This window comes from Antarcticimicrobium sp. (assembly GCF_029212575.1).
Classification (GTDB): Bacteria; Pseudomonadota; Alphaproteobacteria; order Rhodobacterales; family Rhodobacteraceae; genus Antarcticimicrobium.
This window is the reverse complement of sequence record NZ_JARGPK010000074.1, coordinates 1-53,798: the sequence shown is the minus strand read 5'-3', so window position 1 is coordinate 53,798 and position 53,798 is coordinate 1. Positions and strand designations below refer to the sequence as shown.

The 53,798-nt window shown below is 66.2% G+C and carries 58 protein-coding genes, 1 tRNA gene and 2 pseudogenes (1 of these 61 running past the window's edge); 20 read left to right on the top strand and 41 right to left on the bottom strand.

The features are described 5' to 3' along the window. The 7 genes from P1U75_RS16475 to P1U75_RS16445 form a co-directional block, all read right to left on the bottom strand. Positions 1-655: the 5' portion of an endonuclease/exonuclease/phosphatase family protein gene (locus P1U75_RS16475; RefSeq protein ID WP_300245194.1), read on the bottom strand. It extends 359 nt beyond the left edge of the window; the window shows 655 of its 1,014 coding nt (coding positions 1-655); its start codon is at positions 653-655; its stop codon lies beyond the left edge, outside the window. Further along, positions 655-1,347, bottom strand: coding sequence for a molecular chaperone DjiA (locus P1U75_RS16470; RefSeq protein ID WP_300245193.1), 693 nt, complete (start codon positions 1,345-1,347; stop codon positions 655-657). Before P1U75_RS16470 ends, P1U75_RS16475 begins: the two co-directional genes overlap by 1 nt. 41 nt (positions 1,348-1,388) lie before the next feature. Next, entirely contained in the window at positions 1,389-1,880 is a 492-nt protein-coding gene (locus tag P1U75_RS16465) for a GNAT family N-acetyltransferase (protein ID WP_300245192.1), read from the bottom strand. Further along, on the bottom strand, positions 1,877-2,488 hold the full coding sequence (locus tag P1U75_RS16460) for a VOC family protein (protein WP_300245191.1): 612 nt from the start codon (positions 2,486-2,488) through the stop codon (positions 1,877-1,879). The genes P1U75_RS16465 and P1U75_RS16460 overlap by 4 nt, the downstream gene beginning before the upstream one ends. 85 nt (positions 2,489-2,573) lie before the next feature. Further along, complete coding sequence (locus tag P1U75_RS16455; protein ID WP_300245189.1) at positions 2,574-3,062, bottom strand: MAPEG family protein; 489 nt, start codon at positions 3,060-3,062, stop codon at positions 2,574-2,576. Then, a complete protein-coding gene (gene scpA / locus P1U75_RS16450; RefSeq protein WP_300245188.1) occupies positions 3,059-5,188 on the bottom strand; it encodes a methylmalonyl-CoA mutase in 2,130 nt (709 codons plus the stop codon). The genes P1U75_RS16455 and scpA overlap by 4 nt, the downstream gene beginning before the upstream one ends. After that, positions 5,151-6,080, bottom strand: coding sequence for a hypothetical protein (locus P1U75_RS16445; protein WP_300245186.1), 930 nt, complete (start codon positions 6,078-6,080; stop codon positions 5,151-5,153). Before P1U75_RS16445 ends, scpA begins: the two co-directional genes overlap by 38 nt. A 176-nt stretch (positions 6,081-6,256) precedes the next feature. Between P1U75_RS16445 and P1U75_RS16440 the strand changes: the two genes are divergently transcribed. Then, positions 6,257-6,706 carry a DUF4174 domain-containing protein gene (locus P1U75_RS16440; RefSeq protein ID WP_300245184.1) on the top strand — a complete coding sequence of 150 codons (450 nt, stop codon included), beginning with the start codon at positions 6,257-6,259 and terminating at the stop codon, positions 6,704-6,706. An 81-nt stretch (positions 6,707-6,787) separates the two neighbouring features. On the opposite strand, the gene P1U75_RS16435 is transcribed toward P1U75_RS16440, so the two are convergent. From P1U75_RS16435 to P1U75_RS16400, 8 genes are all read right to left on the bottom strand, one after another. Beyond that, positions 6,788-8,833, bottom strand: a complete 2,046-nt coding sequence (locus P1U75_RS16435; protein ID WP_300245183.1) for an acetyl/propionyl/methylcrotonyl-CoA carboxylase subunit alpha — start codon at positions 8,831-8,833, stop codon at positions 6,788-6,790. Between the two features lie 141 nt (positions 8,834-8,974). Continuing rightward, positions 8,975-9,178: a hypothetical protein gene (locus tag P1U75_RS16430; protein WP_300245182.1), complete on the bottom strand. Its 204-nt coding sequence runs from the start codon at positions 9,176-9,178 to the stop codon at positions 8,975-8,977. 376 nt (positions 9,179-9,554) lie between these two features. After that, positions 9,555-9,899 (bottom strand): hypothetical protein, encoded by a 345-nt coding sequence (locus tag P1U75_RS16425; protein ID WP_300245181.1) that lies wholly within the window; start codon positions 9,897-9,899, stop codon positions 9,555-9,557. Between the two features lie 69 nt (positions 9,900-9,968). After that, positions 9,969-10,112, bottom strand: coding sequence for a hypothetical protein (locus tag P1U75_RS16420; protein ID WP_300245180.1), 144 nt, complete (start codon positions 10,110-10,112; stop codon positions 9,969-9,971). A gap of 214 nt (positions 10,113-10,326) precedes the next feature. Next, positions 10,327-10,701: a DUF6497 family protein gene (locus tag P1U75_RS16415; RefSeq protein WP_300245178.1), complete on the bottom strand. Its 375-nt coding sequence runs from the start codon at positions 10,699-10,701 to the stop codon at positions 10,327-10,329. A 113-nt stretch (positions 10,702-10,814) separates the two neighbouring features. Beyond that, the gene (locus P1U75_RS16410) at positions 10,815-11,189 is read right to left on the bottom strand and encodes a hypothetical protein (protein ID WP_300245177.1); all 375 of its coding nucleotides are present in this window, start codon (positions 11,187-11,189) and stop codon (positions 10,815-10,817) included. Then, positions 11,186-11,587: a cupin domain-containing protein gene (locus P1U75_RS16405; protein WP_300245176.1), complete on the bottom strand. Its 402-nt coding sequence runs from the start codon at positions 11,585-11,587 to the stop codon at positions 11,186-11,188. Before P1U75_RS16405 ends, P1U75_RS16410 begins: the two co-directional genes overlap by 4 nt. 86 nt (positions 11,588-11,673) lie before the next feature. Then, positions 11,674-13,206: an acyl-CoA carboxylase subunit beta gene (locus tag P1U75_RS16400; protein WP_300245175.1), complete on the bottom strand. Its 1,533-nt coding sequence runs from the start codon at positions 13,204-13,206 to the stop codon at positions 11,674-11,676. Between the two features lie 209 nt (positions 13,207-13,415). On the opposite strand from P1U75_RS16400, the gene P1U75_RS16395 reads away from it, so the two are divergent. The 3 genes from P1U75_RS16395 (at position 13,416) to P1U75_RS16385 (ending at position 17,447) form a co-directional block, all read left to right on the top strand. Beyond that, positions 13,416-14,696: a M10 family metallopeptidase gene (locus P1U75_RS16395; RefSeq protein ID WP_300245174.1), complete on the top strand. Its 1,281-nt coding sequence runs from the start codon at positions 13,416-13,418 to the stop codon at positions 14,694-14,696. A gap of 33 nt (positions 14,697-14,729) precedes the next feature. After that, positions 14,730-15,959: a multidrug effflux MFS transporter gene (locus tag P1U75_RS16390; protein ID WP_300245173.1), complete on the top strand. Its 1,230-nt coding sequence runs from the start codon at positions 14,730-14,732 to the stop codon at positions 15,957-15,959. An 87-nt stretch (positions 15,960-16,046) separates the two neighbouring features. Further along, positions 16,047-17,447, top strand: a complete 1,401-nt coding sequence (locus P1U75_RS16385; RefSeq protein WP_300245172.1) for a short-chain fatty acyl-CoA regulator family protein — start codon at positions 16,047-16,049, stop codon at positions 17,445-17,447. A gap of 19 nt (positions 17,448-17,466) precedes the next feature. Here P1U75_RS16385 and P1U75_RS16380 read toward each other — a convergent pair whose 3' ends face one another. The 7 genes from P1U75_RS16380 to P1U75_RS16350 form a co-directional block, all read right to left on the bottom strand. Beyond that, a complete protein-coding gene (locus P1U75_RS16380) occupies positions 17,467-17,958 on the bottom strand; it encodes a cupin domain-containing protein (RefSeq protein ID WP_300245171.1) in 492 nt (163 codons plus the stop codon). A 138-nt stretch (positions 17,959-18,096) separates the two neighbouring features. Then, positions 18,097-18,336, bottom strand: a complete 240-nt coding sequence (locus P1U75_RS16375; RefSeq protein ID WP_300245169.1) for a YdcH family protein — start codon at positions 18,334-18,336, stop codon at positions 18,097-18,099. A 99-nt stretch (positions 18,337-18,435) separates the two neighbouring features. Then, positions 18,436-19,944 (bottom strand): choline-sulfatase, encoded by a 1,509-nt coding sequence (gene betC, locus P1U75_RS16370; protein ID WP_300245168.1) that lies wholly within the window; start codon positions 19,942-19,944, stop codon positions 18,436-18,438. Further along, entirely contained in the window at positions 19,941-20,516 is a 576-nt protein-coding gene (gene betI, locus P1U75_RS16365; RefSeq protein ID WP_300245167.1) for a transcriptional regulator BetI, read from the bottom strand. The genes betC and betI overlap by 4 nt, the downstream gene beginning before the upstream one ends. Positions 20,517-20,601: 85 nt before the next feature. After that, entirely contained in the window at positions 20,602-21,633 is a 1,032-nt protein-coding gene (locus P1U75_RS16360) for a DUF1036 domain-containing protein (protein WP_300245166.1), read from the bottom strand. Between the two features lie 62 nt (positions 21,634-21,695). Beyond that, the gene (locus P1U75_RS16355; RefSeq protein WP_300245165.1) at positions 21,696-22,607 is read right to left on the bottom strand and encodes a DMT family transporter; all 912 of its coding nucleotides are present in this window, start codon (positions 22,605-22,607) and stop codon (positions 21,696-21,698) included. Positions 22,608-22,647: 40 nt separating this feature from the next. Continuing rightward, complete coding sequence (locus P1U75_RS16350; protein WP_300245164.1) at positions 22,648-23,244, bottom strand: LysE/ArgO family amino acid transporter; 597 nt, start codon at positions 23,242-23,244, stop codon at positions 22,648-22,650. A gap of 96 nt (positions 23,245-23,340) precedes the next feature. Here P1U75_RS16350 and P1U75_RS16345 point away from each other — a divergent pair. The 3 genes and pseudogenes from P1U75_RS16345 (at position 23,341) to P1U75_RS16335 (ending at position 25,285) form a co-directional block, all read left to right on the top strand. Beyond that, positions 23,341-24,224 (top strand): annotated as a pseudogene (locus tag P1U75_RS16345) (LysR family transcriptional regulator ArgP). Positions 24,225-24,244: 20 nt separating this feature from the next. After that, entirely contained in the window at positions 24,245-24,934 is a 690-nt protein-coding gene (locus tag P1U75_RS16340; RefSeq protein ID WP_300245163.1) for a nitroreductase family protein, read from the top strand. Positions 24,935-25,102: 168 nt separating this feature from the next. After that, a complete protein-coding gene (locus P1U75_RS16335; protein ID WP_300245162.1) occupies positions 25,103-25,285 on the top strand; it encodes an AlpA family phage regulatory protein in 183 nt (60 codons plus the stop codon). A gap of 64 nt (positions 25,286-25,349) precedes the next feature. On the opposite strand, the gene P1U75_RS16330 is transcribed toward P1U75_RS16335, so the two are convergent. Next, positions 25,350-25,436: transfer RNA gene (locus P1U75_RS16330), tRNA-Leu, on the bottom strand. Between the two features lie 148 nt (positions 25,437-25,584). Between P1U75_RS16330 and P1U75_RS16325 the strand changes: the two genes are divergently transcribed. Next, on the top strand, positions 25,585-26,244 hold the full coding sequence (locus tag P1U75_RS16325; protein ID WP_300245161.1) for a DsbA family oxidoreductase: 660 nt from the start codon (positions 25,585-25,587) through the stop codon (positions 26,242-26,244). Positions 26,245-26,267: 23 nt separating this feature from the next. Here the strand turns inward: P1U75_RS16325 and P1U75_RS16320 are convergent, their stop codons facing one another. From P1U75_RS16320 to P1U75_RS16310, 3 genes are read right to left on the bottom strand one after another with little or no spacing between them, the layout of a single operon-like run. Next, entirely contained in the window at positions 26,268-27,509 is a 1,242-nt protein-coding gene (locus tag P1U75_RS16320; RefSeq protein ID WP_300245160.1) for an ABC transporter permease, read from the bottom strand. Continuing rightward, the gene (locus P1U75_RS16315) at positions 27,469-28,191 is read right to left on the bottom strand and encodes an ABC transporter ATP-binding protein (RefSeq protein ID WP_300245159.1); all 723 of its coding nucleotides are present in this window, start codon (positions 28,189-28,191) and stop codon (positions 27,469-27,471) included. Before P1U75_RS16315 ends, P1U75_RS16320 begins: the two co-directional genes overlap by 41 nt. A 4-nt stretch (positions 28,192-28,195) precedes the next feature. Continuing rightward, positions 28,196-29,494 (bottom strand): efflux RND transporter periplasmic adaptor subunit, encoded by a 1,299-nt coding sequence (locus P1U75_RS16310; RefSeq protein WP_300245158.1) that lies wholly within the window; start codon positions 29,492-29,494, stop codon positions 28,196-28,198. A gap of 143 nt (positions 29,495-29,637) precedes the next feature. Here P1U75_RS16310 and lipB point away from each other — a divergent pair, with 143 nt between their 5' ends. Continuing rightward, positions 29,638-30,306: a lipoyl(octanoyl) transferase LipB gene (gene lipB, locus P1U75_RS16305; protein WP_300245157.1), complete on the top strand. Its 669-nt coding sequence runs from the start codon at positions 29,638-29,640 to the stop codon at positions 30,304-30,306. Between the two features lie 36 nt (positions 30,307-30,342). Here lipB and P1U75_RS16300 read toward each other — a convergent pair whose 3' ends face one another. The 5 genes from P1U75_RS16300 to P1U75_RS16280 all read right to left on the bottom strand — a co-directional run bounded on the left by P1U75_RS16300 (position 30,343) and on the right by P1U75_RS16280 (position 33,458). Continuing rightward, entirely contained in the window at positions 30,343-31,338 is a 996-nt protein-coding gene (locus tag P1U75_RS16300) for a fatty acid desaturase (protein WP_300245156.1), read from the bottom strand. Positions 31,339-31,407: 69 nt separating this feature from the next. Then, positions 31,408-31,641 carry a hypothetical protein gene (locus tag P1U75_RS16295; protein WP_300245155.1) on the bottom strand — a complete coding sequence of 78 codons (234 nt, stop codon included), beginning with the start codon at positions 31,639-31,641 and terminating at the stop codon, positions 31,408-31,410. Positions 31,642-31,715: 74 nt separating this feature from the next. After that, complete coding sequence (locus P1U75_RS16290) at positions 31,716-31,991, bottom strand: DUF982 domain-containing protein (RefSeq protein WP_300245154.1); 276 nt, start codon at positions 31,989-31,991, stop codon at positions 31,716-31,718. 115 nt (positions 31,992-32,106) lie between these two features. Continuing rightward, positions 32,107-32,313, bottom strand: coding sequence for a cold-shock protein (locus tag P1U75_RS16285; protein ID WP_300245153.1), 207 nt, complete (start codon positions 32,311-32,313; stop codon positions 32,107-32,109). A gap of 215 nt (positions 32,314-32,528) precedes the next feature. Continuing rightward, entirely contained in the window at positions 32,529-33,458 is a 930-nt protein-coding gene (locus P1U75_RS16280; protein ID WP_300245152.1) for a cation diffusion facilitator family transporter, read from the bottom strand. Positions 33,459-33,529: 71 nt separating this feature from the next. Between P1U75_RS16280 and P1U75_RS16275 the strand changes: the two genes are divergently transcribed. Beyond that, on the top strand, positions 33,530-33,943 hold the full coding sequence (locus tag P1U75_RS16275; protein ID WP_300245151.1) for a MerR family transcriptional regulator: 414 nt from the start codon (positions 33,530-33,532) through the stop codon (positions 33,941-33,943). Positions 33,944-34,041: 98 nt separating this feature from the next. Here P1U75_RS16275 and P1U75_RS16270 read toward each other — a convergent pair whose 3' ends face one another. Beyond that, positions 34,042-34,464 carry an HIT family protein gene (locus P1U75_RS16270; RefSeq protein ID WP_300245150.1) on the bottom strand — a complete coding sequence of 141 codons (423 nt, stop codon included), beginning with the start codon at positions 34,462-34,464 and terminating at the stop codon, positions 34,042-34,044. Positions 34,465-34,713: 249 nt separating this feature from the next. On the opposite strand from P1U75_RS16270, the gene ctaD reads away from it, so the two are divergent. After that, positions 34,714-36,387 (top strand): cytochrome c oxidase subunit I, encoded by a 1,674-nt coding sequence (gene ctaD, locus P1U75_RS16265; RefSeq protein ID WP_300245149.1) that lies wholly within the window; start codon positions 34,714-34,716, stop codon positions 36,385-36,387. 234 nt (positions 36,388-36,621) lie between these two features. On the opposite strand, the gene P1U75_RS16260 is transcribed toward ctaD, so the two are convergent. Both P1U75_RS16260 and P1U75_RS16255 read right to left on the bottom strand, forming a co-directional pair. Next, positions 36,622-38,304 carry a hypothetical protein gene (locus P1U75_RS16260; protein ID WP_300245148.1) on the bottom strand — a complete coding sequence of 561 codons (1,683 nt, stop codon included), beginning with the start codon at positions 38,302-38,304 and terminating at the stop codon, positions 36,622-36,624. Between the two features lie 392 nt (positions 38,305-38,696). Further along, positions 38,697-39,716, bottom strand: coding sequence for a murein L,D-transpeptidase catalytic domain family protein (locus P1U75_RS16255; RefSeq protein ID WP_300245147.1), 1,020 nt, complete (start codon positions 39,714-39,716; stop codon positions 38,697-38,699). Positions 39,717-39,908: 192 nt separating this feature from the next. Between P1U75_RS16255 and P1U75_RS16250 the strand changes: the two genes are divergently transcribed. Further along, positions 39,909-40,400 carry a DUF2244 domain-containing protein gene (locus tag P1U75_RS16250; RefSeq protein ID WP_300245146.1) on the top strand — a complete coding sequence of 164 codons (492 nt, stop codon included), beginning with the start codon at positions 39,909-39,911 and terminating at the stop codon, positions 40,398-40,400. Here the strand turns inward: P1U75_RS16250 and P1U75_RS16245 are convergent. Then, the gene (locus P1U75_RS16245) at positions 40,397-41,305 is read right to left on the bottom strand and encodes an alpha/beta fold hydrolase (protein ID WP_300245145.1); all 909 of its coding nucleotides are present in this window, start codon (positions 41,303-41,305) and stop codon (positions 40,397-40,399) included. The two genes, P1U75_RS16250 and P1U75_RS16245, sit on opposite strands and share 4 nt — an antisense overlap. 113 nt (positions 41,306-41,418) lie before the next feature. Between P1U75_RS16245 and P1U75_RS16240 the strand changes: the two genes are divergently transcribed. Then, on the top strand, positions 41,419-41,895 hold the full coding sequence (locus P1U75_RS16240; RefSeq protein WP_300245144.1) for a helix-turn-helix domain-containing protein: 477 nt from the start codon (positions 41,419-41,421) through the stop codon (positions 41,893-41,895). A gap of 224 nt (positions 41,896-42,119) precedes the next feature. Here the strand turns inward: P1U75_RS16240 and P1U75_RS16235 are convergent, their stop codons facing one another. Beyond that, a complete protein-coding gene (locus P1U75_RS16235) occupies positions 42,120-42,596 on the bottom strand; it encodes a GatB/YqeY domain-containing protein (RefSeq protein ID WP_300245143.1) in 477 nt (158 codons plus the stop codon). A 182-nt stretch (positions 42,597-42,778) separates the two neighbouring features. Here P1U75_RS16235 and carA point away from each other — a divergent pair, with 182 nt between their 5' ends. Together carA and P1U75_RS16225 are read left to right on the top strand one after the other, a co-directional pair. After that, the gene (carA, locus tag P1U75_RS16230; protein ID WP_300245142.1) at positions 42,779-43,945 is read left to right on the top strand and encodes a glutamine-hydrolyzing carbamoyl-phosphate synthase small subunit; all 1,167 of its coding nucleotides are present in this window, start codon (positions 42,779-42,781) and stop codon (positions 43,943-43,945) included. A gap of 77 nt (positions 43,946-44,022) precedes the next feature. Further along, the gene (locus tag P1U75_RS16225) at positions 44,023-46,014 is read left to right on the top strand and encodes a glycosyltransferase (protein ID WP_300245141.1); all 1,992 of its coding nucleotides are present in this window, start codon (positions 44,023-44,025) and stop codon (positions 46,012-46,014) included. Here P1U75_RS16225 and P1U75_RS16220 read toward each other — a convergent pair. Then, positions 45,965-46,618, bottom strand: coding sequence for a GntR family transcriptional regulator (locus P1U75_RS16220; RefSeq protein ID WP_300245140.1), 654 nt, complete (start codon positions 46,616-46,618; stop codon positions 45,965-45,967). The genes P1U75_RS16225 and P1U75_RS16220 overlap by 50 nt on opposite strands. Before the next feature lie 102 nt (positions 46,619-46,720). On the opposite strand from P1U75_RS16220, the gene P1U75_RS16215 reads away from it, so the two are divergent. The 3 genes from P1U75_RS16215 (at position 46,721) to P1U75_RS16205 (ending at position 48,949) form a co-directional block, all read left to right on the top strand. After that, positions 46,721-47,365, top strand: coding sequence for a pyrimidine 5'-nucleotidase (locus P1U75_RS16215; RefSeq protein ID WP_300245139.1), 645 nt, complete (start codon positions 46,721-46,723; stop codon positions 47,363-47,365). Positions 47,366-47,474: 109 nt separating this feature from the next. Continuing rightward, positions 47,475-47,672: a hypothetical protein gene (locus P1U75_RS16210; protein WP_300245138.1), complete on the top strand. Its 198-nt coding sequence runs from the start codon at positions 47,475-47,477 to the stop codon at positions 47,670-47,672. A gap of 80 nt (positions 47,673-47,752) precedes the next feature. Beyond that, positions 47,753-48,949 carry a UbiH/UbiF family hydroxylase gene (locus P1U75_RS16205; protein ID WP_300245137.1) on the top strand — a complete coding sequence of 399 codons (1,197 nt, stop codon included), beginning with the start codon at positions 47,753-47,755 and terminating at the stop codon, positions 48,947-48,949. A gap of 100 nt (positions 48,950-49,049) precedes the next feature. On the opposite strand, the gene P1U75_RS16200 is transcribed toward P1U75_RS16205, so the two are convergent. The 3 genes from P1U75_RS16200 to P1U75_RS16190 all read right to left on the bottom strand — a co-directional run bounded on the left by P1U75_RS16200 (position 49,050) and on the right by P1U75_RS16190 (position 51,156). Then, entirely contained in the window at positions 49,050-50,174 is a 1,125-nt protein-coding gene (locus tag P1U75_RS16200) for an aminotransferase class V-fold PLP-dependent enzyme (RefSeq protein WP_300245136.1), read from the bottom strand. A 71-nt stretch (positions 50,175-50,245) separates the two neighbouring features. Beyond that, entirely contained in the window at positions 50,246-50,704 is a 459-nt protein-coding gene (locus P1U75_RS16195) for an Lrp/AsnC family transcriptional regulator (RefSeq protein WP_300245135.1), read from the bottom strand. Further along, positions 50,701-51,156: an Lrp/AsnC family transcriptional regulator gene (locus P1U75_RS16190; protein ID WP_300245134.1), complete on the bottom strand. Its 456-nt coding sequence runs from the start codon at positions 51,154-51,156 to the stop codon at positions 50,701-50,703. The genes P1U75_RS16195 and P1U75_RS16190 overlap by 4 nt, the downstream gene beginning before the upstream one ends. A 132-nt stretch (positions 51,157-51,288) precedes the next feature. On the opposite strand from P1U75_RS16190, the gene ilvC reads away from it, so the two are divergent. Both ilvC and P1U75_RS16180 read left to right on the top strand, forming a co-directional pair. Continuing rightward, entirely contained in the window at positions 51,289-52,311 is a 1,023-nt protein-coding gene (gene ilvC, locus P1U75_RS16185) for a ketol-acid reductoisomerase (RefSeq protein ID WP_300245133.1), read from the top strand. 101 nt (positions 52,312-52,412) lie between these two features. Next, on the top strand, positions 52,413-53,333 hold the full coding sequence (locus P1U75_RS16180) for a DMT family transporter (RefSeq protein ID WP_300245132.1): 921 nt from the start codon (positions 52,413-52,415) through the stop codon (positions 53,331-53,333). A gap of 318 nt (positions 53,334-53,651) precedes the next feature. Here the strand turns inward: P1U75_RS16180 and P1U75_RS16175 are convergent. After that, positions 53,652-53,798, bottom strand: a pseudogene (locus P1U75_RS16175) (phosphoglucosamine mutase); the annotation flags it as partial.

Here is a 53,798-nt window from a genome sequence, read left to right as displayed (position 1 = left end):
TCACCGAGTCGCCCTCCGCCAGATGCGCCTCGATCCGGGCGCGCAGCCAGATCGCCTGCGCCAGTTGCTTGCGCCGGTTCTCGATGGCGCTGCGCAGCATCTGGTCGCGGCTGCCTCCGCCATGCGGCGCCTTCGACTTCAGATGCGCCCCGATCAGCCGCAACCGGGTGCCCGAGGCGGTCTCGGCGACCAGTTCCAGCGGCGGCTTGGAAAACACCACCAGATCCTCGGTTCCGTCATTGTCCAGATCGATCCGGAACACACCGTCAAAGCGCGGCGCATCCTTGCTGCCCTTCTTGCCGGTCTCCTCGCCCCGGGGATCGTGCCGCACGGTGATCTTGTCCGGGTCGTACAGCAGCGCGAGCTCCTGGTGGGTCTCGTTGGCGAAACCGATCACCGCCCGCCGCTGGCGCAAATCGAAGGCGCGGGCGAACCCCTCCAGCGCGGCGACGGTATCCTGCCGTCGCCCGGTGTTGGGCGCCTCCACGATCATCACCGCATCGGCCTCCAGCGCGGTAAAGACCTTGCCCAGCGCCTCGATCTGCTGGGCGCGCGTCACCCCCTCGCGCCCGGACCAGCCGTCATCGACGACAAGCTGATCCTCGTTGTCGAACAGGTTGGCGAACCATTCGACGTTATAGGTCGCCAGCCGCATCAGCCGGTGTTGCCGTGGGTGTCGCCGTTGATCTCGTCCCAGGCGCGGTTGATGTCGGCCATGCGCTTCTCGGCCAGCCGGATCGCCTCCTGCGGGACGCCGCGCGCGATCATCCGGTCGGGGTGACATTCACGCACCAGGCGGCGCCCGGCCTGGCGCACCTCGGGCAGCGGCGTGCCCGGCTCCACGCCAAGAATCGCATAGGGGTCGGGCTCCGCATCGGGGACGAACCGCGCCTTGAGCGCATGGAACTCGGCCGGTTTCAACCCGAAGATCCCGGCCACATCCTCCAGGAAATCATTCTCGCCGGGGTGAAAGAACCCGTCGGCCATGGCGATGTGGAACAACCCCTCCATCAGGTAACACAGCGCCTGGCGATCCTTGTCGAACATGCGGCGGATGCGCTGGGCGTACTCGCGGTAGCCCGCCACATCGGTGCGCGCCATGTTGAAGACCCGCGCCGCCCCCGCCTCGTCGGTTTGGGCAATCTGGAACACCTCGCGGAACGCGGTCACCTCGTCGCGCGTGACCTGCCCGTCGGCCTTGGCCATCTTGGCGCCCAGCGCGATCACCGCGATGGCAAAGGCGACGCTGCGTTCGGGCGGGGTGCGCAGCCTGTCGAACACCTGCGTCAGGCCTTCGCCCTGGCGCAGCGCGGTCAGCGCATCGGATATGCGGGTCCAGATCGACATGGGTCAGTTTACCCCGCCTGTGGGGGAGAGTCAGGTACGGCTTATTCGGGGGTCTGAAGGATTTTCTGCATCAGCACAAGGTCCAGCCAGCGCCCGGCCTTGTATCCCACCTCGGGCAGGCGCCCCACCTCGGCAAATCCCAGCGCCGCGTGAAAGGCGATGCCATCCGGATTGGCGCCACTGATGCCCGCCAGCAGCACATGCACGCCGTTTTCCGCCGCCACCTCGGCCAGCCGCGCCATCAACGCCCGGCCCATCCCCCGCCCGCGCGCCTGCGGGGCAAGCTGGATGCTGTGCTCGGCGCTGCGGGCATAGCCGGGACCGGCGCGGAACCCACCATAGCTGGCAAAGCCCAGGACCCGCCCATCGACCTCGCCCACAAGGTAGGCCGGACCGCGCGCGGCGATCTCGGCGGCAACGCCCTCGGGCGTCTTCTGCTCGGTGGTGAAGGTGATCAGCGTATCGCGGATGATCGGGTTGGCGATGGCACAGATCGCCCCGGCATCCGCCGCCCGCGCCTGACGCAGCCTCACCGCAGCACCCGCGCCCCGTGCGGCGTGTCGAACTCGGCGCTGAGCGCCGGCGCGCCCGGTTCGAACTCTACGCGGGGATCGGCCAGATGCGGCGCCAGCAGGTCGCGCAGCGCCACCGCCTCCGGGTGCGCCACCACCAACCGGCGCAGCCTGCAGCCCGAGGGCGGCAGCATCCCCGCCGGGTGAAGATCGCATTGCCACTGGATCAGCGGCGGAAACAGGTTGTCATAGGGCAGCTTGCCATCCGCCGGCACCGCCATGCGCCAGCGCAGATCGCCCCGGCTCAGCGCCACCGGCGCGCCGGCCTGCACCGGCAATGCGGCCAGCAGTGCGTCGAGATCATCGCAGCGGCAGATCCAGTTGGTCAGCCGCGCGGGTCCTGCGAAACTGTCCAGGTCGAACCAGCGCGGCCGATCGGGCGCGGGGCGGGTCGGATCGGCGGCAATCGCCTCGAGATAGAGCCCGTCCGCCAGCCCCAGCAGCCGATTATGGGTGATGAAGACATCATGCTGCCCGCCCAGCCCCATCGGCACGCCCAGCGCCGCCTCGACCGCCGCCGTGGCCTCTTCCAGCGTCTCGCCCGAGACCGCGATGTGATCCAGCTCCATGCCCGCCTCCGCCATTGTCGCGGCCAACCCTAGGCGGCGTCCCGGGGCCGGGCAAGCCCCGGCGCCGGATCGTACGAAATGGCCCTTAAACCGCCCAATACACCAGCGCCCAGACCCCGGCCAGCACGGTCGGATAGAAGGTGCCGGCAAAGCCAAGGCCGCGCAGAGGCGGCGACAGGCGATAGCCGATCCAGAACACAAGCCGCATCAGCGCAAACGACAGGCCCAGCGCGATCGCCACCGCGCCGCCCAGCGTCAGCGCCGCGAACGGCCAGACCGCCAGCGCCAGCGCCAGTTGCTCCAACGTGTTGCCCAGCACCTTTTGGTCGACCCAGGCGGGCGAGCCCGGCACCGGATCGGCGCCGTCGATCAGATCGTCGTCGAAGAACCGCCGCGCCGCCAGCCGCCCGATCATCGCCGCCAGCACCAGCCCCGGCGGCAGAAAGGCCCCCGGAAGCGCCGCCGCGGCGGGCAGGTAGGGCAGGCCCAGCTGCGACGGCGCAAACACCACCGCCAGCGCCCAGAGGGCGCCGGCGGCCATGCCGATCAGGATCATCCGGCGCCGGGGTGTCACCCCCGCGCCTCGCGGATCAGGCGCAGGATATCCTGCGCCGCGTGCGGAATATTGGTGCCGGGACCAAAGATCGCGCTGACCCCGTTGTCATAGAGGAACTGGTAGTCCTGCTGCGGAATAACACCGCCGCAGATCACGATGATATCCCCCGCGCCCTGATCCTTGAGCACCTGAACCAGCTGCGGCGCCAGCGTCTTGTGCCCCGCCGCCTGGGACGAGATGCCGATCACATGCACGTCGTTGTCGATGGCGTCCTGCGCCGCCTCGTCCGGGGTCTGGAACAGCGGCCCCACGTCCACGTCGAAGCCGATATCGGCAAAGGCGGTGGCGATCACCTTGGCGCCGCGGTCGTGGCCGTCCTGGCCCATCTTGACCACCAGCATGCGCGGACGCCGCCCCTCTTCCTCGGCGAATTGCTCGACCGATTTCTGGATCGCGGCAAAGCCTTCGTCGCCCTCGTAGGCGGCGCCGTAGACACCCGCCAGGGTCTTGACCTCGGCGCGGTGACGGCCGAATTCCTTTTCCATTGCCATGCTGATTTCCCCAACAGTTGCGCGGGCGCGCGCGGCCTCGACCGCCGCCTCCAGCAGATTACCCCCCTCTGTCGCGCGCCGGGTCAGTTCGGCCAGCGCCGCGTTACAGGCGGCGTCGTCACGGCTCGCGCGAATCTTTTCCAGCCGGGCGATCTGGCTTTCGCGCACCGCGACGTTGTCGACGTCGAGGATGTCGATCGGATCCTCCTTGTCCTTGCGGTACTTGTTGACGCCGACGATCACCTCCTGGCCGCGGTCGATCATCGCCTGGCGACGGGCGGCCGATTCCTCGATGCGCAGCTTGGGCATCCCCGAGGCAACCGCCTTGGTCATGCCGCCCATGCCATCGACCTCCTCGATCAGCTTCCACGCCTCCTCGGCCAGTTGCGCGGTCAGGCTTTCGACGTAATAGGAGCCCGCCAGCGGATCGACCACATTGGTGATCCCGGTCTCTTCCTGCAGGATCAGCTGGGTGTTGCGTGCGATCCGGGCCGAGAAATCGGTCGGCAGCGCGATCGCCTCGTCCAACGCGTTGGTGTGCAGCGACTGGGTGCCGCCCAGAACCGCGCTCATCGCCTCGTAAGCGGTGCGGATCACGTTGTTGTAGGGGTCCTGCTCCTGCAGCGACACGCCCGAGGTCTGGCAATGGGTGCGCAACATCTTGGAGCGGTCGTTCTTGGCCCCGAATTCGGTCATGATGCGATGCCAGAGCAGCCGCGCGGCGCGCAGCTTGGCCGCCTCCATGAAGAAGTTCATGCCGATGGCGAAAAAGAACGACAGCCGCCCGGCGAACTTGTCCACGTCCATCCCCGCCTCGATCGCGGCCCTCACGTATTCCTTGCCGTCGGCCAGCGTATAGGCCAGCTCCTGCACCAGGTTCGCGCCGGCCTCCTGCATGTGATAGCCGGAGATCGAGATCGAGTTGAATTTCGGCATCTCGTTCGAGGTGTATTCGATGATGTCCGAGATGATCTTCATCGAGGGTTCGGGCGGATAGATATAGGTGTTGCGGACCATGAACTCCTTGAGAATGTCGTTCTGGATGGTCCCCGCGAGCAGCGATTTGTCGTGGCCCTGTTCCTCGCCCGTCACGATGAAGCTGGCCAGGATCGGGATCACCGCGCCGTTCATCGTCATCGAGACCGACACCTTGTCCAGCGGGATGCCGTCGAACAGGATCTTCATGTCCTCGACGCTGTCGATGGCCACGCCCGCCTTGCCGACATCGCCCACCACGCGCGGATGATCGCTGTCATAGCCGCGGTGGGTGGCCAGGTCGAAGGCGACCGAGACGCCCTGCTGACCAGCGGCCAGGTTGCGGCGGTAAAAGGCGTTGGATTCCTCCGCCGTGGAAAACCCGGCGTATTGCCGGATGGTCCAGGGGCGCCCGGCGTACATCGTCGCCTTGACGCCACGGGTGAAAGGGGCAAAGCCCGGCAGCGTGCCCATGTGGGGCAGATCGCCGGTGTCCTCTTCGGAATAGAGTGGCTTGACCTTGATGCCTTCCAGCGTGGTCCAGTCCAGCTCTTCCAACGGGCGGCCGCGCAGCTCTTTCTCAGCCAGTGCCCGCCAGTCGTCGGTCTTGTTGCTCATCGCGTCTTCCTCTTGTCAGGTCGGATTGCGGCGGGGCGGAGCCCGCCTGTGTCTTGTCCGGGTCGCGGGCCAGCCGGGCGAGGCCATTCGCCCCGCCCGCCAGCCACATGATGTCGTCTGAATAGGCCTCTCGCAGGGCCTCGCCCTGCGCCTCGGAGAACGGCTGCCAGCGGCCGGATCCCTCCGGCAGCGCCACCGCCTCGCGCCCTAGCCAGGCCCGCAGTTCGGGCAGGCGGGGCGTGGCGTTGATCCGGCACCGGGTGTGCTGCGCCGGGACGGAAAAGGGCACCATCTGTTGCAGCTGCGCCTCGGGACTGCCGCCGAAGCTCTCGAAGGGCAGCACGGTCACCTGCGCTCCGGGCATGGCGCAGGCCACCGCCTCCACCACCTCGCGCCAGCCGGACCGACCCTGCGCCAGATGCGCAAGCCCCTGCCCCGCCGGCAGCCCCAGCCCGCGCGTGATCCCCTGCGCCAGCGCCGAGGCCCAATAGGCGTCGAGCACCCGGATGTTCAGCACCACCCGCAACGGGTAGCCGTCGAACGCCCGCGCCAGCCGCGCGATCCGCTCGCCCACCCCGCAGTAAAGCCTGCCCAGCCGCAGGTTGGCGCGCACAGTCCCCATGATGTCCGGATCGGTCACGATCAGGTGCCGCGTTCCCTCGCCGGACTGCCTGGCGAGAGTCAGGCCGATGCGGCCAATGGCACGCTCCACCGCCCCGGATGGCGGCGGCGCCCCCCCTGCCAGGAGCCCCGCGAACAGGGCACTTCGGGTCCGCCGCGGTCCCCAGACCGCGCAGCCCGCCGCAGACAGCGCCGCGTGGTTGCGGGAAAGGTAATCCTGAAAGGTGGAAGTGGCGCACAGATGCGCGCCGATATGCAATACAACGTCCATCGCCGTGCCGGTCCTTTGTCTCCGGGCCGCGCCAGCCGGCGGCCCCTCGGGTCACGGACCGATCATCGCCCCCACCCCTGACAAAGCGATTAACACCGCAGTTTTTGGCCTCTTGCGGGAAATCGCCATTCGCTTTCCTGCCGGGTCCACCTATATTCGACCAGACAGGAGACCGCATGACCCCACGTATCTTAGCCATTGTTCTGTCAGCCCTCTTGCCGGTTTCCGTCTGGGCGGCTGACGGCACGGCAACGGCGGAAGCCGCATTGATCCACCCCGCCGGCGACACCGAGTTGAGCACCTTCTTGTGGATTAACCGGCCGATCATCGTGTTTGCCGACACTCCGGCCGACCCGCGGTTCCAGGAACAGCTCGACAAGCTGACCTCCGAGGCCGAGCGCCTGAGAGACCGCGACGTGGTGGTGCTCACCGATACCGATCCCTCGGCCCGAAACCCGGCGCGCCAGCAGTTGCACCCGCGCGGGTTCCAGTTCGTGCTGATCGACAAGGACGGCTCGGTCATGCTGCGCAAACCGTTCCCGTACAGCGTGCGCGAGATCACCCGCACCATCGACAAGACGCCGATGCGCCTGCGCGAGGTCGAGGAACGGCGCGAGTCGCAATAGCGGTTCCCCATCCGGGGCTGGTCGACCAATTCGATCTGGGTCTGCGCCGTCACCGTTTTCACGCCTCCGCCTGGTCCGGCCTTACTCGAATTCCATGATCACGTCGTCCACGGCGAGGCTGTCGCCGGCCCCGGCGTTGATCTTGGAGACAACGCCGCTGCGCTCGGCCCGCAGGATGTTCTCCATCTTCATCGCTTCCACCGTGCAAAGCGGCTGCCCCTCCTGCACCTCCTCGCCGACCTCGACGTTGACCTTCACGATCAGGCCGGGCATCGGGCACAGCAGAAGTTTCGAGGTGTCGGGCGGCATCTTTTCAGGCATCAGCGCAGCCAGTTCGGCCTGGCGCGGGTTGCGCACATGCACCTTGAGGTCGGCGCCCCGGCTGCGGATGCGGAAACCCTGGGTGATCTTGCCCACCTTGAGCACAAGTGTATCGCCATCGACATCGATCTCGGCGAGTTGATCGCCCGGGGTCCAGTTGCTGGCCACCCGGTGGCTGCTGCCATCCTCGAATTTCACCGTTGATCCCTGATGATCGGCGACCACCGTCAACGGATAGGACCGACCTTGGAGGGCCACGACCCAGTCTTCGCCGACGTGGCGTTCGTGGTTGTCCATCCGCCCCGACACCCGGCTGCGCCGGATCTCGGCGACCCGGTGCATCGCGGCCGCGCTGGCGGCGATCTGGCGCAGCGCAAGCTCCGGCAGTTCGACGCCCTCGAAGCCGTCGGGATATTCCTCGGCGATAAAGGCGGTGGTCATGTCACCGGAGACGAACTTCGGGTGATCCATCACCGCGCTGAGGAACGGCAGGTTATGGCCGATACCTTCGACCTCGAACCGGTCCAGCGCATCGCGCATCGCCTCGATCGCCTGCGCCCGGGTCGGCGCCCAGGTACAAAGCTTGGCGATCATCGGGTCGTAATACATGCTGATCTCGCCGCCCTCATAGACGCCGGTATCATTGCGCACAGCGGTCTCGCCCGCGGCGGCCTCGCCCTGCCATTTGCCGTTGGTCAGCAGCGGGCCGGCGGCCATCTCGACCGGCGGGCGATAGCGGGTGAGCCGCCCGATCGAGGGCAGGAAATTGCGATAGGGATCCTCGGCATAGAGCCGGTTCTCGATCGCCCAGCCGGTCAGCTTCAAATCGTCCTGGGTGAACGACAGTTTTTCACCAGCGGCGACGCGGATCATCTGCTCCACCAGGTCGACGCCGGTGATCATCTCGGTCACCGGGTGCTCCAACTGAAGCCGGGTGTTCATTTCGAGAAAATAGAAGTTCTTGTCGCCATCGACGATGAATTCCACCGTGCCGGCGCTGGCGTAATCCACCGCCTGCGCCAGGGCCACGGCCTGTTCGCCCATCGCGCGGCGTGTCGCCTCGTCGAGAAACGGGCTCGGGGCCTCTTCGACCACCTTCTGGTTGCGGCGCTGGATCGAACATTCCCGCTCGCCCAGATAGACACCGTTGCCATGGCTGTCGCAAAGCACCTGGATCTCGATATGGCGCGGCTGGGTCACGAATTTCTCGATGAAGATGCGGTCATCGCCAAAGCTGTTGGCCGCCTCGTTCTTGGAGCTTTGGAAGCCTTCGCGCGCCTCTTCGTCGGTCCAGGCGACGCGCATGCCCTTGCCGCCACCGCCGGCTGAGGCCTTGATCATCACCGGATAGCCGATCTCGCCCGAGATTTTCACCGCCTCGTCGGCATCCGCGATCAATCCCATATAGCCGGGCACGGTCGAGACGCCGGCCTCCTGCGCGATCTTCTTCGAGGTGATCTTGTCGCCCATCGCCTCGATCGCCTTGACCGGGGGGCCGACGAAGGCCACGCCCTCGGCCTCCAGCGCCTGGGCGAATTTCGGGTTCTCGGACAGGAAGCCATAGCCGGGGTGCACCGCCTTGGCGCCGGTCGCCCGGATCGCCTCCATGATCTTGTCGATCACGATATAGGATTGGTTGGCCGGCGGCGGGCCGATGTGCACCGCCTCATCTGCCATCTCCACGTGCAGCGCGTGCTTGTCGGCGTCGGAATAGACCGCGACCGTGCCGATCCCCATCTTGCGGGCGGTCTTGATTACGCGGCAGGCAATTTCGCCCCGGTTGGCGATCAGGATCTTGTTGAACATGTCTTGTCCTTCGTTCTTGGGTGTCTGGCACGCGAAACGCCGGGCCGGGCGCTGTGGCCCGGTCCGATGTTCGGTTGGATTCGGATCGGCCCGCAAAGGGGCCGGGATGGGATCGGATGCAGGCGCAGGCGCAGGCCCGGCTCAGCAGTCCTCGGGGTGCTCCTGGCAATACAGCAGGTTGGCCGCGGCCCCCGCCGCCGCCCCGACACCGCGGTTGGTGTCGAGCGCGGCCGCCCCGAGATACCCCGCACCCGCGCCGTAAAGAACCTGTTCGACCGGGTCGTCGCCGCAGGCCGCAAGACCCACGCAAGCCGCCAGTGCCAGGAAAATCCGTTCCGCCCGCATGTCACCGCTCCTTCTCGTTGCGCGACCAGGTTCGCGCCCAGGTTCGCGCCGTGTTGCCGCCGATCAAAATCGTCAGACCCGGGCGCGGGCAAGCGCAAATTCGCCGCAGGGGCGCCTTTGGCGAAACGCCGCCGATGGGAGAGCGTATTGTTTTCAAAAAAGAAAACGGGCAGGCCGGCGCCATGCGCCTGCACCTGCCCGGAACAGGAAGGGGAACGGACAATTTGGTCCGCGACACCCTGGTGAACAGGTCCACAGGGCGCCGTGTTCAGGCTGCCGCAGGTCCGGCCCCAGGCCAAGCCCGCGCCGGCGCGGGCCCCGGTTTGGGCCGGATTTCGCCGGTTCCGGGCCGGTACGCGCAAGACCCCGCCGATGCTCATTCGAACACCTCGGGAAAACCGGCTCGCGCGGCGGCGATGTCGATCAGCAGCAGCGCCTCGTAACTCTCGGGATCAAAGGGGTCCTCCGCCGGGATCACCTCGCGCCCGAACAGCCAACTCAGCCGGCCGGCATCGAGGTTGCCGCGCTCGAACGGCGCATCGCCGAAATGCTCCCACAACGCCCGCAGAAACCCGGCGTCGGCACGCTTGTCGGCCGGGCGGCGATCGCCGAAACGCTCGCGCCGGATCAGCCTGGTCACGCCCTTGGGGTTGGGGCGACGGATGATGAACTGGAAATCGGTGCCGGGAAGGCGGCCTGGAAAACCGCGGTGCTTCATCATCACCGCATCCCCCGGTCCGGGCGCGGCGCGGCAGGCGGGACCGGCCAGACGGCCAGTCCCGCGCGCGTCTTACTTGTACTTGCCGGTAAAGGCCGGCTCGACCGAGATCGGCTCCGGCTCGACAACGACATACTCTTCTTTCGGCGAGTTGTCGCAAGCCGCCACGGTGGCGACGAAGCCAACCATGGCAAGGAATTTGATGCTCTTCGACATCTGTTTCTCCTGATTAACGTACTGAAACCAACAGGGCGCACGCGCCCTGCCTGCCTCAACCTCGAGGTTTCAGCCGCGGGTTCGCGGCCGGCCCCGAGCATAGACGAAAATCGGGCGAAAATATATCCACAGCCCGTCAACAGCGCGGCATGTGGCGGCAAAGCCTCAACTACGCCTGTGGATGAGCTTTTTCCCGCAAGATGTTGTAGCATAATCAAAACCCATCCCATATGCAGGCCCCGTCCTCGGGGCGGTACTGCTCGAACAACTGGGTTGTATCGGGGGCGGCCTGGCCAAAGGGCACCGGGCGTTCCGCCAGCGAGATCACGATCCGCGCCGCCTCGATCCCCTGATCGTCAAGGTAGGGCAGCGCGAATTGCGCGCACAGATGGTCCATGTCCGCGCCGGCAGCCGCGCGCGCGCCTGCCTCTCCAATACGCGGCGCGACAAAGCGGAACCGGACCCAGCGCGCGCCCGGCGCGTCGTCGATCAGCACCTCGTGCAGGGTCACCTCCTGGCCGGAGGGCACCTCGACCCGCTGCGCCGCGGCCTGCGCGTTGGTGCAGGTGGCCCCCAGGCCGACCAGCACCGCCAGCGCAATGCCGCAGCCCCGGCTCCGCCGCAGACGACGGGCTCCTCCCTCCGGGGCTGCGTGCGCGGCAGGACGGGCCCGCCGCGCTGTCTCATATGTGCGCGGCGCGATCATGGGCGCGCGCCGCCCGGTCTGTCAAACCCTGCGTTGCGCCGGCCGGCATGGCGCAGCCATCGCTGCCGGTTCGCGGGGGCCTCCAGCACCTCGGCAATGCGCGCCCCTGTCTCCGGCGGAACCGGCGCCCTCGCCCGCCCGCCGGCCCGAACCGCCAGCCCGCCGTCGCGGGCCTCCAGCCGGACCACCGGGGAAAATCCGCGCATCCGGCGCAGCACGCGCCACATGTCCTGCCGGATCTGATGCGCCAGCCGCAGCGGATCGGCCTGGGGCAGCCAGGTCTCGGCGCAGATGTCGAACCGCGCCGGAAGCTCACGCGCCAGCGTCACCGAGGCCCCCTCGCGCAGGATATGCCAGCGCGCCCGGCTCATTCCGGCGCCGCCTCGTCGCGGGTGGCAAACTCGGCCGGAGAGATGATCTCGATCAGTTCCATGTCGTCCGAATGGCGGCCTTCGCGGTGCCGGATCCCCGGCGGCTGCAACACACAGGAACCCTCGTGCAGGATCTGCTCGCCCTGCCCCTCGTATTCGAACACCACCCAGCCCCGGGTCACATGGGCCATCTGGAACTCCAGCTCGTGGTTGTGCCAGGCGTCGGGGCTTTCCATTCCCGGCACCGCGCGGATCACATGGGCGCCGAACTTGCCCTTGGTGGCGTCCCTGATCCCGGGGTCGCGGTACTCGAAGAACGCCCGCAGCCCCGCGCCCACGAACTTGCCGTCGTCGGCGTGGGAGATGGTGAAGGCCTGGTTTTTCCAAAGCTGGGTCATGGGGACGGTCCCGGGTCTGCAAGGCCCCGCCGGGGGCCATGTCGGCGCCTCCGGCGGGAGTATTTATCGGCCAGAAAAAGACCGGATCACAGCGGAATGTTGTCGTGCTTTTTCCACGGGTTGGTCAGCTGCTTGTTGCGCAGGGACGCAAAGGCGCGGGCCACCCGCTTGCGGGTCGAGCGGGGCTGGATCACCTCGTCGATAAAGCCCTTCTCGGCCGCCACGAAGGGGTTGGCGAAGCGGTCCTCGTAATCCTTGGTGCGCTGCGCGATCTTTTCCGGGTCGCCCAGTTCCGAGCGATAGAGGATCTCGGTCGCGCCCTTGGCGCCCATCACCGCGATCTCGGCGGTGGGCCAGGCATAGTTGAAATCGCCGCGGATATGCTTGGAGCTCATCACGTCATAGGCGCCGCCATAGGCCTTGCGGGTGATCACCGTGACCTTGGGCACCGTCGCCTCGCCATAGGCGAACAGCAGCTTGGCCCCATGCTTGATCACGCCGCCATATTCCTGGGTGGTGCCGGGCAGGAAGCCGGGCACATCGACAAAGGTCAGGATCGGGATTTCGAAGCAGTCGCAGAACCGCACGAAGCGGGCCGCCTTGCGGCTGCTGTCGATGTCGAGGCAACCGGCCAGAACCATCGGCTGGTTCGCCACCACGCCCACGGTCTGCCCCTCCAGCCGGACAAAGCCGGTGATGATGTTCTTGGCGAAATCTTCCTGGATTTCATAGAAATCGCCCTCGTCCGCGACTTTCAGGATCAACTCCTTCATGTCGTAGGGGGTGTTGGGATTCTCCGGGATCAGGGTGTCGAGACTGGCCTCGATTCGGCCCGGTTCGTCGAAGAAGGGGCGCACCGGCGGTTTTTCGCGGTTGTTCAGCGGCAGGAAATCCACCAGTCGGCGCACCTCGGCCATCGCCTCCACGTCGTTTTCAAAGGCTCCGTCGGCGACCGAGCTCTTGCGGGTATGGGTCGAGGCGCCGCCAAGCTCCTCGGCGGTGACCTGTTCGTTGGTCACGGTCTTGACCACGTCGGGGCCGGTCACGAACATGTAGGAGGTGTCCTTGACCATGAAGATGAAGTCGGTCATCGCCGGGGAATAGACCGCGCCGCCGGCGCAGGGGCCCATGATGACGGAAATCTGCGGCACCACGCCCGAGGCCATGATGTTACGCTGGAACACGTCGGCATAACCGGCGAGCGACGCGACGCCCTCCTGGATGCGGGCGCCGCCGGAATCGTTGATGCCGATCACTGGCGCGCCGTTCTGCACGGCCATGTCCATGATCTTGCAGATCTTTTGTGCGTGCGTCTCGCTGAGCGAGCCACCGAAGACGGTGAAATCCTGGCTGAACACATAGACCATGCGGCCGTTGATCGTGCCCCAGCCGGTCACCACCCCGTCGCCATAGGGGCGTTGCTCCTGCATGTCGAAATCGGTGCAGCGATGGGCGACAAAGGTGTCGAACTCCTCGAAGCTGCCCTCGTCCAGCAGCAGGTCGATCCGTTCGCGCGCGGTCAGCTTGCCGCGTCCGTGCTGCGCGTCGATCCGCTTCTGACCGCCCCCCAAACGGGCGGCTTCGCGGCGGTCTTCCAGCTCGGAAAGGATGTCCTTCATGATGCATGTCCCCTGTGAGATTTCGGCGGACCATACCGGCCCCGCCGCGCCAACCAAAGCGAAATTCGGCAAATTTGCAAACCATGGAAAACGTACAGCTGCATATTTGAAAATCTGCAAATTTCTCCGGAGGCGCGGTTCGCCTTCTTTGTGCGGCCCGATTTTGCTACCCTTGAACGAGTTGCCCCTTTTTCAGCTCGAGGCCCAAAATGGTTTCCAAACCCGACATTCTTTCCGCGCTGCAGTTTTCCCTGCTCAACTCATCGGATCCGCTCAACCTCACAAGCGATCCGCGCCGGACGATCACCTACCAGTATGCCGGCACCAGCGAACCCGAGGATCTGCCGACCAGCAGCACCTACACCGAATGGACCGCCTTCTCGGCGGGCGAAAAGACCGCCTTCGAGGCGGCGCTGGCCCATATCGAATCCTTCCTCAATGTCGAATTCGTGGAGGTCACCGGCAGCGACGACCCGGATCTGAACGTGGGCAAGGTCTACCTGCCCGGAACGACGGCCGGCTATGGCGGCTACAGCGCCTCCTATTCCGGCAGCACGATCACGCGCTACGATGGCTATGTCGTCTACGACAACACCATCGACCTGACCGGCAGCCCGGATCTGATCCTGCACGAACTGGGCCATTCGCTCGGGCTGAAACACCCGTTCTCCGCCCCGACGCTGCCCGCCGCCTTCGAGAACAACAAATACTCGATCATGTCCTACAGCGAAAACCCCGACAACGGGCTAGACGCCGACGCGATGATGCTGTTCGACGTCTTCGCGCTTCAGGACATCTGGGGCGAGGTCGGATACAACGCGGGCAACACCACCTACAGCGCGCCGCGCACCGACACCGTGGACCCGATCTGGGATACCGGCGGGCGCGACACGCTGAACGCCTCGTCGCGCAGCAGCGACGTGACGCTGAACCTCAAGGCCGGGAAATTCTCCAGCTTCGACGCCACCGATGACGTGGTGATCACCTATGGCACGGTGATCGAGAACGCGACCGGCGGCTCCGGCAACGACAGGCTGATCGGCAACGGCGCCAGGAACACCCTGAAGGGCGGCGGCGGCAACGACACGATCAAGGCCGGCGGCGGGAATGACAAGCTCAAGGGTCAGGCCGGCGACGACACGTTGAAGGGCGACAAGGGCAACGACAAGCTGTTGGGCGGCTCCGGCGACGACACCCTCAAAGGCGGCGGTCAGAACGATACCCTCAAGGGACAGGGCGGCGACGACACGCTGTTCGGACAGAACGGCGCCGACAAGTTCGTTTTCGCCAAGGGCGATGGCAACGACACCATTGCCGACTTCCAGAACAACAAGGATTCCATCCAGTTCAACAAGCTGGGCGATGTCGATGCGGTCCTCACGGCGGCCACGCAGGTGGGCGACGATGTGCTCTTCGATTTCGGTGGCAGCGGTACTCTGACTGTTCTAGGCACGACCATAGGCGCATTGAGCGATGACATAATCGCCTGACGCAGAACCAGAGACGATCGGCAACGGCACTTCATGGTGAACAGACAGGATCCTGCCGGACAGGACACGCGCAGGGTTTGGTCCCGCACGCCCCCGCATATCGGCACTCTGATCCTGTTGTCGGGCCTGTCGGCACTGGGCATGAACATCTTTCTGCCCAGCCTGCCGGGCATGACCGCCTATTTCGATACCGATTACCGGCTGATGCAGCTTTCGGTGGCGCTCTATCTCGGCGTGAACGCGGTGGTCCAGCTGGTAATCGGCCCGATTGCCGACAACATCGGGCGCCGCCCGGTGATCCTGTGGGGGCTGGCGCTGTTCCTGGTCGCCACCCTGGGGTGCCTGTTGGCGCCCAGCGCCGAGGTGTTCCTGCTGTTCCGCATGTGCCAAGCGGTGGTGGTGGCCGGCATGGTGCTGGGCCGCGCGGCGGTGCGCGACATCTACCCGGAGGACAAGGCGGCCAGCATGATCGGCTATGTCACCATGGGCATGGCCATCGTGCCGATGATGGGTCCGGTCGCCGGCGGATTTCTGGACCAGATCTTTGGCTGGAAGGCGAATTTCTGGCTGCTGATCCTGCTCGGGGCGCTGACCCTGGGTCTGACCTATGTCGATTTCGGCGAAACCGGCCGCAAGAGCGGCAAGACCCTGATCGCTCAGTTCCGCGAATACCCCGAACTGCTGCGCTCGCCGCGGTTCTGGGGCTATACCCTGGCCGCCGCCTTCTCCTCGGGCTGTTTCTTTGCCTATCTGGGCGGCGCGCCCTTTGTCGGTACCGAGGTCTATGGCCTCGACGCGGGAAAGCTGGGCATCTATTTCGGCGCCCCGGCGCTGGGTTACCTGGTCGGCAATTTCTTCTCCGGCCGCTACTCGGCGCGGGTCGGGATCAACCGCATGGTGCTCTGGGGTTGCCTGATCTGCACCGCCGGGATCGCGGTCTCGATCCTCGTGATGGCCGCCGGCGCCGGCTCGGTCGAGACCTTTTTCGGCTTCATGACCTTCGTCGGCCTCGGCAACGGCATGGCCCTGCCCAACGCCACCGCCGGTTCGCTCTCGGTGCGCCCGCACCTGGCCGCCACCGCCTCGGGGCTGAGCGGCGCGACCATGCTGGGTGGCGGCGCCGGGCTCAGCGCGCTGGCCGGTGCCCTGCTGACCCCGGCCTCGGGCGCCTGGCCGCTGTTGTTCATCATGCTGGTCGTCTCGACGTTGGCAATCCTCGCCATCCTGCTGGTGATCCTGCGCGAACGACAGCTGGGTCTCTAGCGGTACGACGGGGCTTGCCCCAAAGGGTTTGCAAACCTAATCTGCGCCAAAAGCGAACCTGCAAAGACATTCCGACAAAGGCACCCGATGGCGACGCAGAAACTCTATGCCGGGGCGAAACTGCGCGAGATGCGCACGCGGCTCGGCCTGACGCAAAAGGATTTCGCCGCCAAGCTCGGTGTCTCCCTGCCCTATCTGAACCAGATGGAGAACAACAACCGCCCGGTCAGCACCACCGTGGTGCTGGCGCTGGCGCAGGAGTTCGGCATGGACGTGACCGAGCTTTCGACCGGCGACAGCGAACGCCTTGTCAGCGACATGCGCGAGGCGCTGGCCGACCCGGTCTTTGCCGACGCCGCGCCGCCGCTGGCCGATCTGCGGCTGGCCGCCTCCAACGCGCCGACACTGGCGCGCGCCTTTCTCGCCCTGCACCGTAGCTACCGCCAGACGCACGAGCGGCTGGCCTCGCTGGACGAGGCGCTGGGGCGCGAGGATGCCCGCCTTGAGGCCAGCCCCTGGGAAGAGGTGCGCGACTTCTTCCACTATTGCGACAACTACATCGACGCGGTGGACCGGGCGGCGGAGACTTTCGCCGCGCGCGCCGCCGGACCGGGCCGGATGGCCGAGACCGCGCAATCGGTACTGGAGGGGATGGGCATCGCCATCGAACTGGCCGACATCGCCTCGTTGCGGGAGTTCGACGCAAAATCAGGCCTCTTGCGCCTGTCGACCCGCGCCAGCCCGGAAACCCGGCTGTTCCAGATGCTGTTACAAGTGGCGCTGCTGCGGCAGGACAAGCTGTTGGAGGCAACACTGGATTTCGCCCGCTTCCGCAGCGACGAGGCTCGCGCCATCGCCAAGATCGGGCTGGCCAATTACTTCGCCGGGGCGGCGCTGTTGCCCTATGGCCCGTTTCTCGAGGCCGCCCAGACCCATCGCCACGATCTCGAGGTGCTCGGCGCGCGCTTCGGCGCCTCGATCGAGCAGGTGGCGCACCGGCTCTCGACCCTGCAACGGCCCGGCGCCAAGGGCATCCCGTTCTTCTTTGCCCGCGTCGACCAGGCCGGCACCATCACCAAACGGCACAGCGCCACGCGGTTGCAATTCGCCCGGTTCGGCGGCGCCTGCCCGCTGTGGAACGTGCACCGTGCGTTCGAGACCCCGGGCCGGTTCCTGCGGCAACTGGCCGAGACCCCGGACGGGGTCCGTTACATCAATCTGGCGCGCGACGTATCGAAACCCGGCGGCAGCTTCGGCGCGCCGGTGCGCCGCTATGCCATCGCGCTGGGCTGCGAGGTGCGCCACGCGCCCGCGCTGGTCTATGCCGACACGCTGGACGTGACCAACGCCGAGGCCTTCGAGCCGATCGGCATCTCCTGCCGGATCTGCGAACGCAAGACCTGCCACCAGCGCTCGGTCCCGCCGCTGGAGCGGCGGCTGAGCATCGACGCCAACCGGCGCGGCGTGCTGCCCTACGAGGTGAACTGAGCGGGCGCGCCTTCTCTGCCTACTTCTTGCCCACGTTGCCGCCGGGGGTCACGATCGCACCCCGGTCGACCAGGTTCCAGTCCATCCCGGCATTGCGATAGATGCGCTTGTCCAGCCGGGTGTAGTCGGCGACATCATGCGCCAACCGCTGGCCCACCACGATGCAGCGCAGAACCTCGTCGCCGGTATTGGTGATCGAATGCGCCAGCCCGCCCTTGCGGTAGCCGAGGAAATCGCCGGCTTCGATCTCAACCGCCTCCTCGCCGTGATAGGCCGTGGCCCGCCCGGCCAGCACATAGACGCATTCATCCTCGTAGAAATGCACGTGATGCTCAGTGGTGCCCTGTCCGGGGCCCACCTCGATGATGTGAAACCCCAACCCGGTCAGCCCGGTCGCATCGCCCAGCGATTTGTTGATCCGCCTGGCGTTCGGGTTGAGGAAATGGGTCTTGTCCACCCCCTCCATCGCCTCGATGTCCGCGCGTTTGATCAGATAGGTATCGTCGCCCATGGTCCGCCCCTTTCGCGTGAAGAATTCCGCGATCAGCCTAGCCGATGGCGCCGCGCGCGGACAGGATCGAAACCCGCACCCCGCCAACAAAAAAGGGGCGCCCGCAGCGCCCCCTTCAATCCAGTCGGATCAACCATCTTATGCCTTGGACAGGATCGCCCAGATCTCGTCCTTCAGCGCGGCGCGCTTCTTGCGCATCTCGACCTCGGCCAGTTCCTCGACCGGCTCCACGTTGGTCTCGGCGCGGTGCACGGCGCGGTTGATCTCGTGGTACTCATCGGCCAGCTTGGCGAAATGCGGGTTATTCTGCTTCAGTTCGCTGATCTGCGCGGCCTGTTCGGGGAATTCCTCGGCCAGTTCGTGGGGGGTATGGGTCATCTGTTCGCTCCTTGACACTTGCGTTGCACGCCAACCTAGGGCGCAGCCATACCCGGCACATTGACCCGGATCAATCGGTTGCTGTCAGGGCGGCTTTTTTCAATCGCCACGGGGAAAGCGCTGGCGCTCTTCCACCTCGTTCAGGTCCATGTGGTTGCGCATGTAGCGTTCGCTCGCCCTCTGCAGGGGCTGGTAGTCCCAGGGATAGTATCCCCCCTGTCGCAGCGCCTCGTAGACCACCCAGCGGCGGGCCTGGCTGGCGCGCACATCGGCATCGAACTGCGCCAGATCCCAGCGCGCCTCGGACTTGGCGCGCAATGTCTGCAAGGTGCCCGCATGTTCCGGCACTTCGGCCAGGTTGGTCTGTTCCTGCGGATCGGCCTCAAGGTCGAACAGCTGGTCGGGATCCAATGCGCAGCGGTTGTACTTCCACTTGCCATAGCGCAGCGAGACCAGCGGCGCATAGGACGCCTCGGCGGCGTATTCCATCGCCACCGGGCTGCTGCGCGCGCCGCCCTGCGCCAACTCCACCAGGCTTTCGCCATCGGTCCAGGGGGCAAGCTCCTCCATCGGCACGCCGGCCAGATCGCCCAGCGTCGGCGTCACGTCGAGGGTCGAGACCGGCTCGTCGATCCGTCCCGCCGGCAGATCCGGCGCGGCGATCATCAGCGGCACCCGCGCCGAGCCCTCGAAAAAACTCATCTTGAACCACAACCCGCGCTCGCCCAGCATGTCGCCGTGGTCCGAGACGAACAGAACGATCGCCTCTTGCCGAGTGTCCTCCAGCACCTGAAGGATCTCGCCGATTTTGTCATCGAGATAGGAGATATTGGCAAAATAGGCCCGGCGGGAACGGCGGATATCCTCCTGCGAGATGTCAAAGCTGCGCCAGTCGTTGGCGTCGAAGATGCGGCGGGAATGGGCGTCGTGATCGGCGTAGTCCATCGCCGGAACCTCGGGCAGAAGATGATCGCAACCCTCATAGAGGTCCCAGAACTTGCGCCGCGCCACGTAGGGGTCATGCGGATGGGTGAAACTGACGGTCAGCGCCCAGGGGCGGTCGTCCTTGCCGCGCGCCAGATCGTACAGTTTCGCGGTCGCATTGTACGCAACCTCGTCATCGTATTCCATCTGGTTGGAAATCTCCGCCACCCCCGCGCCGGTGACGCTGCCCATGTTGTGATACCACCAGTCGATCCGCTCGCCCGGCTTGCGGTAATCCGGGGTCCAGCCGAAATCGGCGGGGTAGATATCGGTGGTCAGCCGTTCCTCGAACCCGTGCAGCTGATCGGGGCCGACGAAATGCATCTTGCCCGAGAGGCAGGTGTAATAGCCCGCCCGCCGCAGGTGGTGGGCATAGGTGGGAATGTCGCTGCGGAACTCGGCGGCGTTGTCATAGACCCCGGTGCGCGAGGGCAGCTGCCCGGACATGAAGCTCGCCCGCCCCGGCGCGCAGAGCGGCGAGGCGGTATAGGCATTGGCGAACCGGGTGGAGCGCGCCGCCAGCCGCTTGAGGTTCGGCGCGTGCAGCCAGTCGGCGGGACCATCGGGAAACAGCGTGCCGTTCAACTGGTCGACCATCAGGATCAGGATGTTGGGCCGGGTCATCGCCTGCGCCCCCTGCAAAGACCGTCGAGCACCGCGAGCGCCTGGGATGCCGCCTCTTCCGGGCTCAGGCGCGGATCCAGCGCGGCGCGGATGTAAAGCCCGTCGATCAGCGCCCCCAGCGTGTCGGCGGCATCCTGCGGGCGGTCGCAGAGCGGGCGCAGCGCGTGCACGAGATTGGAGCGCAGCCGGTGATGATAGACCTGCCAGAGCCGCAGCGCCTCGGCGTTCTTTTGCGCCATGCCGTAGAAACACATCCAGGCGCCCACCGCCTCGGAGGTGAAGCTCGATCTCGAAAAGCTCGCGCGCACGATGGCCGCGGCACGGTCGGGCGGCGCGGTGCCCGCCAGTTCGCGCCGCACATCGCCGGCGAAATCGGCGAGGATCGAGCGCATCGCGGCCAGGAATATCTGGTCCTTGCCGCCGAAGTAATGATGCGCCAGCGCGCTGGACACCCCGGCGCGCCGGGCGATCTGGCTGACGGTCACGTCCAGCGTGCCGGCCTTTCCCAACTCGGCAATCGTCGCGCGCACCAGGGCCTCGCGGCGGATCGGTTCCATTCCCAGTTTCGGCATCTCACCCCTCGCCCGCTGACGTGGCGACGCTACCGGCGGGAAACTGACCCGTCAATCAATAACCCGGCCCGCCGTTGCCCGCGCCTCAGTCCAGCTTGCGATACTCGTGAAAATTGGCGCGCGGCAGGTACATCAACAGCATCTCGTAGGACCCGAGCTCCTCGATCGTATAGCACATCACATCGCCGCTTTCCTCGTCCATCCGCACCAGGATGTTGCCACTGTCGAAATGCTCGCAGCGGTCGCGCATGCTGAGGTATTCGCGGGCGCCGAATCCGCCGTCATAGATGTTCTCCAGCTCCGATCCGATGATGTTGAACTGCGAATTGGGGTCATCGACCGAATACCAGGTGCCCTGCAGCTTGGTCAGGGTGCTGTCCCAGCTGTTGAAGCTGCGCGGCAGCACGTGGCGCAGCACCACGTCGGCGGTGCGGTCGTGGATCGCCTCGAGGTCGCCACGCACCTCGATCGGGGTGCCCGGCAAATAGGTTCGCATCGATTTCAGCACCCACCCCGGGGTACGCCCGTCGTCGTAGACAAAGAACTTGGTCCCGTCGGCATGAAAGGTGCAGAACGGCGCCTCGGTCTCGCTGACGCAGTCCTGGAACAGGGCGGTGGACGAGGAATAGGGTTCGCCCCAGGTGCCGGGGCCGTCGGCGGGGGCCGCGGCCTCGACCTTGGGCGCCGGCGGCTCGGCCTCTGCCGGTTTCATGACGCTGACCGCATCGGAAAAGGAAAACGAGAAATCGCGCGCGCCGCCGGCGTCGATCTGGCGGAATCCGCCGTAGGAATAGCCGCGGTCGCTGCAGTTCTTGTCGCCCTCGATGGTAAAGGCCGCCGTCTGGGTGCAAAAGCCGTAGCCCTCATCCTCGAACTTGCGGCCCTTGGCCAGCAGCCGATAATAGTAGAAACGGTACTTCAGATCGCCGCTGATCACCGTCGTGCATTTGCCCGGGTCGGTGTTCCACCACCCCTCGGAAACCCATTGATCGCCGGACTTGTAGCCCACCGCGACCGACTGGCGCACGCTGGAGTCGTTGCACAGTTTCAAATCCGCGATCGCCGGCCCTGCGATCAGACCGCAGACCACCGCGACCGCACCGAAAAATGCCTTCATTCCTATCCCCCTGGAGCAATTCGGTTCAGACTAAGCAACAGCGTGCGGCGCTGGCAAGCCTCTCAGACCTTGGTTGCCGGCGTGGTCGGGGTGACAGACCGGCGTCGTACCACGGCCTCGCGCCAGGTGATGAAGCTGATCGCCACCAGGATCAGCGCGGCGCCAAGGATCACCCAGATGTCCAGCGTCTCGCCGAACACCACGACGCCCAGCGCCATCGCCCAGACCAGTTGCAGGAAGGTTACCGGCTGGGTCACCATGATCGGCGCCGCGCGCAGCGCCAGTGTCATGGTGAAATGCCCCGCGGTCGCGAAACAGGCAACGGCAAAGAGCATGGTCAGTTCGTGCAGCGTCGGCGTGACCCAGACCGCCAGCGCAAAGGGGGCAAGCCCGGCCGTCACCCAGATCGACAGCATGCTGACCACCACCGCCGGGGGCACATCGTCGGCCAGCACCTTGGCCAGCAGGAAGGATCCGCCGAACACCGTCGCGGTGCCGATCATTGCCAGGTGGCCCGGCGCCACCTCGCGGAAGCCGGGGCGCAGGATGATGATCGCGCCGATCAGCGCGACAGTGATCGCGGCGATACGGCGGATTGCCAATTGCTCGCCCAGGAACACCGCCGCGCCGATGGTGACGAAAACCGGCGAGAGGTAATTCAGCGCGGTGAGTTCGGCCAGCGGGATCTGTGTCATCGCGTAGAACCACAGCATCACCCCGCCCGCGTGCAGGATGCCGCGCGCGGCGAACAGGCCGATGCGGCGGCGGGTAAAGCGGGTGTTGAAGATCGGCCGCAGCACCGGCAGCAGGAACACCAGCCCCAGCGCATAGCGCAGAAAGGCGGCCTCGGGCGCCGGAACGCGCGGGCCGAGAAATTTGACCAGCGCGGTCATCCCGACAAAGCACAGCCCGGTGAGCAGCATCCACAGGATGCCGGCGACAGGGCGCGCGGGGGGCGGATCGAGAGAGGTCATGACACCGGTTGAACACCCTAATCGGGCGACGCACAACCCTTCACATGGCAATCAATTTCGCCGCAATCGCCCACATGGTAAGCCCGATAGCGGCGTCCAGCGCCCGCCAGGCGCCGGGCCGCGCCAGCAGCGGCGCCAGCAGCCGCGCGCCATAGCCAAGGGCGAAGAAAAAGGTGAAGCTGGCCGTGACCGCACCCAGGCCGAAGGCAAGCCGGTCGTCGTATTGCGCCGCGATCGAGCCGACCAGGACCACGGTGTCGAGATAGACATGCGGGTTCAGCCAGGTCAGCGCCAGCACCACGGCCAGCGTGCGCGGCAGCGCATGGCCCGCGCCCTGCCCGGTAGTGAGACCGGAGCCCCCGCGCCAGGCTGCGCGCAGGTTGAGCCCGCCGTAGCCGATCAGAAAGGCCGCACCGCCATAGCGCATCAGCGGCGCGAACCAGGGCAGCGTCCGGGCCAGCCCGCCCATCCCGGCGACCCCGGCGGCGATCAGCACCGCGTCCGACAGAGCACAGGTCAGCACCACGGCGAGCACATGCTCGCGCCGCAGCCCCTGGCGCAGGACAAAGGCGTTCTGCGCGCCGATGGCGAGGATCAGCGAGAAGCCAAGGGCGAAACCGGGGAGAAAGGCGATCAAACTGTACACTCCGTTCCATCGAGGGTCGGGGGTTTGATTAGGCTGGTTTCCTGGATTAGGCTAGTTAACCTTTCTTTAGTTGGATTAATGTTCCTAATGCAGTTCGATCCCCCGCATCTCGCCGCACTGTCTGCCGTGCTGCGCCATGGCTCGTTCGACGCCGCCGCGGCCAGCCTCGGCGTCACCCCCTCGGCCGTCTCGCAGCGGATCAAGGCGCTGGAGGACCGGGTCGGCGCGGTTCTGATCCACCGGGCCAGCCCCTGCACCGGCACCCCGGCGGGCGAGCGCCTGGCCAAGCACGCCGAGGACGTCGGGCTGCTGGAGGCGCAGCTCAGCCGTGATCTGGCGCTCGACCCCGCGCCGCGCCCGGCGCGGCTGCGGCTGGCGGTGAATGCCGACAGCCTGGCGACCTGGTTCATTCCGGCGATGGCGAATGTGCCGGACATGCTGTTCGACCTGGTTCTGGACGACGAGGAGCACAGCGCCGACTGGCTGCGGCGCGGCGCGGTGAGCGCGGCGGTCTGCGCCCTGGGCGCGCCGGTGGCGGGCTGCGACGCCGATCCGCTGGGCGCGCTGCGCTATGTCGCCACCGCCAGCCCGGGGTTCATGGCGCGCTGGTTCGCCGGCGGCGTGACGGCGCAGGCGCTGGCGCGCGCGCCCTGTCTGACCTTCAACGCCAAGGACCGGCTGCAGCGGCGCTGGATCGAACAGGTCTGCGGCGCGCGGCTCACCCCGCCGCTGCATTTCCTGCCCTCCTCCACCGGGTTCGTCGCCGCCGCCGAGGCCGGGCTCGGCTGGGGCATGAACCCGCTGCCGCTGGTCCGGGCGGCGTTGCGCGCCGGGCGGCTGGTTCCGCTGCTTCACGATCAGATATGGACGTGCCGTTGACCTGGCAGCTCAGCCGGGCGATGACCGGCGCGCTGAGGCCGGTGACGCAGGCGGTCCGCGCCGCCGCGCGCGATGTGCTGATCCCCGCCTGAGCGCGCAAGGAGGAGACGAGATGTTCGCCAAGGAGACACTGAGCTATCGCGCGCTGCCGCTGCCCGACCGCAGCGAGATGTCCGACGCGCAGATGATCGTCGCCGCGCAGGCGTTTCACGACAAGATGCGGCAACGCCACTCGGTGCGCGACTATTCCCCGCGCCCGGTGCCGCGCGCGGTGATCGAGACCTGTCTGCGCACTGCAGGCAGCGCGCCCTCGGGCGCCAATCACCAGCCCTGGCATTTCGCCGCCGTTGCCGACCCCGCGCTGAAGGCGCGCATCCGCGCCGAGGCCGAGGCGGAGGAAAAGCGGTTCTATGGCGGCGGCGCAGGGGACGAGTGGATCAAGGCGCTGGAGCCGATCGGCACCGACGCCAGCAAGCCGCATCTGACCGTCGCGCCCTGGCTGATCGTGGTCTTTGCCCAGCGCTGGGGCGAATTCGCCGACGGCACCCGCTACAAGAACTATTACGTTCCGGAAAGCGTCAACATCGCCACCGGATTCCTGCTCGCCGCCCTGCACCACGCCGGGCTGGCAACGCTCACCCACACCCCCAACCCGATGAAGTTCCTGAACGGGGCGCTGGGCCGGCCAGCCTCGGAGAAACCGACGATGATCATCGCGGTGGGCCACCCGGCCGAGGGGGCAACCGTGCCGGAGGTCGCCAAGATCAAGAAACCGCTGGACCAGATCGCAAGTTTTTTCTGAGGCGGTTGTGGTGCCGGTGCTGCCGATGGCGGTGCCGGGCTGAAGCCCGGCCTACAGGAGGGGCCTGAACAGACAGGTCGAGGTCGAGAAGGGTAAGGAGGTCACGATCAGGCTGCGGCATTCACACGGCCCGTTCTTTGACGTGATGACGATGGAAGGAAATGGTTGATGACCCAAGCAATTTATCTGCGCGACGTCGAAGTCGCCAAGATGTTCTCGGTGGCGAGAACCACCGTCTGGAAGTGGTCAGGAATCGGAAAGCTGCCGGAGCCGGTGAAGATTTCCGAGGCCTGCACCCGCTGGAACAGGCTGGAAATCGAGGCCGTGTACCCCGCGCGACTGGCGGGCTAAGTGGCGGGCTGTCCGAAACGGGAAAACACGTTTCAAACAAAAACAACAGGTTAAGTTAGAAAAATGGTGCGGTCGAGAAGACTCGAACTTCCACGGGTGTTACCCCACAGCGACCTCAACGCTGCGCGTCTACCAATTCCGCCACGACCGCACATCGGGCTGGTGTCCGCGCGATATAGACGAGCCTCCCGGCGATGTGAAGGGCAAATCGCACCCTTCCGGCGCGTCAGGGATGTTCCGGCGCGATGCCCTGTGCTAGCGGTTGCAGAGACCGCCCGCCCGCCAATACCGGAGCCCGAATGACCCCGCCCAACGCCGCCAAAGGCATCCAGATCGACATCGCCTCGGACGTGGTCTGCCCCTGGTGCATCATCGGGTTCCTCCAGTTGCGCCGCGCCCTGTCCAGGACCGGCCTGGCGGCGCGACTGCGCTGGCATCCGTTCGAGCTCAACCCGGATATGCCGCCCCAGGGGCAGAACCTGCGCGAACATGTGGCCGAGAAATACGGCACGACCGCCGAGGACAGCGACCGCGCCCGCGAAACCCTGGTCGAAATGGGCGCAGAGCTTGGCTTCACCTTCGCCTTCACCGACGACAGCCGCATCGTCAATACCTTCGCCGCCCACCAGCTGCTCGACTGGGCCGAGGGCCAGGGCCGCCAGCACGACCTCAAGCTGGCGCTGTTCGCGGCCTATTTCACCCGTGGCGAGGATGTCTCGGACCCCGCCGTGCTGGAACGCACCGCCATCGCTGCCGGGCTCGACGGGCCGGCGGCGCGCCGGGCGCTGGACAGCGGCGCCCATGCCGGTGCCGTGCGCGCCAAGCAGCGGGTCTGGACCGAACGCGGCGTGCACGGTGTGCCGACCATGGTGTTCGGGCAGAAATACATGGTGACCGGCGCGCAGGAGGTGGACGGCTATATCACCCTGCTGAACCGGATCGCGGAAGAGGGGCTCTGAGCCCCGCCTGACCGCGCCCTGCGCTACTGGTGACGCAGCGCCTCGATCGGGTCGAGCCGCGCCGCCCGCCGCGCCGGGAAATAGCCAAACACCACCCCCACCAGCGCCGAAAAGGCAAACGCCCCCAGCACCACCACCGGATCGGGGGTGAAGGGAATCGCCATGATCCGCGACGCCAGCGCCGCCAGCCCCAGCCCCAGCGCGATCCCCATCAGCCCGCCCATCAGCGACAGCACGATCGCCTCGACCAGGAACTGCTGCAACACCTGCCGCGCCTGCGCCCCGACGGCAAGGCGGATGCCGATCTCGTGGGTGCGCTCGGTGACGCTCACCAGCATGATGTTCATGATGCCGATGCCGCCGACCAGCAGGCTGACCGCCGCCACCGCCGCCAACAGCCCGGTCAACACGTCGGTGATCCCGGTCAGCATCGAGGCCAGCTGTTTCATGTCCATGACGTTGAAATCATCCTCCTCGCCGGTCCCGATCCGCCGGATCTCGCGCAACACCGCCTCGATCTCGCCCTGCGCCAGCTCGGTCGAGACCCCGTCGCGTACCGCCGCGTAGATCATGTTGACGTTGCTGTTGCCCGCGATCCGGCGTTGAAAGGTCCGCACCGGGATCATCACGATATCGTCCTGGTCGCTGCCAAAGCTCGACGCGCCCTTGGCGTCCAGCACGCCGATCACCTCGCAGGACATGGATTTCAGGCGGATCTTGTCGCCCACCGGGTCGGTGTCGCCGAACAGTTCCTGCCGCACGGTCTCGCCCAGGATGCAGACGGCGCGCCCGCCCTGCTCCTCGCCGGTGACAAAGCGGCGCCCAAGCACCACCGGCCAATCCGTCGCGTCGAGATAGGCATTGCCCGCCCCCCAGACCGTGGTGCGGTAATTCACATTGCCCGCCACCGCGCTCATCTGGCTCTGCTCGGCGGCGCTGGCGGTCTCGATCGCGGGCACCTCGCGGATCAGCCGGTCCACGTCGCGCAGATCGAAGGCGCGCTCGCTGGTGCTGGAACTGCGCGGTCCCATGGCAGCCTGCCCCGGACGGATCATCAGCACGTTGGTACCCAGCTTGGCCACGTCCTGCGTCACCTGCGCCGACGAGCCCTGCCCGACCGTGACCATGGCGATCACCGCCGCCACGCCGATCACCACGCCGAGCACGGTCAGGAACGAGCGCAGCGCGTTGCGCCAGATCGCCCGCACCGCCAGGCGGATCGTCTCACCCAGCATGGCGCGCGCCCCCTGTGGTGGGCCGGTCATCCGCGATGCGCCCGTCCACCATCCAGATCAGCCGGTCGGCATAGGCGGCCATGTCCTCTTCGTGGGTGACCATGACGATGGTCAGCCCGGTCTCGGCGCGCAGCCGCACCAGCAGCTCCATGATCTCGGCCGAGCGGTGGGTGTCGAGGTTGCCGGTCGGCTCGTCGGCTAGAAGCACCTCGGGCGATCCTGCCAGCGCCCGGGCGATGGCGACGCGCTGTTGTTGCCCACCCGAGAGTTCCGAGGGATCATGGTCGGCCCGCTGCGCCAGCCCCACCTGTTCCAGCGCCGCCAGCGCGCGGCCACGCCGCTCGGCCGCGCCCACCCCCTTGTAGATCAGCGGCAGCTCCACGTTCTCCAACGCCGGCGTGCGCGGCAACAGGTTATAGCCCTGGAACACGAAGCCCAGGTAATGCCGCCTGAGCAGCGCCCGCTGGTCCTGGTCCAGCCCGGCCACGTCGACCCCGTTGAACAGGTATTCGCCCGATGTCGGGCTGTCGAGGCAGCCAATCACGTTCATCGCGGTCGACTTGCCCGACCCGCTCGGCCCCATGATCGCGACGAATTCGCCGGACCGGATCGTCAGGTCGATCCCGTCCAGCGCGCGCACCTCGGCCTCGCCCCGGCCATAGACGCGGGTGATGCCGCGCAGTTCGATCACCGCCGGGCTGTCTCCGGTCACCGGCTCAGCCCCCCTCGCCGAGGATCACCAGCTCACCCTCGCTGAGCTCACCGCTGCGGATCTCGGTCAGGCTGCCGTCGCTTTGGCCCGGCTCCACCGGCACCTCCACCGGCGCACCATCGCGCAGCACCCAGATCGACTTGCCGCTGGCGCGCGCGCCCGCGTCGGGCCTGTGCGGCATGATCATGCTCAGCAACCCGCCGCCGCCTTCGCTGTCCTCTTCCACCTCCACCACCGGGGCATAGCGCAGCGCCGCGTTGGGCACCGTCAGCACGCCCTGCAGTTCCGCGACGATGATATCGGCGGTCGCCGTCATCCCCGGGCGCAACGACAGGTCGTCGTTGCGCACCGCCAGCACGGCAGTATAGCTGACCACCCCCTCGACCGTCTCCGAGGCATAGCGGATCGTCTTGATCTCGGCCGGGAAACTGCGGTCGTCATAGGCGTCGACCGTGAACACCACCCGGTCCCCCTCCGAGATCGCGCCGATATCGGCCTCGTCCACCGCCACCTGCACCTCCATCTCGGTCAGGTCCTCGGCCACCGTGAACAGCACCGGCGCGGTCAGCGCCGAGGCGACGATCTGGCCGACGTCCGCCGCCCGGTCCAGCACCACCCCGTCGATCGGCGAACAGATGCAGGCCTTGTCCAGATCGGCCTGCACCAGCCCGCGCTGCGCCCGCGCCAGGTCGAGGTTTGCCTCGGCCACCGTTACATCGGCCACCGCCCTGTTAAAGGCCGCGCGCTGGGTGATCAGGGTCTGCTGGCTGGTCACCCCGCGCGCGTCCAGCGCGGTGGCGCGATCGAAATTCTCGCGCGCCTCCTCCAGCGTGGCCTTGGCGCGCACCAGTTGCGCCTGCGCGGCGGTCACATTGGCCTCGGCAACCGCCAGTTCCGCCTCCAGCTTGGTGGTGTCCAGCGTGGCCAGCACCTGCCCCGCCTTGACTTGGTCGTTGTAATCCACCGCGACCCCGCGCAGCGTGCCCGACAGTTCCGAGGAAATCTCGACCAGGTTGGTTGGCTCCACCGTGCCGGTCGCGGTCACCGTCGCCACCAGGTCGGCGCGCTGCACCACCCCGGTACGATAGGACATGTCCCCCTCGCCCGCCCCATACCCGCGCCAGAACGCGAAACCGCCCGCCGCCGCCACCAGCAGCGCCAGGACCCAAAGCCATCCGCCCCGGCGCGCCCCGTGCCGCCCCAGCCCCAGCCGGGCCTCAACCTCGGCCGCTTTCTTCGTAGACTCCGCCCTGGATTTCTCCATGCCGGTCCCGGCGGTCTCCTGCGCGTCGTCTTTCGTCATCGGCCTCGCCCCGTTTCTATCTCTGTTCATGCCGCATCGCGGCGACGCTCGATATGATCTGAATCACTTGAACGTTCGGGCCTGACATTTCCGTCGCCCAAGGGTATCACCCCATCCCGACCCCCTGGCAAGCGAGGCGCATGATGGCCAAGACCTTGGTCGAATGGAAAATCACCGATGGTCTGACCGGCTACGCCGAGGCCGTGGCCTTCATGGAGGCCCGCGCCGCCGAAATCGCCGCCGGCGCGGCGCCGGAATGCATCTGGCTGCTGGAACACCCAGCCCTCTATACTGCCGGCACCAGCGCAAGGGCCGAGGATCTGACCGATCCCGACCGCTTTCCCGTTTACGAGAGCAAGCGCGGCGGCCAATACACCTATCACGGCCCCGGCCAGCGGGTGGTCTACGTGATGCTCGACCTCAACCGCCGCGGCCGCGACGTGCGCCGATTCGTGCAGATGCTGGAAAACTGGGTGATCGCCGCGCTGGCGGAGTTCAACGTCCCCGGCCATATCCGCGAGGGGCGCGTCGGCGTCTGGGTCGAACGCCCTGGTAAACCGCGCACCGTCACCGGCGCCATGGCCGAGGACAAGATCGCCGCCATCGGCATCCGCCTGCGCAAATGGATCAGCTTTCACGGCATCTCGATCAACCTCGATCCGGAGCTGGAGCATTTCACCGGCATCGTCCCCTGCGGCATCACCGAACACGGCGTCACCAGCCTGGTCGATCTCGGCCTGCCGGTGACGATGGACGATCTCGACGTCGCCCTGCGGCGCAGCTTCGAACAGGTGTTCGGCGACACGCACTGACGGGCCAGGGGCCTCCCCCGGACCCGCCGCCCGGCCTCAGGCGGCGCGCCGCCCGGCATCCGCGAAAGACACCAGCTTGCGGCGGCTTTCGTCCCACAGATGCAACCGCGCGCAACGGAAACTTTCCCACAGGGTCAGACGCTTGGACTGCGCCAGGATGTCATGGTCCCGAATCACATCACTCAGCCGGTAGAACGGGATGCGGCTGGCCATGTGATGCACGTGGTGCACGCCGATGTTCGCGGTGATCCAGCGCAACACGCCCGGCAGGTCGTAATGCGAGCTTCCGTTCAGCGCCGCCTCCTGCACGCTCCAGTCCGCTTCGCGCTCCCAGACCGTCTCCTCGAACTGGTGCTGCACGTAGAAGAACCACACCCCCGTGGCCGCCGCCAACAGCATCGTCGGCAGGAACACGAACAGCAGAACCTGCCAGCCCCCCAGCCAGAGGATCACGCCCAGAACCGCCGCGATCACCGCGTTGGTCGCCATCGCGCTGCGCCAATAGAGCCAGCCTGACCGCATCTGCCCGACCGGAAGCCGGTTCTGCAGAAAGAACATGTAGAACGGAACGATCCCGAACAGAAAGACCGGGTTGCGGAGCAGCCGGTACAGCGCCCGTCCGAGCCAGGATTTCTCCCGGTATTCCCGAACCGTCAGCGTCGGCAGGTCGCCGGTGCCGCGCCGGTCGAGATTGCCGGTGGTGGCATGGTGCACCGAATGGTTCTTGCGCCAGACGTCATAGGGCGTCAGCGTCAGCACCCCCAGGACCCGGCCAAGTCCGTCGTTCCAGCGGCGCTCGGCGAAGAACGCGCCATGGCCGCAATCGTGCTGGATCATGAACAGGCGCACCAGGAAGGCCGCGTTGACCAGCGCCAGCGCCACCGCCGGCCAGGCGCTGATCGACAGCGCCCACCAGGCCAGCGCCCAGATCGTCACGAAAGGGACAAGGGTTACGGTCAGCTCGAACAGGCTGCGGGAAAGGATCGGCGTTCGATAGGCGGCAAGAATCCGGGTCCAGTCAGTGGGTCGCAAGAGGGGGGCTCTCCTTGGAGGGGGGCAGGCGCCCTTCGGGGATCGCGGCGCCTGTCGTGGTAAAAAGGGTCAGGTCTCGCCCGCGGGCTTGGCCCGGGATGTCTTTCGCGCCGGCTTGGGGGCGGGCTTCGGTGTGCCGGCCTCCCGCTCGAGCCGCGCCTTGCGCAGGCGCGCGGTCTTGACCTCGCGCAGATCGTTCTCCTCGTCAAGGATCTCACGCGCGGCGCGCGTGGTCTTGTCCACCACCGTTTCCGCCCTCGGCTTGGCATCCTTGAACAACGTGGTCTTGGTGAGTTTCGCCATTCTTCGTTCTCCTTGTCAGGTGGGGCCGTGTCGGGGTTTGGGCCGTGTCGGGGTCTGGGCCGGATCGCGCGCGCTCAGACAGCGGCGGCGATGGCCACGGCCTGCGCGCGCTGCGGTACGAATCCCGCGCTGCGGGCCGCCGACACGAAAGCCCGGCGCGCCGCGCCGACCGTCGCCAGGCAATTCATCGCAGCATCGATCCGCTCCAGCGCCTGAGCGCGCCGTTCGTCGGCGACCGGCCATTTCTTGCGCAGCCAGTACAGCGCCTGCTCGATCGTGCTGATCTGTTTGGTGTCACCCTGCGGTGAAACGATAATGGTAATGGGGTGTCCCCAGTGAAGTTCTATCAAGTTATGCTTGTCCGTTGTTGTCCGGGGTGGGCCGCCCAAGGGGCGACGGCCACGGAAAATGAAATGGCGGGGCACCCCTTGGGCCGCACCCGCCGTGTTTTGTCGCCCGGCGGGCCTATGCCAGCGCCAGGTTGATCGCGGATTCGCGGCCATCCCGGCCGCTTTCTATGTCGAAGGTCACAGCCTGCCCGTCGTCGAGCTGTTGAAGCCCGGCGCGTTCCAGCGCCGAGATGTGAACGAAGATGTCCTTCGTTCCCTGCTCCGGCGCGATGAAGCCGAAACCTTTCTGGCTGTTGAACCATTTCACGGTGCCATTGGCCATCGTGATTTCTCCCAGTTTGGTCGCCATCCACAGGGTGCGATGGCCCGGCCCAGTGTCGTCGTTGGATCAACTGAGGCCGCTAGGAACAGATGTCGTGGGAAGATGCTTTGCCCGACCCATGTGGGGTCTCCCGCCCCCCGCTGCAAGGGCCGGGGCCGAACAATCGCGAAACCGGGCCGAAAACCCGCACCGCCGCCGCGCCGGTCCCGCCCGGCCTAGCCATCGCCGAACCGCGCCGCCCCGTTGCAGGCATGGCGCGCACATTCCATCTCCAGCGTGCTGTGGCCGATGCCGAACCGCCCCGCCAGCATCGCCTTGACCGCCGCCTTGACCGCGTCCGCATGCGCCCAGTCACCCGCCGCGATCACCAGGTGCGCGTCCAGCGCCGCCGCCTGCTCCTGCATCGCCCAGAGATGCACGTGATGCACCCCCTGCACCCCGTCCACCGCCTCGATCGCACCGGCCACCTCCTCGGCGGCCAGCATCGGCGGGCTGGCCAGCATCAGCACCCGGATCACCTCGCCGATCTCGGCCTTCACATGCCACAGGATATAGCCCGCGATCAGCAGCGTCGCCACCGGATCGACCCAGGTCCAGCCCTTGAGGATCACCAGCGTGCCCGCCACGATCACCGCGACCGAGCCCATGGCATCGGCCAGGTTGTGCAGAAAGGCCGCCCGGATGTTCACGCTGTCGCGGCTCATCGCATAGGTCAGCGCCGCCGTCGCAAGATCCACCGCCAGCGCCAGCACCGCGACCCAGACCACCAGCCAACCGTCCACCGGCTCGGGGTCGAGCAGCCGCATCACACCCTCGTAAATCAGGTAGAGCGCCAGCACCACCAGCGTGGTGTAATTGATCAGCGCCGCCACCACCTCGGCCCGGCCATAGCCGAAACTCATTCCCGCATCCGCCGGCCGCCGCGCGATCCGCCGCGCCCCGAAGGCGATGATCAGCGCCACCGCGTCGGAGAAATTGTGCAGCGCATCCGCGATCAGCGCCAGCGAACCGGACAGAATCCCGCCCACGATCTGCGCCAGCGTCAGCGCCATGTTCACCGCCACCGCCCAGGCCACCCGCGCGTCGCCGGTCTCGGCGCTCACATGGTGGTGGTGGTGATGATGGGTCGAATGGTCCTGCGGCATGCCCGCGCTCCTTGTCCTGAGTCGCCAGACAACCTAATCTCTCTAGTCGCTAGAGCTTCAAGGGGCCAATCATGATATCCATCGGCGAAATGTCGCGGCGCACCGGCGTCAAGGTGCCCACCATCCGGTTCTACGAGGAAAAGGGCCTGCTGGAACCCGCCGCACGTACCGGCGGAAACCAGCGTCGTTATACCCATGCCGCGCTGGCGCGGCTCGCCTTCATCCGCCATGCGCGCGACCTTGGACTGCCGCTCGAAGACATCGCCGCGCTGATCTCGCTCGATGGCGCTTCGGGCGCCGAGCTGGACCGCGCCCACGACATCGCCCGCCGCCAGCGCCAGCGCCTGCACGCGCGGATCGTGAAGCTGAAGAAACTGGAACGCGAACTCGACCGCATCGCCGGCGCCTGCGACGGGCGCCACGACGGCCCCTGCGCAGTGCTGCACGCCTTCGGCGATCATCGCCCCTGCGCCGGGGACCACTGATCCCCGGCCCGCCCCAAAGCCCCTAACTTTTTCTGGCCGCAAATACTCTCGGGGGTGAACTGGCCAGGGGCCAGGAGGGGGCGGACAGCCCCCTTTGCTCAGATCTGCGCCAGTGCCGCGCGGATCTTCTCGGCGTGACCGGCCAGCACCTCGGGGTCCGCCATCTGCCCCGGCGGGCGCAGCCGGTCGCCGTCGTGGCGCGGCAGAACATGCACATGCAGGTGGAACACCTCCTGCCCTCCGGCGGCCTCGTTGAACTGCTGCAGGGTCACGCCGGGCGCGTCGAAGGCCGCCATCACCGCGCGCGCCATCTTCTGCGTCGTTGCCATCACCGCCGCCATCTGCGCCGGGCTGGCATCCAGGATGTTGCGGCAGGGGGTCTTGGGAATCACCAGGCAATGGCCATCGGCGCGCGGCATGATGTCGAGAAAGACAAAGGTCTCAGCGTCCTCGTAGAGCTTGGCGCAGGGCAGCTCGCCGCGCAGGATCTTGGCAAAGATGTTGTCGGGATCATAGGTCATGGGCTTGGTCCGGCTCGCGGTTGTTGTCCTCGGTCGCACCGTTCTGGGCGCCCGCGCCCGGCGCGTCAAGCCGCCGGATCGCCCGCCCCTCGGCCCGTATCCGGCGGAAAACACCCCGGGGGGCGCGACAATTAATCTTGATCCAGATCAAATTCAGCCATTGATGCCCCCCCATCGCCATTCTAAAACCTGAATGAATACGTGCGCTCTCAAGAGCGGCACGCTGTCACACGCAACAGGAGGCACCAAATGGCAGACGCAGCCATTCATGGTCACGAACACGAGGACCAGCGCGGTTTCTTCACCCGCTGGTTCATGTCGACGAACCACAAGGACATCGGGATTCTCTACCTGGTGTTCTCGGCCCTCGTCGGCCTGATTTCCGTGACCTTCACCGTTTTCATGCGCCTGGAACTTATGGAACCGGGCGTCCAGTACATGTGCCTCGAGGGCTTCCGCCTGTTCGGCGCGGGCGCCGGGGAATGTACCCCCAACGGCCACCTGTGGAACGTGCTGATCACCTACCACGGCGTGCTGATGATGTTCTTCGTGGTCATCCCGGCGCTGTTCGGCGGTTTCGGCAACTATTTCATGCCACTGCAGATCGGCGCGCCGGACATGGCCTTCCCGCGGATGAACAACCTGTCGTTCTGGCTCTATGTCGCCGGCACCTCGCTGGGTGTCGCCTCGATGCTCAGCCCGGGCGGCAACGATCAGCTCGGCTCCGGCGTCGGCTGGGTGCTTTATCCGCCGCTGTCGGTTAACGAGGGCGGCATGTCGATGGATCTCGCGATCTTCGCGGTGCACGTCTCGGGTGCCTCCTCGATCCTCGGCGCGATCAACATGATCACCACCTTCCTGAACATGCGTGCCCCCGGCATGACCCTGTTCAAGGTGCCGCTGTTTGCCTGGTCGATCTTCGTCACCTCCTGGCTGATCCTGCTGTCGCTGCCGGTGCTGGCCGGTGCCATCACCATGCTGCTGATGGACCGTAACTTCGGCTTCACCTTCTTCGATCCGTCCGGTGGCGGTGACCCGATCCTGTACCAGCACATCCTGTGGTTTTTCGGCCACCCGGAAGTCTACATCGTGATCCTGCCCGGCTTCGGCCTGGTCTCCCACGTGATCTCGACCTTCTCGCGCAAGCCGATCTTCGGTTACCTGCCGATGGTCTGGGCGCTGATCGCGATCGGCGGGCTGGGCTTCGTCGTCTGGGCGCACCACATGTACACCGTGGGCATGAGCCTGAACCAGCAAGCCTATTTCATGCTGGCCACCATGGTCATCGCGGTGCCCACGGGGGTCAAGATCTTCAGCTGGATCGCCACCATGTGGGGCGGCTCGGTCGAGTTCAAGGCGCCGATGCTCTTCGCCTTCGGCTTCCTGATCCTGTTCACCATCGGCGGCGTCACCGGCATCGTGCTGTCGCAGGCCGGGGTCGACCGGGCCTATCACGACACCTATTATGTCGTGGCGCACTTCCACTACACCATGTCGATGGGCGCGGCCTTCACCATCTTCGCCGGGGTCTACTTCTACTTCGGCAAGATCACCGGCCGGCAGTATTCCGAGCCTCTGGCCAAGCTGCACTTCTGGATGTTCTTCATCGGCGTCAACCTGACCTTCTTCCCGCAGCACTTCCTCGGGCGTCAGGGCATGCCGCGTCGCTACATCGACTATCCGGAGGCCTTCGCCTACTGGAACAAGGTCAGCTCCTACGGCGCGCTGCTGTCCTTCGCCTCGTTCCTGCTGTTCTTCGGCATCGTGTTCTACGCCCTCTTCAAGGGCCGCCGCGTGACCGAGAACAACTACTGGAACGAATACGCGGACACGTTGGAATGGACCCTGCCCTCGCCGCCGCCCGAACACACCTTCGAGCAGCTGCCCAAGCGCGAGGACTGGGAAAAGCACCACGCGCATTAAGCGCCCGCTACCCCGCTGAAAAAACGAAAGCCCCGGCGTTGTGCCGGGGCTTTTTTCTTGGCCCGCAATGCCGGACCCGCGCGACATAGGCTCCACTTAACCGGCCGACCTCGATCTGGAATCGGGGATCCTGGGATCGAAGGTCGGATGGGGGTGATCGGGTTGGCGTTTCAGGGCCGGTTCCCGCTCCCCCTTGCCCCCACCGCGCGCCGCTTTGTTTATCCTGCATATATCTCAAATGAAGTCAGCGTCTGACATGTCTGCCAGTTCTATATCGCGGATCAAGATTGAGCTGGTGCCGTTGTCGAACACAACATCGTCGCCCATTTGGGTTGCAAAGGCCGAGAAGGTTGCAAAATCGTCCACGCCGTCAATCATCAGCAAGTCATCTGCACCACCGGTTCCTGATGGAGAGAAGCCTTTGATGGTGTCGTCACCCCAGATGCCTTCAAAGATGAACGTATCGCTTTTACCCTGGCCATCAAGGATGTCGTCGCCTTCACCACCGTTCAAGCGGTCTGAACCGGACCCGCCACGAAGCTTATCATTGCCAGTACCGCCAAGCAGTTCATCTTTGCCGCCGCCGCCCTTGAGATTGTCGTCGCCAGCGCCGCCATCGAGGGTGTCGTTGCCTTTACCACCGCTAAGATCGTCATCGCCGGCACCGCCTTTGATAAAATCATTACCGCGGTCGCCGTCGATTGTGTCATCACCGGCGCGACCGCGGATGATGTTGTCGAGCGCGTTGCCGTAGATGGTGTCATCCAGATCGCCGCCAATGGCTTTTTCGATCTCGGTGCTGATCAGTTTCTTCACGCCACGGGTCACCGCTTCGATCAGGTCCGAACTGTCGTTGCTGAGGCTCACAACTTCGCCAAACCCCAGCATTTTTACCAGTTCCTCATAATCAGATTTGACAGAAGATGTCGTTACGAAAACAACATCGATGCCTTCAGCAGAAAGGGCCATGGCAGCCTGAGCAACGGAAGGATAATCCTCGTCGGTTCCTTCCGGAGTTCCGTCAAGAACAGTGTCGCCATTGTTGGCAGGCACTCCGGTGTAATCTCCTGCTTCGTGGTAGGCAGCATCCGTGAACAGGACTGCAACACGCAACGCGTCGGAACGCCAGCCAATGGACCCTGCCCGCAAACCGATTTGCTGAAGCGCAGTCAATTGCGCTTCTTCACCGTCAGCGCCATCAGCGCCACCACCGGCAACAAGGGTCGCATAGATGCTTTCGAACTCGCTGATGTCTGGCGTAAGTGCAAGATCTTCACGAAACTCGTGATCGTCGGGTGCGCCAAATGGTGAGATTGGTTTATCGCGGAAACTGGTGATGCCGAAGGTGACGTCGGGTGCGATGGTCACAACACCAGTGGTCAGGTCATCAAGAAACCCTTTCACAGTCATCAACTCGTCACTGTATGAACCGGAAAGGTCCTGTACATGCAGCAAATCAAGTGGAGTAGTGATCTCTTCACCGCCAGCCAGTTCGATTACACGGCCATCAACATAAGACCGTTCGCCAGCGCCCATATTGATAAAGGCCGAAGTGGTTGCGCCACGGAAATCCATGGTGTCGCATTCGCCGGATGTGTCGGTTATGGACACGAAATCGCCGGCGTCCCCTGAGAGCAGATAGTGATCGCTGCCGGAGCCGCCATTAAGTCTGTCGTCGCCCTGCGAGGCATTTAACACGTCATCGCCGGAGCCACCTATCATTACGTCGTCACCAGCGCCGCCATCGACAACATCGTCGCCGCTGCCGCCGTTTATGACGTCTTTACCACGGTGGCCGACAAGTACATCGTTGCCTTCAAATCCGCTGATTGTATCATTGCCGACGCTGCCTAGGATGAAGTCGTCGTCTTCGGTGCCGAAATCTTCACGATGCATAAATGGGCTAACATAGGGCATAGTTTCGGTCTCCAGTGAGGTTAATTGGCTGAAAGGCCCGCGGCCAAAAGATCGAGCATTCTGGGATTGGAGCGTCACATACGCTTGCCGCGTAAGCTTATTGCCGGTTTGCAGCGCCAAACGTACCTGACTTCGCTCTACGAGCCCGGTTGCATTTGACTTAGGCGAAACCGATCGGCCCCAGAAACCTCCGACTCACGGTCCAAGCGACCTGAGTATGTGCTACTAAGCTTCGAGGTTTGATCTCGCATCGGCGCCGGCAGCACGGCAGCGGAGATGGTCGGTGAGCCCATGAATTTATCGCATCAGGACGTTAAAAAGTCAATTCGGCTCCATAGGGAGCCTCCCCAACAGCCGAATTGCGCAACCGAGTCCCTCGCCGAGCCCCCCGCTCACTTGCAGATCGGCAATTCCAGCGGCGGCAGTTTCGGCAGCGACTGGCGCCATTCGTTGATGATCGGCTGGAGGCTGCGTTTCGGCCAGAACTTCGGCGCGCCGATCGCCTTCAGACAGGACGCGTTCCAGTAAAGCCCGGCGCCCGCCAGCGACCGGCCCCGCTTTACCGCCTTGGCAACCGCGTCGATGTCGCGTCCCTCCGGATAGATATAAAGCGTCGTGGGGTTGCCCTCCACCAGCGCCAGGATCTCCTCCGAGGCGGACTCCGACCAGGTCGTGCAGCCGTTGCTGCGGCCGGCGGTGTAATTCACCAGCCGCCCGAAGGGCACATAGCCCTCCTCGTCGGCATGGGGGCTGCCGGGGTTCTTGAACCGGCACTGCCACTTCACGAACATCGCCGGATGCCCGCCGATGGCCCGCTCCCGCGCGTTTTCCGTCTCGCCCTCGCCGTCGAACAGCAGAAAGGTGCGGTGAAACGGCTTTCTTTTGCCGGATTGGCGGACATACCCCTTGAACGAGGTCCGCGTCTCGGCGGTCACATAGGAACCGCCCATGGTCAGCTTGGACCCCTCGGCATTGCTGAAATTCCTGGCGCAGGTCCGGCCGTTGGAGAAATCCGCGCGCCGCAGTTTGCGCCCGTTGCCATATCCGGAGGAGACCGCGCGGAACGATTTGCGCCCCTCGCAGATGACGAAGAACCGCCGCCCGGGCGCGCCGCCGCGCGTGGCGCTCGGGCGGGTCGCATCCATGGCCAGGTAGCAGGGGTTGCTGACCGCGCCCTCGCCGCGCTTGCGCTGGTAGAGCGCGCGCGCGCGCTGCAGGACCACCGGGGCGATCTGACCCTCGTCCGGGCCGACGTGCTTTTGCAGCCAGGCCGGAATTTCCGGCAGGTCGGTCGAGGCCCGGGCCGGCCCCGCCCCCGACCCGGCAACCATGAGACCGGCGGCAAGGGCGAGACGGATTGCATTCAACGGCAAAGTGAAATTCTCCTGCTTGACGATCCTCATGCCAAGCATAGCACAGCTCGCCCCCTCGCAGGAGGGCCTGCCGCAAGGGATCGTCAGGAAACGCTGGCTCCGACATCCACCGCACCCCGCCCGGCGCCCGCATTTTCGGCACACGCTGCGCGCCACCGCACCACCATGGCGAAAACCCGCGCGCCGATCTCGACAAACCCCCGTGACATGCTAAATCCTGCATCCACCGCCATGCCCTATACCTGGACCGATCCCGATACCGCGGCCGAGACCCGCGAGTTGCACCTCTGGCCGCACAACTCGCTGCCGCCAAGGGGGCTGGCGCTCTTTGTTCTGGGCACATTCGCCCTGCTGATGGTGCCGCTGCTGGCGCTGCTGGGCTCGGTACTGCTCTGGGGGATTCTGCCCTTCATCCTGATGGCGGTCGGCGGCATCTGGTTCGCGCTCAACCGCAGCTATCATCACCGAAGCATTCTCGAGGTGCTGACGCTGACCCATGACCACGCCCGGCTGACCCGCCAGAACCCCGATGGCGCGGTGCAGGAATGGGATTGCAACCGCTATTGGGTCCACCCCGAGATGCACGCAAGGGGCGGCCCGGTGCCCTATTACGTCACCCTGCGCGGCAGCGGCCGCGAGGTCGAGATCGGCGCCTTCCTCTCCGAGGAGGAACGCAAGGCGCTCTATGACGAACTGGTCACCGCCCTGCGCCGCGAGGGCTAGGCGTCCGGCGCCACGAAGGCCACCACCGCCGCGACCACACCCGGATCGCGCAGGATGCGGGCATGGCCCAGCCCCTCGGTTTCGATCAACTCGGCCCCGGGCCAGGCCTCGGCGATGCGCTGCCCGTCGGCAAAGGGCACCATCGGGTCCGCCCGGTCATGCGCGATCAGCGCCGGGATGCTCTGCCGGGCCGCCAGCGGCGCACCGCGCAGGGCATCGAACCCCACGCCATAGCGCGTCTCGACCCGCGCCCGCGTGCGGGCCGCCACCGCGCCGGTGAACCCCAGAAACCGCGCCACCCCGTTCAGGAACCGGTCCAGATCCTCGGGCGGCGAGACATAGGCAACCCGCGCGCAATCCATGCCCTGTGACAGCGCCACACTGGTGGCCGCCGCGCCGTTGGAATGGGCGATCACGCCCGCCAGCGGCCCCAGATGCGCCGCCACCGTGCAGATCGCCTCGGCCGCCTCGGGCAGCGCGGTCTGCCTGCCGCCCGCCGCCCCATGCGCCGGCGCGTCAAAGGTGACCACGCGATACCCCCGCGCCACCAGCGGCGCGATATAGGCGCCCATCTGGCTGCCGCGACCGGAAAACCCGTGCGCCAGCAGCACCACCGGCCCCTGCCCCCAGGCGTAAAGCGACATCAGCCGCTTGGCATCGAACGGAATGCGCCAGACCTCGGCCCCCACCATCCAGACCTTTTCGCGACCCGGCATCCGGTAGCGCCGCGGGGTGAGGAACAGCCGCTCCAGCCAGATCGCGGCCAGGGCGGGGGCGACGGCGGACAGGGTCCGCGCGGCGCCCCGGACAAACCCCGGCACGGGAGGTGAGGAGGTGCCGGCCCGCCGTTTTCCCTGGCCACGGTTCCGGATCGTTCCGGCGTTCTGCGCTGCTGTGTCAGCCATGACATCTGCCTTTGGTTTTTGCATCGGCCTCGGCCGGCATGTAAGTTCTCTTTTAGAACTTTATACAGATAAGTTCCCTTTCGGAACCCGTCAAGCCGTGATAAGCAGGACACATGCGCTGGACCGAACTCGAGAACGAAGCCTGCCCCGTCGCCCGTGGTCTTTCGGTCATCGGCGAACGCTGGACCCTGCTGATCCTGCGCGACTGTTTCCTCGGGGTGCGCCGGTTCGACGATTTCCAGTCCAGCCTCGGCATCACCCGGCACCTGCTGGCCGACCGGCTGAAGACGCTGGAGGAAAAGGGGCTGCTCAGCCGCGAACAATATCAGGACCGGCCGCCGCGGTTCGAATACTGCCTGACCCGCACCGGCAGGGATCTGTTTCCGGTCCTGGTCACGCTGATCACCTGGGCCGATGCGGCTGTGCCCTCGCCTCAAGAGGCGCCCTATCGGCTGGTGTCGCGCGCCACCGGCAAGCCGGTCGCGCCGGTGCTCTGCGATGCGGAAACCGGCGCCCGGCTGACCCCGCGCGACCTGCGGATGATCCGCCCCGGCCTGGCAGAACCCGAGGCCGACCCCGGGCGCGGTTAACCAATCTTGCCGCAACGCGCGCGGCAAATGGCACTATCCTGCATGTTTTGTACGAAACCCGGGGAAAACTCCCCGAAACCGCGCAACCGGCCCCGGACCCTCACCGGCGGACTGTACGAAACGGCCCCCGGACTCCCCGATCCGGGCCGGAAAAGGGCCCGGCTCCGGCCGGTTTTCGCCCGGTTTTCCAGAACGTTAACTTAGGTAAACGCCGCGTCCGACGCTCAGCAGTCGCCGCCGGCGCAAAGCTGGTCCTTGACCTGCGGGCCAGCCTTTCCGAAATCCATCTGCCCGGTATAGCGCGCCTTCAGCGCCGCCATCACCTTGCCCATGTCGCGGATTGACTCGGCGCCGGTCTCCGACACCACCTCGCGCACCGCCTTTTCCACCTCGGCGTCGCTCAACTGGCGCGGCAGAAACTCCTCGATCACCTTGATCTCCTCGCGCTCGCGCTCCGCCAGATCCAGCCGCCCGCCCTCTTCGTAGGCGCGCGCGCTCTCCTGCCGCTGCTTGGTCATTTTCCCAAGGATTGCAAGCACTTCGGCATCTCCGACACCGTCACCGTCCTCGCCGCTGCCGCGCGCGGCGATCTCCCTGTCCTTGATCGCCGCGTTGATCAGGCGCAGCGTCGACAGCCGCGCAGCGACCTTGTCCTTCATGGCCTGTTTCAGGGCCGTGTTGATCCTGGTCCGCATGTCCATCTGTCCCGCCCATCCCCCTGGAATCGAACTCCCGACATTACAGGACGAAAAAGCCCGGGACAACCCGGCGAAAAACGGCTAACTTATTGATTTTTAACAATCTCCCAAAATTTGACCGGACTTGACCCCAAACGCGGCTCCCCTTACCTATCCATCAATTTGACCGCAAGGAGAGTCGCGCCATGGCCCAGACCGCCCCGACCAAGCCCACCGCCTGTCTCGCGCTGGCCGATGGCACGGTGTTCTACGGCACCGGCTTCGGCGCCACCGGCCAGACCGTGGCCGAGCTTTGCTTCAACACCGCGATGACCGGCTACCAGGAGATCATGACCGACCCCTCTTATGCCGGCCAGATCGTCACCTTCACCTTTCCCCACATCGGCAATGTCGGGGTCAATCCCGACGATGACGAAACCGGCGAACCCGTGGCCGACGGCATGGTGGTGAAATGGGATCCGACCACCCCCTCCAACTGGCGCAGCGCCGAGGCGCTGACCACCTGGCTGGAACGGCGCGGCCGCATCGCCATCGGTGGCATCGACACCCGCCGGCTGACCCGCGCCATCCGCCAGCAGGGCGCGCCGCATGTGGCCCTCGCGCATGACCCCGAGGGCACCTTCGACATCGAGGCGCTGGTCGCCGCCGCCCGTGGTTTCTGCGGGCTGGAAGGGCTTGATCTTGCAAAGAAAGTCACCTGCCCCCAGTCCTATCGCTGGGACGAGATGCGCTGGGCCTGGCCGGAGGGATACGGTCGGCAGGAGGCGCCGGAATACAAGGTGGTCGCGCTCGATTACGGTGCCAAGCGGAACATCCTGCGCTGCCTTGCCAGTTCCGGCTGCGACGTCACCGTGCTGCCCGCCACCGCCACCGCCGAGGAGGTGCTGGCGCATGATCCCGACGGCGTGTTCCTGTCCAACGGCCCGGGCGATCCGGCCGCCACCGGGGAATACGCGGTGCCGATGATCCGCAAGGTGCTGGAGCGCACCGACCTGCCGGTCTTCGGAATCTGCCTGGGCCACCAGATGCTGGCATTGGCGCTGGGGGCGAAGACGGTCAAGATGAACCACGGCCACCACGGCGCCAACCACCCGGTCAAGGATCTGGAGACCGGCAAGGTCGAGATCACCTCGATGAACCATGGCTTTGCCGTCGATGCCCAGACCCTGCCTGGCGGCGTGGTGGAGACCCACCGCTCGCTGTTCGACGGGTCCAACTGCGGCATCCGCCTGCAGGGCCGCCCGGTCTGGTCGGTGCAATACCACCCCGAGGCCAGCCCCGGCCCGCAGGACAGTTTCTACCTGTTCGAACGCTTCGCCGAGGCGATGGCGGCGCGCAAGCAACCCGCGTGAAACGGCGCGGTTAACCTGCCGTTAAGACCTGCACCCGACACTGCACAACCTGTACGTGTTTTAAGTTTGGTGTGGGCATGCAGCAACTGCGCAGCGGCCTCGCGGTAACCGCTCAAGGTGCGACCGAGGTCGCGCTGCCGCTCGGTCGGATCCTGGTCGAGATGGGGGCGATCACCCCCGGGCAACTCGTGGCCGCGCTGCACCTGCAATCAAGGCTGAATGCGCGCATCGGCGACATCCTGGTGGCCGAGGATTGGGCTGACCGCGACGCGGTGCGCGCGGCGCTGGCGCTGCAATCCGGGCATGCCCTTGCCGACCTTGATCGCAGCCCCCCCGACCCGGCGCTGATCTCCCGCCTGCCGGCGCGGTTCTGGGCCGTGCACGGTTTGATCCCCGTGCGACGCGCGAAGGACGGCATCCAGATCGCCACTGCCGACCCGCAGGGCCTCGACCGGGTCCGCGCGGTTCTGTCCGAGGTCTTTGGCCCGGTCCAGCCGGTGCTGGCCGACCCCGAGAAGATCCAGGCCGCCCTTGCGCAAGCCTGCCGGGTGGAACTGGCCGAGGGCGCCAGCACCCGGGTGCCCGCACATCTGAGTTGCCGCGGCTGGACGCCGGGAAGCCGGGCCAGCGTGGCCCTGGCCGCGGTGATCGGGATCGTCCTGCTCACCGTGGCTCCGCTGGCCAGCCTGTCCCTGGCCAGCGCGGCGGCGATGCTCACGCTGGTGCTGTTCATGTCGCTGCGGCTGACCGGCGCGCTGGCCCAGCTGCTGGGGCACGGGTATCTCACCGCTCAACCGGCCACGGCGCAGCCCGCGCCGCCGGGCCTGCTCCCGGTCACGCCACCACCGCGCGGGACCGACCGACCGGCGCCCCGGTTGCCCAGCGTTTCGGTGATGGTCCCGCTGTACCGCGAAAAGGAGGTCGCCGGCGCCCTGGTGCGGCGGCTGTCGCGGCTGACCTATCCCAAGGCGCTGCTCGAGGTTCTGCTGGTGCTGGAGGAGCAGGACGAAACCACCCGACGGGCGCTGGCGCGCGCCGACCTGCCGCCCTGGATGCGCATCGTCGAGGTGCCCGCCCACCAGGGTCTGACCACCAAGCCAAGGGCGATGAACTACGCGCTGGATTTCTGCCGCGGCGAACTGATCGGTGTCTGGGACGCCGAGGATGCCCCGCAGCCGGACCAGATCGAGCGGGTCGCCGCGCGTTTTGCCGAGGCGCCGCCGGAGGTCGCCTGCATCCAGGGCATCCTCGATTTCTACAATCCGCGAACCAACTGGCGGGCGCGCTGTTTCACCATCGAATACGCCGGCTGGTTCCGGGTGATCCTTCCGGGCCTCGCCCGGTTGGGGCTGGTGGTGCCGCTGGGCGGAACGACGCATTTTTTTCGCCGCCGCGCGCTCGAGGCGCTGGGCGGGTGGGATGCGCATAACGTCACCGAGGATGCCGATCTTGGCGTGCGCCTTTATCGCGGTGGCTATCGGACCGAGATGCTTGACACCGTCACATTTGAAGAGGCAACCTTCCGGCCCTGGCCCTGGGTCCGCCAGCGGTCGCGCTGGCTCAAGGGGTTCATGGTGACCTACCTGGTGCACATGCGCAGCCCCCGCAGGCTCTGGTCCGACCTGGGGCCGTGGCGGTTTCTGGGGGTCCAGGCGTTCTTCCTCGGCACGCTGGGGCAATTCCTTCTGGCACCGTTGATCTGGTCGTTCTGGGTTCTGGCGCTGGGCCTGCCACATCCGATCGGGCCGCTGGTGCCGCATTCGGTACTGAGCGCGGGGATCACCCTTTCTGTCTCGGCCGAGGTCCTGGCGATGCTGATTGGCATGGCCGCCGTGTCGCGCCCCGAGCGGCGGTTCCTGCTGGGCTGGGTGCCGACGCTGACGGCCTACTACCTTCTGGGGATCGTCGCCGTCTACAAGGCGATGTACGAACTGTTCCTCAGGCCGTTCTACTGGGACAAGACCCGGCACGGACAGGCCCGGCCCGACGAGCCCGAGGACGCCCCCGTGCGGGCCGGAATCAGCGGCCCTTTTCGCGCGCGTCGGCGTCCTGCTTCAGGCGGGTCATGAAGGCAATCGAGATATGCTCCTTGAGTGCCTTGGCCGCTGCCTCTTCGTCGCGCGCCGCGATGGCGGTGACGATGCCGGCATGTTCGTTCTGCGCAATCTCGCCGCGCCCCTCGGCGGCCAGCGAGGTGGTCGCCATCAGCGCCATGGTCCGGTGCACCAGGTCGAGCTGCTGCACCAGGTAGCGGTTGTGCGAGGCCAGGTGGATCTGCTTGTGAAACCGCCGGTTGGCGCGCGACAGCGCCACCGGGTCGCCGACCAGCGCATCGTCGTCCTTGACCATCTCGCGCAGCACGCGGATCTCTTCCTCGGTGGCATGGCGCGCCGCCAGCCCCGCGGCCAGCCCCTCCAGCTCGCGCCGGACGACGTAAAGCTCGGCCATCTGGTTGTGATCCAGCGAGGCCACGATCAGCGACCGCCCGTCGCGCTCCAGCAGCGATTGCGTCTCGAGCCGTTGCAACGCCTCGCGGATCGGGGTGCGCGACATGCCGAACCGCTCGGCCAGCTCGCTCTCGACCAGCCGGTCGCCAGGCCGGTAGACGCCGATATCGATCGCCTCCAGGATCAGAGAATAGGCGTCTTTGGTCGGGGGTTTGGTCTGGCTCATGCGGCAAATGCTCTCCTTGCGGTGGAAAATGCATACAGTCCCGGCGTCCCCCGGATCAAGCACGCCATTGTCACAGCCCGGGTCCGGGTCTACATCGGGGACATGGTCAAACACGCCTTCAGCCACGTGTCGCACTGGGTCTTTGACCTGGACAACACGCTGTACCCGCCCCACGCCCGGCTGTTCGATCAGATCGAGGTGCGCATGACCCGCTTTGTCATGGAGGCGCTGAACGTCACCCGCCCCGAGGCCGACCGGCTGCGCAAGGTCTACTGGGCGGAGTACGGCACCACCCTGGCCGGGCTGATGCGGGTGCACGGGGTCGATCCCGCCCCCTATCTGACCGAGGTGCACGACATCTCGCTCGATCACCTCGACCGCGACACCGAACTGGCCGCGCATATCGCCGACCTGCCGGGGCGGCGCATCGTCTATACCAACGGCTCGGCCCCCTATGCCGAGCGGGTGCTCGAGGCGCGCGGGCTGGCGGGGCTGTTCGACGCGGTCTATGGCGTCGAACACGCCGGGTTTCGCCCCAAGCCCGAGCGCGCGGCCTTCGAGGCCGTGTTTGCCCGCGACGGGGTGGAGCCCGCCCGCGCCGCGATGTTCGAGGACGATCCGCGCAACCTGACCGCGCCGCACGCGATGGGGATGCGCACCGTTCACGTGGCGCCGGACCCGCATGAGGCGGATCATATCCACCACCACACCGACGATCTGACAGCCTTCCTGTCCCGATTGGTCTGACCGCCGGCCCAAGGGCGCCAGATTGCCGCGTTGCGTCAATTCGCGCGTTTCTTTTGCGGCAGCATCTCATACCTAAGCGGTTCCGGCATTCACAATCGAAAGGCTGAATATGTCCCCTGCGCCCAATCACCACGGCTCTAATCGGCCCGACAACAGAACGGCCCTCTGGCTGATCCTCGCGGTTGTCGTCTTTCTCGCGCTCTGGGCCACCTCGGTGGCGCTGTTCGGCATCCCCGGCCTCTACATTCCGGCGCTGGCGCTGGTGCCGGTGATCTGGGCGCTTCTGATCGTGGTCTCGCGGGGCTAACCCGGATAACGGCGGCAGGATGTCGTCTGGCCTCTGACCCGCCGGCGCACTAGGTAGGGTGCAAAGGCTGGAGGCATGCCATGAGCGACACCTGCGACATCCTGATTTCCGGCGGCGGCATCGCCGGGCTGACCGCGGCGGCGGCCTTTGCCCACGCCGGGTTTGACGTGATCTGCGTCGATCCCGCCCCGCCCATCACCGAGCGCGACGTGGATGGCTCCGACCTGCGCACCACCGCGATCCTGCAACCGGGCCAGGCGCTGATGGCGCGCTGCGGGCTGTGGGACCGGCTGGCCGACGAGGCCGCGCCGCTGCAGATCATGCGCATCGTCGATGCCGGTGGCGAGCAGCCCGAGCCGCGCGTGGTGCGCGATTTCCGCGCTGCCGACATCTCCGACCAGCCGTTCGGCTGGAACCTGCCCAACTGGCTGCTGCGGCGCGAACTGGTGGCGCATCTGGCGGCGCTGCCCAACGTCGATTTCCGCCCCGGCATGGGCACCACCACGCTGTTTACCCGCACGGCCGAGGCGCGCGTCGGCCTGTCCGACGGCGCCCGCGTCACCGCCCGGCTGGTGCTGGCCTGCGACGGGCGTGCCTCGCCTATGCGCGAGGCGGCGGGCATCCCCGTTCACACCCTGCGCTACGGGCAAAAGGCGCTGGCCTTCGCCACCACCCACCCCGCCCCGCATGACAATGTCTCGACCGAGATCCACCGCTCCGGCGGGCCGTTCACGCTGGTGCCGCTGCCCGATTACAAGGGCAGCCCCTCCTCCGCCGTTGTGTGGATGGAGCGCGGCCCGCGCGCGATGGAGCTGTTGCAGATGGAGGAGGAGGCGTTCAACGCGGCGATGACCGAACGCTCCTGCGGGCTGTTCGGGCCGCTGAGCCTCGCCTCGCGCCGCACCATCTGGCCGATCATTGCCCAGCGGGCGGAACGGATGGCCGGCGAGCGTCTGGCGCTGATGGCCGAAGCGGCGCATGTGGTGCCGCCGATCGGCGCGCAGGGGCTGAACATGTCGCTGGGCGACCTGCGCGCGCTGCTGGAGCTGGCCGAGGCGCGGCCCGAGGGGCTGGGCGATGCGCAGATGCTGGAGGCCTACCACAAGGCGCGGCATTCCGAGGTGACGGTGCGGGTGACCGGCATCGACATGCTCAACCGCGCCTCGATGATGGGGGCACAGCCGCTGCGCGACCTGCGCGCGGCGGGGCTCAGCGCGCTCTATTCCATGGCGCCGGTGCGCAAGACGCTGATGCAGATGGGTCTGGGGGTGCGCTGAAAGGCGTATTCAAAAGAACTTAGGGCGGCGCCAGCCCATGGGGGCGGATGGGCGCGGCCCGGCGTAAACGCCGGGCGGAATGTTGGTTCGGCGTCGCGTCTTACAGCACCTGGTCGACAACCGCCTTCAGCCGCGCCACCGTGGCGGGCACGTCATAGAGCTTGTCCAACCCGAACAGCCCCAGCCGGAAGGTCCTGAAATCCTCCGGCTCGTCGCATTGCAGCGGCACGCCGGCGGCGATCTGCATCCCCAGCGCGGCGAATGCCTTGCCGGTCTGGATCTCCGGATCGTCGGTATAGCTCACCACCACGCCCGGCGCGCCGAACCCCTCGGCAGCGACCGAAACGATGCCCTTCTCCTTCAACATGGCGCGCACGGAATTGCCCAACTCCCACTGCGCGTCGCGCAGCTTGTCGAACCCGTAGTCCCGCGTCTCGGCCATGGTATCGCGGAAGGCACGCAGCGCGTCCGTCGGCATGGTGGCGTGATAGGCATGACCGCCCCCCTCATAGGCCTGCATGATCTGCCGCCATTTCTTCAGGTCCAGCGCAAAACTGTCGCTCTCGGTTTCGGCCAGCCGCGCCTCGGCGCGCTCTGACAGCATCACCAGCCCGGCCGAGGGCGAGGCGCTCCAGCCCTTCTGCGGCGCGCTGATCAGCACGTCGACCCCGGTCTTTTCCATGTCGATCCAGGCGCAGCCCGAGGCGATGCAATCCAGCACCATCAGCGCGCCGACCTCATGCGCCGCCGCGGCCAGCGCGGTGACGTAATCGTCGGGCAGGATCACCCCGGCGGCGGTCTCCACATGCGGGGCAAAGACGATGCCGGGCTTGTCGGCGCGAATCTTTGCCACCACCTCGTCGATCGGCGCAGGGGCAAAGGGCGCGGGATGGGCGTTGCCCTGCTGGCGCGCCTTCATCACAGTGGCATTCGCGGTCAGCCCGCCGGTTTCCATGATCTGCGACCAGCGGTAGGAGAACCAGCCGTTGCGCACCACCAGCGCATCGGCCCCGCGCGCGAACTGGCGCGCCACCGCCTCCATCGCATAGGTGCCGCCGCCGGGCACCAGCGCCACGCCCTGGGCACCGTAAACCTCGCGCAGCATGTCGGAAATGTCGCGCATCACCTGCTGGAAGGTGGCGGACATGTGGTTGAGCGAGCGGTCGGTGAACACGACCGAGAATTCCTCGAGCCCCTCGGGGTCAACGGTATCGAGCAGCGCCATCTGCGATCTCCTGTGCTTTTGCCTGCTCATACCGCGCCTCGGCGGTTTCGGCAAAGGCAAAGCTGTCGCGCTCAGCCCAGCGGGCCGGGCCGCCGCTCCTCGCTCAGCACCACATTGGCCTCGACCTCGCCCGCACCGGGCAGGGTCATGATCCGGCGGCGCAGCACGCGTTCGAAATCCGACAGGTCGCGCGCCACCACCCGCAGCCGGTAATCATAGCGGCCCAGGACATGCTGCACCGTCTGCACCTCGGGGATGGCGGTGACCGCGCGTTCGAAATCCTCCAGGCTCGCGCGCCCCTTGGCCGCCAGTTTCACGCCCAGGAACACCGTCACGCCGAACCCCAGCGCCTCCTTGTCGAGATCCAGCCGCCGGCCCCTGATCGCCCCCGCCTCAGTCAGCCGTTTCACCCGCCGCCAGGCCACCGATTGGCTGACGCCAGCGCGGCGGCCCAGTTCGGCTGCGGTCAGCGTCGCGTCCCCTTGCAGCGCGCGCAGCAGGGCGCGGTCGGTGTCGTCGAGGTCGATCATAGCGGCAGGGTCTCCACATCCTTGATCGTGGTGACATGCATCAGCGCCTCGACATCGACGATATGCGGCAGGGTCAGGATGCGACGACGATAAATCTCCTGGTAATGGCGCATGTCGCGCGCCAGCACCGTCAGCCGCACATCGACCCGGCCCAGAAAGGTCTGGATCTCCGAGACCTCGGGAACCTCGCGCGAAACGGCGATGAATTCGTCGAAGGCGCGCGGCTCGGTCTTGTCGAGGCTGACCCGCAGCGAGACCTCCACCGCGTAGCCCAGCGCGCGCCAATCGATCACCGCGCGCTGCCCCTTGAGCACACCCATCGCCTGCAACCGCTCCAGCCGCTTGTAGGCCCTGCTGGCCGCGACACCGGAGGTACGGGCGAGGTCGGCGACGGATTGCCCCGGGTCGGCCTGAAGATGGCGGAGCAGCCGCCTGTCGGTGTCATCGAGCATGAATTTTCCGAAATTCCATCAATTTTCGAAATGATTTCTAACATAGAACCAAGAAAGATCAAATTTCGTTGCTGCTCTTACTGTCCGGCGCGGGCATGTTTCCGGCAACCAAACCAGAACCGGAGAAACGACATGCGCGTTTACTATGACCGCGATTGCGACATCAACCTGATCAAGGACAAGAAGGTGGCGATCCTGGGCTATGGCTCCCAGGGCCATGCCCATGCGCTGAACCTGCGCGACTCGGGCGCCAAGAACCTTGTCGTCGCCCTGCGCGAAGGCTCGTCCAGCGCCAAGAAGGCCGAAGCCGAGGGGCTGCAGGTGATGGGCATCGCCGAAGCGGCGGCCTGGTGCGACCTGATCATGTTCACCATGCCCGATGAACTGCAGGCCGAAACCTACCGCAAATATGTGCATGACAACCTGAAAGAGGGCGCCGCGATCGCATTCGCCCACGGTCTGAACGTGCATTTCGGCCTGATCGAGCCCAAGCCCGGCGTCGACGTGATCATGATGGCCCCCAAGGGCCCCGGCCACACCGTGCGCGGCGAATACACCAAGGGCGGCGGCGTGCCCTGCCTGGTCGCGGTGGATCAGGATGCCTCCGGCAAGGCGCTGGAACTGGGCCTGTCCTATTGCTCGGCAATCGGCGGCGGCCGCTCGGGCATCATCGAGACCAACTTCCGCGAAGAATGCGAAACCGACCTCTTCGGCGAGCAGGCGGTGCTTTGCGGCGGGCTGGTCGAGCTGATCCGCATGGGTTTTGAGACCCTGGTCGAGGCCGGCTATGCCCCTGAAATGGCTTACTTTGAGTGCCTGCACGAGGTGAAGCTGATCGTCGATCTGATCTATGAAGGCGGCATCGCCAACATGAACTACTCGATCTCGAACACCGCCGAGTATGGCGAGTATGTCTCGGGTCCGCGGGTGCTGCCCTATGACGAGACCAAGGCGCGGATGAAGGGCATCCTGCGCGACATTCAGACCGGCAAATTCGTGCGTGATTTCATGCAGGAGAATACGGTCGGCCAGCCGTTCTTCAAGGGCACCCGCCGGCTGAACGACGAGCACCAGATCGAGCAGGTCGGCCAGAAGCTGCGCGAAATGATGCCGTGGATCTCGGCCGGGAAGATGGTCGACAAGGAAAAGAACTGATCCGGGGCCGGCCCCGCGGGGGCCGGTGACACAGACGACCCAGGGGCCCCGGCCGTGCGCCGGGGCCCTTTTTTATCAACAAGGTTATCCACCGAACGTTCATGGTCCAATTACCTGATATAACGCCAAGAAGTTGGATCATGCTGAGCGTTCTCGGGCTGATCTGGGGCGGCACCTTCCTGGTGATGGAGCTGGCCTTGGAGGGGCTGACGCCGTTCTGGCTGGCGGCGTCGCGGATCGCATTCGGCGCGGCGCTGACCTGCGCCGTGTGGGGGCTGCGCGGCGGGCGGCTGTTTACGGCGGCCCCGACGGGATTTCAATGGCTTAGCCTGTTCGCTGTCGGGTTTCTCAGCTCGACCGTGCCGTTCATGCTGCTGGCCTGGGGACAGCAATATGTCACCTCGGGCTTTGCCGGGGTGTCGATGGCCAGCGTCGCCTTGATCGTGCTGCCGCTGGCGCATCTGTTCGTTCCGGGGGAGCGGATGACGCTTCGGCGGATCCTGGGATTCGGCATCGGATTTGCCGGGGTGAGCTTGCTGATTGGCAGTCAAGCTCTTGAATCTTCTGGACTTTCCATGGAAATGCCAGGGCGCGTCGCCTGCGTGGGCGCGGCGGCCTGCTATGCGGTCAGCTCGATCCAGATGCGCACCCTGCCGCCGGTGGACCCGATCGGGCTGTCGGCGGTTCTGCTTCTGATCGGCGCGCTGGGGGTGATTCCGGCGGCGTTGATCGTCGAGGGAATCCCGGCTCTGCCCGAGGGCCGAACCCTGTGGGCAGTGGCCTTTCTCGGGCTGGTCCCGACAGCCGGAGCGAACCTTCTGCGGGTCACGCTGGTGCGCAGCGCCGGGCCTGTTTTCCTGAGTATTGTCAATCACATGGTCCCGGTCTGGTCGGTAGTTCTGGGGGCGTGGCTGCTGTCCGAACCGCTGCCTTCCTCGCTGCTGGCCGCCCTGGTCCTGATCCTGTGCGGCGTGGGTTTAAGCCAGTACGGCGCGCTGCGACGGCTGTTCGTCGGGCGCTGAAACGCTGTTCTCGATTCGGGAAATTCAGGCGTGTTAACGGGATTGTGGACGACCGCAGAGACCACAGGGATTTCAGCGGGTCTTGATCACGTCTTTGTGTGAATTGGAAAAGCGATTAACCGCTTTGCCGCCAATTCTGCCGGGAAAAGGTTCAGATTGTACAATACCCGTCGAAAACTCCCCAAACCGGTACCCCGCCTGCGCGGGTAAATTCCTGCAGTTTCGACCGTTCACGGAGCGCGCGCAGCCCTTACCCATCGCCCACCTCGCAAAACAGGGAGTTTGTCCCCCGATTCTGTACAAAGGGAAAACCCGGGATCAGGCCGAGACCGCGTCGGCCACCGCCTCGACCACGGAATCGACGGTGCGGGTCAGCAACCCGGAATCCTCGCATTCCGCCATCACCCGGATCAGCGGCTCGGTTCCCGACTTGCGGATCAGCAGCCGTCCCTTGCCGTCGAGCGC

Excerpts from the sequence above, each read along its gene's own strand:
- P1U75_RS16470 (WP_300245193.1), bottom strand. The coding sequence starts at position 1,347 with ATGTCGATCTGGACCCGCATATCCGATGCGCTGACCGCGCTGCGCCAG.
- P1U75_RS16460 (WP_300245191.1), bottom strand. The coding sequence starts at position 2,488 with ATGGAGCTGGATCACATCGCGGTCTCGGGCGAGACGCTGGAAGAGGCC.
- scpA (WP_300245188.1), bottom strand. The coding sequence starts at position 5,188 with ATGAGCAACAAGACCGACGACTGGCGGGCACTGGCTGAGAAAGAGCTG.
- P1U75_RS16445 (WP_300245186.1), bottom strand. The coding sequence starts at position 6,080 with ATGGACGTTGTATTGCATATCGGCGCGCATCTGTGCGCCACTTCCACC.
- P1U75_RS16440 (WP_300245184.1), top strand. The coding sequence starts at position 6,257 with ATGACCCCACGTATCTTAGCCATTGTTCTGTCAGCCCTCTTGCCGGTT.
- P1U75_RS16435 (WP_300245183.1), bottom strand. The coding sequence starts at position 8,833 with ATGTTCAACAAGATCCTGATCGCCAACCGGGGCGAAATTGCCTGCCGC.
- P1U75_RS16430 (WP_300245182.1), bottom strand. The coding sequence starts at position 9,178 with ATGCGGGCGGAACGGATTTTCCTGGCACTGGCGGCTTGCGTGGGTCTT.
- P1U75_RS16425 (WP_300245181.1), bottom strand. The coding sequence starts at position 9,899 with ATGATGAAGCACCGCGGTTTTCCAGGCCGCCTTCCCGGCACCGATTTC.
- P1U75_RS16420 (WP_300245180.1), bottom strand. The coding sequence starts at position 10,112 with ATGTCGAAGAGCATCAAATTCCTTGCCATGGTTGGCTTCGTCGCCACC.
- P1U75_RS16410 (WP_300245177.1), bottom strand. The coding sequence starts at position 11,189 with ATGAGCCGGGCGCGCTGGCATATCCTGCGCGAGGGGGCCTCGGTGACG.
- P1U75_RS16405 (WP_300245176.1), bottom strand. The coding sequence starts at position 11,587 with ATGACCCAGCTTTGGAAAAACCAGGCCTTCACCATCTCCCACGCCGAC.
- P1U75_RS16400 (WP_300245175.1), bottom strand. The coding sequence starts at position 13,206 with ATGAAGGACATCCTTTCCGAGCTGGAAGACCGCCGCGAAGCCGCCCGT.
- P1U75_RS16395 (WP_300245174.1), top strand. The coding sequence starts at position 13,416 with ATGGTTTCCAAACCCGACATTCTTTCCGCGCTGCAGTTTTCCCTGCTC.
- P1U75_RS16390 (WP_300245173.1), top strand. The coding sequence starts at position 14,730 with ATGGTGAACAGACAGGATCCTGCCGGACAGGACACGCGCAGGGTTTGG.
- P1U75_RS16385 (WP_300245172.1), top strand. The coding sequence starts at position 16,047 with ATGGCGACGCAGAAACTCTATGCCGGGGCGAAACTGCGCGAGATGCGC.
- P1U75_RS16380 (WP_300245171.1), bottom strand. The coding sequence starts at position 17,958 with ATGGGCGACGATACCTATCTGATCAAACGCGCGGACATCGAGGCGATG.
- P1U75_RS16375 (WP_300245169.1), bottom strand. The coding sequence starts at position 18,336 with ATGACCCATACCCCCCACGAACTGGCCGAGGAATTCCCCGAACAGGCC.
- betC (WP_300245168.1), bottom strand. The coding sequence starts at position 19,944 with ATGACCCGGCCCAACATCCTGATCCTGATGGTCGACCAGTTGAACGGC.
- betI (WP_300245167.1), bottom strand. The coding sequence starts at position 20,516 with ATGCCGAAACTGGGAATGGAACCGATCCGCCGCGAGGCCCTGGTGCGC.
- P1U75_RS16360 (WP_300245166.1), bottom strand. The coding sequence starts at position 21,633 with ATGAAGGCATTTTTCGGTGCGGTCGCGGTGGTCTGCGGTCTGATCGCA.
- P1U75_RS16355 (WP_300245165.1), bottom strand. The coding sequence starts at position 22,607 with ATGACCTCTCTCGATCCGCCCCCCGCGCGCCCTGTCGCCGGCATCCTG.
- P1U75_RS16340 (WP_300245163.1), top strand. The coding sequence starts at position 24,245 with ATGTTCGCCAAGGAGACACTGAGCTATCGCGCGCTGCCGCTGCCCGAC.
- P1U75_RS16335 (WP_300245162.1), top strand. The coding sequence starts at position 25,103 with ATGACCCAAGCAATTTATCTGCGCGACGTCGAAGTCGCCAAGATGTTC.
- P1U75_RS16325 (WP_300245161.1), top strand. The coding sequence starts at position 25,585 with ATGACCCCGCCCAACGCCGCCAAAGGCATCCAGATCGACATCGCCTCG.
- P1U75_RS16320 (WP_300245160.1), bottom strand. The coding sequence starts at position 27,509 with ATGACCGGCCCACCACAGGGGGCGCGCGCCATGCTGGGTGAGACGATC.
- P1U75_RS16310 (WP_300245158.1), bottom strand. The coding sequence starts at position 29,494 with ATGACGAAAGACGACGCGCAGGAGACCGCCGGGACCGGCATGGAGAAA.
- lipB (WP_300245157.1), top strand. The coding sequence starts at position 29,638 with ATGGCCAAGACCTTGGTCGAATGGAAAATCACCGATGGTCTGACCGGC.
- P1U75_RS16295 (WP_300245155.1), bottom strand. The coding sequence starts at position 31,641 with ATGGCGAAACTCACCAAGACCACGTTGTTCAAGGATGCCAAGCCGAGG.
- P1U75_RS16285 (WP_300245153.1), bottom strand. The coding sequence starts at position 32,313 with ATGGCCAATGGCACCGTGAAATGGTTCAACAGCCAGAAAGGTTTCGGC.
- P1U75_RS16280 (WP_300245152.1), bottom strand. The coding sequence starts at position 33,458 with ATGCCGCAGGACCATTCGACCCATCATCACCACCACCACCATGTGAGC.
- P1U75_RS16275 (WP_300245151.1), top strand. The coding sequence starts at position 33,530 with ATGATATCCATCGGCGAAATGTCGCGGCGCACCGGCGTCAAGGTGCCC.
- P1U75_RS16270 (WP_300245150.1), bottom strand. The coding sequence starts at position 34,464 with ATGACCTATGATCCCGACAACATCTTTGCCAAGATCCTGCGCGGCGAG.
- ctaD (WP_300245149.1), top strand. The coding sequence starts at position 34,714 with ATGGCAGACGCAGCCATTCATGGTCACGAACACGAGGACCAGCGCGGT.
- P1U75_RS16260 (WP_300245148.1), bottom strand. The coding sequence starts at position 38,304 with ATGCCCTATGTTAGCCCATTTATGCATCGTGAAGATTTCGGCACCGAA.
- P1U75_RS16255 (WP_300245147.1), bottom strand. The coding sequence starts at position 39,716 with ATGCTTGGCATGAGGATCGTCAAGCAGGAGAATTTCACTTTGCCGTTG.
- P1U75_RS16250 (WP_300245146.1), top strand. The coding sequence starts at position 39,909 with ATGCCCTATACCTGGACCGATCCCGATACCGCGGCCGAGACCCGCGAG.
- P1U75_RS16245 (WP_300245145.1), bottom strand. The coding sequence starts at position 41,305 with ATGGCTGACACAGCAGCGCAGAACGCCGGAACGATCCGGAACCGTGGC.
- P1U75_RS16240 (WP_300245144.1), top strand. The coding sequence starts at position 41,419 with ATGCGCTGGACCGAACTCGAGAACGAAGCCTGCCCCGTCGCCCGTGGT.
- P1U75_RS16235 (WP_300245143.1), bottom strand. The coding sequence starts at position 42,596 with ATGGACATGCGGACCAGGATCAACACGGCCCTGAAACAGGCCATGAAG.
- carA (WP_300245142.1), top strand. The coding sequence starts at position 42,779 with ATGGCCCAGACCGCCCCGACCAAGCCCACCGCCTGTCTCGCGCTGGCC.
- P1U75_RS16225 (WP_300245141.1), top strand. The coding sequence starts at position 44,023 with ATGCAGCAACTGCGCAGCGGCCTCGCGGTAACCGCTCAAGGTGCGACC.
- P1U75_RS16220 (WP_300245140.1), bottom strand. The coding sequence starts at position 46,618 with ATGAGCCAGACCAAACCCCCGACCAAAGACGCCTATTCTCTGATCCTG.
- P1U75_RS16215 (WP_300245139.1), top strand. The coding sequence starts at position 46,721 with ATGGTCAAACACGCCTTCAGCCACGTGTCGCACTGGGTCTTTGACCTG.
- P1U75_RS16210 (WP_300245138.1), top strand. The coding sequence starts at position 47,475 with ATGTCCCCTGCGCCCAATCACCACGGCTCTAATCGGCCCGACAACAGA.
- P1U75_RS16205 (WP_300245137.1), top strand. The coding sequence starts at position 47,753 with ATGAGCGACACCTGCGACATCCTGATTTCCGGCGGCGGCATCGCCGGG.
- P1U75_RS16200 (WP_300245136.1), bottom strand. The coding sequence starts at position 50,174 with ATGGCGCTGCTCGATACCGTTGACCCCGAGGGGCTCGAGGAATTCTCG.
- P1U75_RS16195 (WP_300245135.1), bottom strand. The coding sequence starts at position 50,704 with ATGATCGACCTCGACGACACCGACCGCGCCCTGCTGCGCGCGCTGCAA.
- P1U75_RS16190 (WP_300245134.1), bottom strand. The coding sequence starts at position 51,156 with ATGCTCGATGACACCGACAGGCGGCTGCTCCGCCATCTTCAGGCCGAC.
- ilvC (WP_300245133.1), top strand. The coding sequence starts at position 51,289 with ATGCGCGTTTACTATGACCGCGATTGCGACATCAACCTGATCAAGGAC.
- P1U75_RS16180 (WP_300245132.1), top strand. The coding sequence starts at position 52,413 with ATGGTCCAATTACCTGATATAACGCCAAGAAGTTGGATCATGCTGAGC.